The organism is Actinoplanes sp. NPDC051861 (assembly GCF_040681145.1).
GTDB lineage: Bacteria > Actinomycetota > Actinomycetes > Mycobacteriales > Micromonosporaceae > Actinoplanes.
In genome coordinates this window covers 224,665-279,690 of sequence record NZ_JBFAYE010000002.1, presented here as the reverse complement: position 1 = coordinate 279,690, position 55,026 = coordinate 224,665, and the positions used below count along the sequence as shown (strand labels likewise).

The 55,026-nt window shown below is 68.5% G+C and carries 65 protein-coding genes and 2 riboswitches (2 of these 67 cut by a window edge); of the genes, 7 read left to right on the top strand and 58 right to left on the bottom strand.

Annotated elements, in window-relative coordinates; all coding sequences use genetic code 11:
- A protein-coding gene (locus tag AB0M02_RS07990; RefSeq protein ID WP_364223389.1) for a pyridoxal phosphate-dependent aminotransferase crosses the window boundary here: on the top strand, positions 1-100 show its end. It extends 1,073 nt beyond the left edge of the window; 100 of the gene's 1,173 nt are visible here — the last part of the coding sequence; its start codon lies beyond the left edge, outside the window; it ends in the stop codon at positions 98-100.
- 36 nt (positions 101-136) lie between these two features.
- Here the strand turns inward: AB0M02_RS07990 and glmM are convergent, their stop codons facing one another.
- From glmM to rplM, 3 genes are all read right to left on the bottom strand, one after another.
- Positions 137-1,489: a phosphoglucosamine mutase gene (gene glmM, locus AB0M02_RS07985; RefSeq protein WP_364223387.1), complete on the bottom strand. Its 1,353-nt coding sequence runs from the start codon at positions 1,487-1,489 to the stop codon at positions 137-139.
- Positions 1,490-1,655: 166 nt separating this feature from the next.
- Positions 1,656-2,153, bottom strand: coding sequence for a 30S ribosomal protein S9 (gene rpsI, locus AB0M02_RS07980; RefSeq protein WP_364223385.1), 498 nt, complete (start codon positions 2,151-2,153; stop codon positions 1,656-1,658).
- 20 nt (positions 2,154-2,173) lie between these two features.
- Positions 2,174-2,617, bottom strand: coding sequence for a 50S ribosomal protein L13 (gene rplM, locus AB0M02_RS07975; protein ID WP_122976267.1), 444 nt, complete (start codon positions 2,615-2,617; stop codon positions 2,174-2,176).
- Positions 2,618-3,284: 667 nt separating this feature from the next.
- Between rplM and AB0M02_RS07970 the strand changes: the two genes are divergently transcribed.
- Positions 3,285-4,430 carry a uroporphyrinogen-III synthase gene (locus tag AB0M02_RS07970; RefSeq protein WP_364223382.1) on the top strand — a complete coding sequence of 382 codons (1,146 nt, stop codon included), beginning with the start codon at positions 3,285-3,287 and terminating at the stop codon, positions 4,428-4,430.
- A gap of 115 nt (positions 4,431-4,545) precedes the next feature.
- Here the strand turns inward: AB0M02_RS07970 and AB0M02_RS07965 are convergent, their stop codons facing one another.
- From AB0M02_RS07965 to AB0M02_RS07945, 5 genes are all read right to left on the bottom strand, one after another.
- On the bottom strand, positions 4,546-6,159 hold the full coding sequence (locus AB0M02_RS07965; protein WP_364223380.1) for a GGDEF domain-containing protein: 1,614 nt from the start codon (positions 6,157-6,159) through the stop codon (positions 4,546-4,548).
- A gap of 100 nt (positions 6,160-6,259) precedes the next feature.
- Entirely contained in the window at positions 6,260-6,892 is a 633-nt protein-coding gene (locus AB0M02_RS07960) for an ATP/GTP-binding protein (RefSeq protein WP_364223378.1), read from the bottom strand.
- On the bottom strand, positions 6,873-7,235 hold the full coding sequence (locus tag AB0M02_RS07955) for a DUF742 domain-containing protein (protein ID WP_364223375.1): 363 nt from the start codon (positions 7,233-7,235) through the stop codon (positions 6,873-6,875). The genes AB0M02_RS07960 and AB0M02_RS07955 overlap by 20 nt, the downstream gene beginning before the upstream one ends.
- 42 nt (positions 7,236-7,277) lie before the next feature.
- Positions 7,278-7,685 carry a roadblock/LC7 domain-containing protein gene (locus AB0M02_RS07950; RefSeq protein ID WP_364223372.1) on the bottom strand — a complete coding sequence of 136 codons (408 nt, stop codon included), beginning with the start codon at positions 7,683-7,685 and terminating at the stop codon, positions 7,278-7,280.
- Positions 7,682-10,642, bottom strand: coding sequence for a nitrate- and nitrite sensing domain-containing protein (locus AB0M02_RS07945; protein ID WP_364223369.1), 2,961 nt, complete (start codon positions 10,640-10,642; stop codon positions 7,682-7,684). Before AB0M02_RS07945 ends, AB0M02_RS07950 begins: the two co-directional genes overlap by 4 nt.
- Before the next feature lie 576 nt (positions 10,643-11,218).
- Here AB0M02_RS07945 and AB0M02_RS07940 point away from each other — a divergent pair.
- The 4 genes from AB0M02_RS07940 to AB0M02_RS07925 all read left to right on the top strand — a co-directional run bounded on the left by AB0M02_RS07940 (position 11,219) and on the right by AB0M02_RS07925 (position 16,308).
- Positions 11,219-12,646: a hypothetical protein gene (locus AB0M02_RS07940; RefSeq protein ID WP_364223366.1), complete on the top strand. Its 1,428-nt coding sequence runs from the start codon at positions 11,219-11,221 to the stop codon at positions 12,644-12,646.
- Between the two features lie 121 nt (positions 12,647-12,767).
- Positions 12,768-13,187, top strand: coding sequence for a ribonuclease domain-containing protein (locus AB0M02_RS07935; RefSeq protein ID WP_364223363.1), 420 nt, complete (start codon positions 12,768-12,770; stop codon positions 13,185-13,187).
- A gap of 161 nt (positions 13,188-13,348) precedes the next feature.
- A riboswitch (cyclic di-GMP riboswitch) is annotated at positions 13,349-13,424 on the top strand.
- Positions 13,425-13,439: 15 nt separating this feature from the next.
- Positions 13,440-13,853 (top strand): hypothetical protein, encoded by a 414-nt coding sequence (locus tag AB0M02_RS07930; protein WP_364223360.1) that lies wholly within the window; start codon positions 13,440-13,442, stop codon positions 13,851-13,853.
- 106 nt (positions 13,854-13,959) lie between these two features.
- Positions 13,960-16,308: a signal peptidase I gene (locus AB0M02_RS07925; protein WP_364223357.1), complete on the top strand. Its 2,349-nt coding sequence runs from the start codon at positions 13,960-13,962 to the stop codon at positions 16,306-16,308.
- Here the strand turns inward: AB0M02_RS07925 and thiC are convergent.
- From thiC to AB0M02_RS07880, 9 genes are all read right to left on the bottom strand, one after another.
- Positions 16,305-17,822: a phosphomethylpyrimidine synthase ThiC gene (gene thiC, locus AB0M02_RS07920; RefSeq protein ID WP_364223355.1), complete on the bottom strand. Its 1,518-nt coding sequence runs from the start codon at positions 17,820-17,822 to the stop codon at positions 16,305-16,307. The genes AB0M02_RS07925 and thiC overlap by 4 nt on opposite strands.
- Positions 17,823-17,897: 75 nt before the next feature.
- Positions 17,898-18,665, bottom strand: a complete 768-nt coding sequence (gene thiD, locus AB0M02_RS07915) for a bifunctional hydroxymethylpyrimidine kinase/phosphomethylpyrimidine kinase (protein WP_364223352.1) — start codon at positions 18,663-18,665, stop codon at positions 17,898-17,900.
- Positions 18,662-19,402, bottom strand: coding sequence for a thiamine phosphate synthase (locus AB0M02_RS07910; RefSeq protein ID WP_364223349.1), 741 nt, complete (start codon positions 19,400-19,402; stop codon positions 18,662-18,664). Before AB0M02_RS07910 ends, thiD begins: the two co-directional genes overlap by 4 nt.
- A complete protein-coding gene (locus AB0M02_RS07905) occupies positions 19,396-20,181 on the bottom strand; it encodes a thiazole synthase (protein WP_364223346.1) in 786 nt (261 codons plus the stop codon). Before AB0M02_RS07905 ends, AB0M02_RS07910 begins: the two co-directional genes overlap by 7 nt.
- A 1-nt stretch (position 20,182) precedes the next feature.
- Positions 20,183-20,383 carry a sulfur carrier protein ThiS gene (gene thiS / locus AB0M02_RS07900; protein WP_364223343.1) on the bottom strand — a complete coding sequence of 67 codons (201 nt, stop codon included), beginning with the start codon at positions 20,381-20,383 and terminating at the stop codon, positions 20,183-20,185.
- Between the two features lie 78 nt (positions 20,384-20,461).
- Positions 20,462-21,565, bottom strand: coding sequence for a glycine oxidase ThiO (gene thiO, locus AB0M02_RS07895; protein WP_364223340.1), 1,104 nt, complete (start codon positions 21,563-21,565; stop codon positions 20,462-20,464).
- Positions 21,562-22,146: a thiamine phosphate synthase gene (locus AB0M02_RS07890; protein ID WP_364223337.1), complete on the bottom strand. Its 585-nt coding sequence runs from the start codon at positions 22,144-22,146 to the stop codon at positions 21,562-21,564. The genes thiO and AB0M02_RS07890 overlap by 4 nt, the downstream gene beginning before the upstream one ends.
- A riboswitch (TPP riboswitch) is annotated at positions 22,140-22,250 on the bottom strand. (Overlaps the previous gene by 7 nt.)
- Positions 22,251-22,287: 37 nt before the next feature.
- Positions 22,288-23,934, bottom strand: coding sequence for an ATP-binding cassette domain-containing protein (locus AB0M02_RS07885; protein ID WP_364223334.1), 1,647 nt, complete (start codon positions 23,932-23,934; stop codon positions 22,288-22,290).
- Between the two features lie 27 nt (positions 23,935-23,961).
- Entirely contained in the window at positions 23,962-24,579 is a 618-nt protein-coding gene (locus tag AB0M02_RS07880; protein ID WP_364223331.1) for a methyltransferase, read from the bottom strand.
- 95 nt (positions 24,580-24,674) lie between these two features.
- Here AB0M02_RS07880 and AB0M02_RS07875 point away from each other — a divergent pair, with 95 nt between their 5' ends.
- On the top strand, positions 24,675-25,412 hold the full coding sequence (locus tag AB0M02_RS07875; protein WP_364223328.1) for a hypothetical protein: 738 nt from the start codon (positions 24,675-24,677) through the stop codon (positions 25,410-25,412).
- Here AB0M02_RS07875 and truA read toward each other — a convergent pair.
- From truA to rpoB, 41 genes are all read right to left on the bottom strand, one after another.
- Positions 25,409-26,224, bottom strand: coding sequence for a tRNA pseudouridine(38-40) synthase TruA (gene truA, locus AB0M02_RS07870; protein WP_364223325.1), 816 nt, complete (start codon positions 26,222-26,224; stop codon positions 25,409-25,411). The two genes, AB0M02_RS07875 and truA, sit on opposite strands and share 4 nt — an antisense overlap.
- Before the next feature lie 77 nt (positions 26,225-26,301).
- A complete protein-coding gene (rplQ, locus tag AB0M02_RS07865) occupies positions 26,302-26,856 on the bottom strand; it encodes a 50S ribosomal protein L17 (protein WP_364223322.1) in 555 nt (184 codons plus the stop codon).
- Positions 26,857-26,894: 38 nt separating this feature from the next.
- A complete protein-coding gene (locus AB0M02_RS07860) occupies positions 26,895-27,917 on the bottom strand; it encodes a DNA-directed RNA polymerase subunit alpha (protein ID WP_364223319.1) in 1,023 nt (340 codons plus the stop codon).
- 82 nt (positions 27,918-27,999) lie between these two features.
- On the bottom strand, positions 28,000-28,626 hold the full coding sequence (gene rpsD, locus AB0M02_RS07855) for a 30S ribosomal protein S4 (protein ID WP_364223316.1): 627 nt from the start codon (positions 28,624-28,626) through the stop codon (positions 28,000-28,002).
- 13 nt (positions 28,627-28,639) lie between these two features.
- A complete protein-coding gene (gene rpsK / locus AB0M02_RS07850; RefSeq protein ID WP_014440747.1) occupies positions 28,640-29,047 on the bottom strand; it encodes a 30S ribosomal protein S11 in 408 nt (135 codons plus the stop codon).
- 17 nt (positions 29,048-29,064) lie between these two features.
- Positions 29,065-29,445 (bottom strand): 30S ribosomal protein S13, encoded by a 381-nt coding sequence (gene rpsM, locus AB0M02_RS07845; protein ID WP_364223313.1) that lies wholly within the window; start codon positions 29,443-29,445, stop codon positions 29,065-29,067.
- Between the two features lie 162 nt (positions 29,446-29,607).
- Positions 29,608-29,724: a 50S ribosomal protein L36 gene (gene rpmJ / locus AB0M02_RS07840; RefSeq protein WP_014440745.1), complete on the bottom strand. Its 117-nt coding sequence runs from the start codon at positions 29,722-29,724 to the stop codon at positions 29,608-29,610.
- Between the two features lie 51 nt (positions 29,725-29,775).
- Positions 29,776-29,997 carry a translation initiation factor IF-1 gene (gene infA / locus AB0M02_RS07835; protein WP_007073013.1) on the bottom strand — a complete coding sequence of 74 codons (222 nt, stop codon included), beginning with the start codon at positions 29,995-29,997 and terminating at the stop codon, positions 29,776-29,778.
- A 246-nt stretch (positions 29,998-30,243) separates the two neighbouring features.
- Complete coding sequence (locus AB0M02_RS07830) at positions 30,244-30,684, bottom strand: DUF1707 domain-containing protein (RefSeq protein WP_364223310.1); 441 nt, start codon at positions 30,682-30,684, stop codon at positions 30,244-30,246.
- 34 nt (positions 30,685-30,718) lie between these two features.
- Positions 30,719-31,549, bottom strand: a complete 831-nt coding sequence (gene map, locus AB0M02_RS07825) for a type I methionyl aminopeptidase (RefSeq protein ID WP_364223307.1) — start codon at positions 31,547-31,549, stop codon at positions 30,719-30,721.
- Between the two features lie 2 nt (positions 31,550-31,551).
- Positions 31,552-32,205, bottom strand: coding sequence for an adenylate kinase (locus tag AB0M02_RS07820; protein ID WP_364223304.1), 654 nt, complete (start codon positions 32,203-32,205; stop codon positions 31,552-31,554).
- A 74-nt stretch (positions 32,206-32,279) separates the two neighbouring features.
- Entirely contained in the window at positions 32,280-33,620 is a 1,341-nt protein-coding gene (secY, locus tag AB0M02_RS07815) for a preprotein translocase subunit SecY (RefSeq protein ID WP_364223301.1), read from the bottom strand.
- Positions 33,621-34,170: 550 nt separating this feature from the next.
- Entirely contained in the window at positions 34,171-34,620 is a 450-nt protein-coding gene (gene rplO / locus AB0M02_RS07810) for a 50S ribosomal protein L15 (protein ID WP_364223299.1), read from the bottom strand.
- On the bottom strand, positions 34,621-34,803 hold the full coding sequence (gene rpmD / locus AB0M02_RS07805) for a 50S ribosomal protein L30 (protein ID WP_043531070.1): 183 nt from the start codon (positions 34,801-34,803) through the stop codon (positions 34,621-34,623). It abuts the gene before it with no gap.
- A complete protein-coding gene (rpsE, locus tag AB0M02_RS07800) occupies positions 34,803-35,426 on the bottom strand; it encodes a 30S ribosomal protein S5 (protein ID WP_364223295.1) in 624 nt (207 codons plus the stop codon). The genes rpmD and rpsE overlap by 1 nt, the downstream gene beginning before the upstream one ends.
- A 13-nt stretch (positions 35,427-35,439) precedes the next feature.
- Entirely contained in the window at positions 35,440-35,823 is a 384-nt protein-coding gene (gene rplR, locus AB0M02_RS07795) for a 50S ribosomal protein L18 (RefSeq protein ID WP_364224491.1), read from the bottom strand.
- A gap of 8 nt (positions 35,824-35,831) precedes the next feature.
- The gene (rplF, locus tag AB0M02_RS07790; RefSeq protein WP_364223292.1) at positions 35,832-36,371 is read right to left on the bottom strand and encodes a 50S ribosomal protein L6; all 540 of its coding nucleotides are present in this window, start codon (positions 36,369-36,371) and stop codon (positions 35,832-35,834) included.
- Positions 36,372-36,385: 14 nt separating this feature from the next.
- Positions 36,386-36,793, bottom strand: a complete 408-nt coding sequence (rpsH, locus tag AB0M02_RS07785; protein ID WP_364223289.1) for a 30S ribosomal protein S8 — start codon at positions 36,791-36,793, stop codon at positions 36,386-36,388.
- 78 nt (positions 36,794-36,871) lie between these two features.
- Positions 36,872-37,057 (bottom strand): type Z 30S ribosomal protein S14, encoded by a 186-nt coding sequence (locus AB0M02_RS07780; RefSeq protein ID WP_014440734.1) that lies wholly within the window; start codon positions 37,055-37,057, stop codon positions 36,872-36,874.
- A 2-nt stretch (positions 37,058-37,059) separates the two neighbouring features.
- Positions 37,060-37,629 carry a 50S ribosomal protein L5 gene (gene rplE / locus AB0M02_RS07775; protein WP_364223286.1) on the bottom strand — a complete coding sequence of 190 codons (570 nt, stop codon included), beginning with the start codon at positions 37,627-37,629 and terminating at the stop codon, positions 37,060-37,062.
- Entirely contained in the window at positions 37,629-37,949 is a 321-nt protein-coding gene (gene rplX, locus AB0M02_RS07770; protein ID WP_364224489.1) for a 50S ribosomal protein L24, read from the bottom strand. Before rplX ends, rplE begins: the two co-directional genes overlap by 1 nt.
- Positions 37,946-38,314, bottom strand: coding sequence for a 50S ribosomal protein L14 (gene rplN, locus AB0M02_RS07765; protein WP_007465279.1), 369 nt, complete (start codon positions 38,312-38,314; stop codon positions 37,946-37,948). The genes rplX and rplN overlap by 4 nt, the downstream gene beginning before the upstream one ends.
- A gap of 94 nt (positions 38,315-38,408) precedes the next feature.
- On the bottom strand, positions 38,409-38,684 hold the full coding sequence (rpsQ, locus tag AB0M02_RS07760; protein WP_364223283.1) for a 30S ribosomal protein S17: 276 nt from the start codon (positions 38,682-38,684) through the stop codon (positions 38,409-38,411).
- Positions 38,681-38,914: a 50S ribosomal protein L29 gene (rpmC, locus tag AB0M02_RS07755; protein ID WP_364223280.1), complete on the bottom strand. Its 234-nt coding sequence runs from the start codon at positions 38,912-38,914 to the stop codon at positions 38,681-38,683. The genes rpsQ and rpmC overlap by 4 nt, the downstream gene beginning before the upstream one ends.
- Positions 38,914-39,339, bottom strand: coding sequence for a 50S ribosomal protein L16 (gene rplP / locus AB0M02_RS07750; protein WP_014687763.1), 426 nt, complete (start codon positions 39,337-39,339; stop codon positions 38,914-38,916). The genes rpmC and rplP overlap by 1 nt, the downstream gene beginning before the upstream one ends.
- A gap of 3 nt (positions 39,340-39,342) precedes the next feature.
- A complete protein-coding gene (gene rpsC, locus AB0M02_RS07745) occupies positions 39,343-40,200 on the bottom strand; it encodes a 30S ribosomal protein S3 (RefSeq protein ID WP_364223277.1) in 858 nt (285 codons plus the stop codon).
- A complete protein-coding gene (gene rplV / locus AB0M02_RS07740; protein WP_364223274.1) occupies positions 40,200-40,643 on the bottom strand; it encodes a 50S ribosomal protein L22 in 444 nt (147 codons plus the stop codon). Before rplV ends, rpsC begins: the two co-directional genes overlap by 1 nt.
- Before the next feature lie 37 nt (positions 40,644-40,680).
- Positions 40,681-40,962 carry a 30S ribosomal protein S19 gene (gene rpsS / locus AB0M02_RS07735; RefSeq protein ID WP_014440726.1) on the bottom strand — a complete coding sequence of 94 codons (282 nt, stop codon included), beginning with the start codon at positions 40,960-40,962 and terminating at the stop codon, positions 40,681-40,683.
- 12 nt (positions 40,963-40,974) lie between these two features.
- Positions 40,975-41,814 carry a 50S ribosomal protein L2 gene (rplB, locus tag AB0M02_RS07730; RefSeq protein ID WP_364223270.1) on the bottom strand — a complete coding sequence of 280 codons (840 nt, stop codon included), beginning with the start codon at positions 41,812-41,814 and terminating at the stop codon, positions 40,975-40,977.
- A 14-nt stretch (positions 41,815-41,828) separates the two neighbouring features.
- Positions 41,829-42,131: a 50S ribosomal protein L23 gene (rplW, locus tag AB0M02_RS07725; protein ID WP_364223267.1), complete on the bottom strand. Its 303-nt coding sequence runs from the start codon at positions 42,129-42,131 to the stop codon at positions 41,829-41,831.
- Positions 42,128-42,778, bottom strand: a complete 651-nt coding sequence (gene rplD, locus AB0M02_RS07720) for a 50S ribosomal protein L4 (protein ID WP_364223264.1) — start codon at positions 42,776-42,778, stop codon at positions 42,128-42,130. Before rplD ends, rplW begins: the two co-directional genes overlap by 4 nt.
- Positions 42,775-43,428, bottom strand: a complete 654-nt coding sequence (rplC, locus tag AB0M02_RS07715) for a 50S ribosomal protein L3 (protein WP_364223261.1) — start codon at positions 43,426-43,428, stop codon at positions 42,775-42,777. Before rplC ends, rplD begins: the two co-directional genes overlap by 4 nt.
- A 10-nt stretch (positions 43,429-43,438) precedes the next feature.
- On the bottom strand, positions 43,439-43,747 hold the full coding sequence (gene rpsJ, locus AB0M02_RS07710) for a 30S ribosomal protein S10 (RefSeq protein ID WP_007073037.1): 309 nt from the start codon (positions 43,745-43,747) through the stop codon (positions 43,439-43,441).
- A gap of 359 nt (positions 43,748-44,106) precedes the next feature.
- Positions 44,107-45,300: an elongation factor Tu gene (tuf, locus tag AB0M02_RS07705; RefSeq protein WP_360296246.1), complete on the bottom strand. Its 1,194-nt coding sequence runs from the start codon at positions 45,298-45,300 to the stop codon at positions 44,107-44,109.
- 118 nt (positions 45,301-45,418) lie between these two features.
- Positions 45,419-47,515, bottom strand: coding sequence for an elongation factor G (gene fusA / locus AB0M02_RS07700; protein ID WP_364223258.1), 2,097 nt, complete (start codon positions 47,513-47,515; stop codon positions 45,419-45,421).
- An 84-nt stretch (positions 47,516-47,599) separates the two neighbouring features.
- Positions 47,600-48,070: a 30S ribosomal protein S7 gene (rpsG, locus tag AB0M02_RS07695; protein ID WP_196415138.1), complete on the bottom strand. Its 471-nt coding sequence runs from the start codon at positions 48,068-48,070 to the stop codon at positions 47,600-47,602.
- Between the two features lies 1 nt (position 48,071).
- Positions 48,072-48,446, bottom strand: a complete 375-nt coding sequence (rpsL, locus tag AB0M02_RS07690) for a 30S ribosomal protein S12 (protein ID WP_014440718.1) — start codon at positions 48,444-48,446, stop codon at positions 48,072-48,074.
- 417 nt (positions 48,447-48,863) lie between these two features.
- The gene (locus AB0M02_RS07685) at positions 48,864-49,391 is read right to left on the bottom strand and encodes a hypothetical protein (protein WP_364223254.1); all 528 of its coding nucleotides are present in this window, start codon (positions 49,389-49,391) and stop codon (positions 48,864-48,866) included.
- A gap of 66 nt (positions 49,392-49,457) precedes the next feature.
- The gene (locus AB0M02_RS07680; RefSeq protein WP_364224487.1) at positions 49,458-49,772 is read right to left on the bottom strand and encodes a hypothetical protein; all 315 of its coding nucleotides are present in this window, start codon (positions 49,770-49,772) and stop codon (positions 49,458-49,460) included.
- 120 nt (positions 49,773-49,892) lie between these two features.
- Positions 49,893-53,783, bottom strand: coding sequence for a DNA-directed RNA polymerase subunit beta' (locus tag AB0M02_RS07675; protein WP_364223251.1), 3,891 nt, complete (start codon positions 53,781-53,783; stop codon positions 49,893-49,895).
- An 87-nt stretch (positions 53,784-53,870) separates the two neighbouring features.
- Positions 53,871-55,026: the 3' portion of a DNA-directed RNA polymerase subunit beta gene (rpoB, locus tag AB0M02_RS07670; protein ID WP_364223248.1), read on the bottom strand. The gene runs 2,285 nt beyond the window's last position; the window shows 1,156 of its 3,441 coding nt (coding positions 2,286-3,441); the start codon falls outside the window, past its right edge; the stop codon is at positions 53,871-53,873.

Sequence of the window (55,026 nt, the reverse complement as noted above, 5' to 3'; positions counted from 1 at the left end):
CGACCATCAGGAGGCCGGGCGGCACCTCATCCGGTTCGCGTTCTGCAAGCGCGCCGAGGTGATCGACGAGGCCGTCCAGCGCCTCAAGAACCTGAACTGACGGCAGGGGCCGGACACCGGCCCCTGCCGCAGAAGATCACGCCGGGCTGGCCGACCGGACCTCGTCCGCGATCCGCTCCGCGACGGTACGCGCCTTCTCCTCGGTGGCGGCCTCGACCATCACCCGGACCAGCGGCTCGGTGCCCGACGGCCGCAGCAGCACCCGCCCGGTCTCGCCCAGCTCGTTCTCCGCCAGGGCGACCGCGGCCTGAACGGTCGGCGCGGCGGCTCCGGCCTCCCGGTTGCCGACCTTCACGTTGATCAGCACCTGTGGCAGCTTGTGCACGACCGCGGCCAGGTCGGCCAGCGACTTGCCGCTCGCCGCCACCTGCGCCATCAGGTGCAGGCCGGTCAGCACGCCGTCGCCGGTGGTGGCGAACGCCGGCATCACGATGTGCCCGCTCTGCTCGCCGCCGAGCGCCAGGCCGTCGTTCTGCAGCTCCTCCAGCACGTACCGGTCGCCGACCTTTGTCTCGACCAGCTTGATGCCGGCCTGCTTCATCGCGATCCGCAGGCCCAGGTTGCTCATCACGGTGGCGACCAGCGTGTCGTCGGTGAGCGTGCCGGCGTCCCGCATCGCCAGCGCCAGGATCGCCATGATCTGGTCGCCGTCGACGACGTCACCGGACGCGGTGACCGCCAGGCAGCGGTCGGCGTCACCGTCGTGGGCGAGCCCGAGGTCGGCGCCCTCTCGCAGGACCGCGTCGATCACCTTGTCCAGGTGGGTGGAGCCGCAGTCGTCGTTGATGTTCAGACCGTCCGGCTCCGCGTGGATCGCGATCACCTCGGCGCCGGCTTCCCGGTACGCCACCGGCCCGACCTCGCTGGCCGCGCCGTTCGCGCAGTCCACGACGACCTTCAGGCCTTCGAGACGGTTCGGGAGCGACTCGATCAGGTGCTTGATGTAGTGCTCGGCGCCGTCGAGCAGGTCGTGCACCCGCCCGATCCCGGCGCCGGTGGGGCGGCCGAGCAGCCCGTGGCCGTCCTCGACCGCGCGCTCGATGCGCTCCTCCAGCTCGTCCGGCAGCTTGGTGCCACCCGCGGCGAAGAGCTTGATCCCGTTGTCCGGCATGGGGTTGTGCGAGGCGGAGAGCATGACGCCCAGATCGGCATTGGTCTGCCCCACGAGGTACGCCACCGCGGGCGTGGGCAGCACGCCCACCCGCACCACGTTGGCTCCGGCACTGGTCAGGCCCGCGACGACCGCGGCCTCCAGCATCTCGCCGCTGGCCCGGGGGTCACGCCCCACGATCGCGAGCGGCTGATGACTGCTGTCGGCCTCGACCAGGACCCGCGCGGCCGCGACCGCGACCGAGAGAGCCAGTTCGGGAGTGAGCAGTTCGCCGTTCGCGAGGCCGCGAACGCCGTCAGTGCCGAAGAGTCGCCCCATGGCGGCTTCCTTTCGCCGGTGACACGCAGACCTCAAGCTTGCGACAGCGAAAGGCCAGGCAGGAGTACCGGAACGGCTAGTTGGGGAGGGAGTAAAACGGCAACGGCCGAGCACGCCTCCTGGGCTGGAGGTGTGCTCGACCGTTGGTCGAACATCGCGCGAGAAATCAGCGCTTCGAGTACTGCGGGGCCTTACGGGCCTTCTTGAGACCGTACTTCTTGCTCTCCTTGACCCGGGCGTCACGGGTCAGGAAGCCGGCCTTCTTCAGGGCGGGGCGGTCGTCGGGCTCGTCCGCGATGAGCGCGCGGGCGATGCCGAGACGCAGCGCGCCGGCCTGGCCGGTGATGCCGCCACCGCGGAGGTTGGCGATCACGTCGAACTGCTCGGTGCGCTCGGTGGTCACGAGCGGCTCACGGATGAGCTGCTGGTGCACCTTGCTCGGGAAGTAGTTCTCCAGGTCCCGGCCGTTGCAGGTGATCTTGCCGGTGCCGGGCACGAGACGCACCCGGACGATGGCCTCCTTGCGGCGGCCAACGGTCTGGACCGGACGGTCACCGGGACGCGGGGCGCGGACCGGGGCCGGCGCGGGCGTCTCAACGACGACGACCGTCTCAGCGGGCTCCTCGACGGTCTCGACGACCTCGGGCTCGATGATGTCGGACATGCTGCTGCCTTCTCCCGCGCTCACTGCGCGATCTGCTTGATTTCGAACGGCTGCGGCTGCTGCGCGGCGTGCGGGTGCTCAGCGCCGGGGTAGACCTTCAGCTTCTTGATGATCTGACGGGCGAGCTTGTTGTGCGGGAGCATGCCCTTGACGGCCAGCTCGATCGCCTTCTCGGGGCGCTTCGACAGCAGCTCCTCGTAGCCGACCTGCTTCAGACCACCCGGGTAACCGGAGTGCCGGTAGGCAACCTTGGTCTGGCGCTTGTTGCCGGTCAGCGCTACCTTGCCCGCGTTGATGATCACCACGAAGTCGCCGGTGTCGACGTGCGGGGCGAACGTGGGCTTGTGCTTGCCGCGCAGAAGGGTCGCGGTGTGGGTGGCCAGCCGACCCAGAACGACGTCAGAAGCGTCGATAATGTGCCACTGACGCTCGATCTCACCCGGCTTCGGGCTGTACGTACGCACAGAATTACCTTGTCTCGTCGTCGGTCTGGGGGCGCGCGCTGACGGAGTCCAACTGCGCACCCCGAGGGGAACGCTCGCAGCAGTCGCACAACAGCAGGCAACAATACCCGGCCGCGCGGCGCGTGGTCAAAACGCACTGGCTTAAGTGCGCCGGTCTAGGGCGGGACCCCAAACAGGCCTAGTGTACTCCGCGCTCGGGACACGCCCGACTCGGGTCGGACAAGTCACTCAATGGCTCTTAGCAGGCTCGAAACAAAAGGGACGCCGGGCCGAAATTCGTCCCCGTCAGGCTTCGGGGCATGGCCAACGGTGCGGACCTTCCAACGACGCGGCCCGGGATTAGCCGATGCCGCGTTCGATGGCGCACCATGGAGAGACCACCGTCAGGGTTGAGGACGGACCTGACGGTGTCCGCCGGACCGGGAGACCGGTTCGGTGAGGAGGAGTCGCGGCGTGCCCCGGACGGAGGTACGGCGAGGAACGCAGGCGTGACATGGGAGCGGGTCTGCGCTGAGGACGGCGGGCCTCGAGCGTGCCCTTCGGTGGACCGTTCGGCCACGCCGCGACTTCTCGAACTATCTGCCCTTCTTGCACTACCAGCCCTTCTTGAACCACCAGCCCTTCTTGAACTGCGGGCTCCTCTCGAACTGTCAGCCCCGGGGATCGGATGATCGACCGGAACCCGGGTGCCAGGCGGGCGTCGCTGACCGCGGATGCGCTCGCTGAGCCGGCCGCGTCCCTCTCCGGTTACACCATCGGAGTGACCGCCGACCGCCGCAAGGACGAGCTGGCCACGCTCCTGGAGGCGCGCGGCGCCCGGGTGGTGCTGGCGCCGGCCCTGCGGATCGTTCCGATCTCCGACGACGCCGAGCTGCGCGCGGCCACCCGCGCCTGCCTCGACACGCCACCCGACATCGTGCTGGTCAACACCGGTATCGGGATGCGCGGCTGGCTCGAGGCCGCGGACGGCTGGGGCCTGGGCGAGCCGCTGCGCGCGGTGCTGACCCGCTCTCATCTCGTCGCCCGCGGCCCCAAGGCCCGCGCCGCCGTGCGCACCGCCGGGCTGCGCGACGACTGGTCGCCGGACGGCGAGGGCTTCGACGAGGTGGTCGAGCACCTCACCAACCGCGGCATCGCCGGCCTCACCGTCGCCATGCAGCTGCACGGTGAGAGTCAGCCGGAGTACACCGAGGCCCTGCAGACCGCCGGCGCCCGGGTGATCGAGGTGCCGGTCTACCGCTGGGCGCCGCCCACCGACCCGGCACCGCTGCACCGCCTGGTCGACCTGATCATCGGCAATCTGGTCGACGCGGTGACGTTCACCTCAGCCGCCGCCGTTCAGGCCGTCCTGCGCGCCGCCGGCACCGGCACCGACGCCCTCCTGGACGCCCTGCGCACCGACGTCCTCGCCGCGGCTGTCGGACCGGTCACCGCAGCACCGCTGAACCGGCAGGGCGTCCCGGTCTCCACGCCCAGCCGGGCCCGGCTCAGCGCCCTGGTCCGCACGATCGTGGACGAACTGCCCAAACGCGCCGTCACCCTGCAGGTCTCCGGCCACTCGCTCACCCTGCGCGGCCACGCCGCGATCGTCGACGGCGAGTTACGGCCGCTGGCCCCGGGCCCGATGGCCGTCCTGCGAGCCCTCGCCACCTCACCCGGCCGGGTCCTCTCCCGCGCCGCCCTGCTCCAGGCACTCCCCCGCGGCGCCGACGAGCACGCGGTCGAGATGGCGGTCGCCCGCCTCCGAGCCGGCCTGGCCGTCCCCGGAGTCGTCCAGACAGTCGTCAAACGGGGTTACCGAATCCCGGCCTAGGTTTTGATCTTGATCTGCCCCACGCACGCAGAATGAAGGGCCAGGGCCACCGAAGGTGGGCCCCGGCCCGGCCTCGGCGGGAGCGACGTCCTGTACGCCCCACCCAGCTACGACATCAGGCTCTTGATCCTGAATTTGATCTTCCGATGACCCGGTTGCGGCCGGAGTTCTTGGCGGCGTAGAGCCGGCGATCGGCCAGGGCGAGCAATTCGGCAGCGTCACCCGACTCCGCGCCCACGGCGACCCCGATGCTCACCGTCACCACCAGGCCCGGCGCAACGTCGTCCCACGGATAAGTCTCCACGGCATGGCGGATGCGCTCGGTCGCGGCCATCGCCTCCGTCGTGGACAGCTCGTGCAGAAGAACCGCGAACTCCTCGCCGCCATGGCGCGCCACCAGGTCGGCGTCGCGGCATCCGGCACGCAGCAGGCCCGCCAGACGGCGCAGCACCTCGTCGCCGACCTGGTGGGAGAACGAGTCGTTGACCCGTTTGAAGCGGTCCACGTCGATCAGCGCGACGGCGCGGCCCGCGACGCCGGCGATCAGCTGCTCGTCCAGGTGGCGGCGGTTGGCCAGACCGGTCAGGGGGTCCTCGAGCGCCACCCGCTGCAGGCTGTCGGCACGACGGCGCTCCTCCTCGGCGCGGGCCTTGGCCTGGTCGGTCTCCAGCCGGACCGCGGCGACCCGGGCGTTGCGCTGCGCCGCCTCCGACACCACCTCGCGGAACAGGTGGTGGAATTTTTTGTACGCGGCCAGCGCGGCGGCCACGTCACCGCCCTGCTCGTAGGCGGCGGCGAGATGTTCGCAGGACATCATCGCGGCGCTCTTGCTCTCGGCGATCTCGATGGCCCGGGTGAACAGCGCGATCGCCTCGTCGTGGCGATCGAGCGTCAGGCAGATCAGGCCTCTGGTGTCCAGGTGGTGCGTGATCGTGTAGGTGGTGTCGAGCGACGGGTCGAGCTGCCAGGACTCCAGGGTCGCCAGGGCGTTCTCCGCATGCCCGGCCAGCGACAGTCCCTCGGCGAGGTTGGCCACCGCGGTTGCCTCGTGGCGCCGGTTCCCGTGCCGCCGGGCGATCACCATGGCGGCCCGGGACCGCTCGGTCGCCTCCAGCGCGACCCGGACGGCGCCCTCCTCGTCGCCGTTGGCCCGCGCCTGCTCAGCCATGGCCAACAGGACGCACGCGGCGGTGTCGTGCAGGATGCCGTCGGCGTACTCGTCGCCGATCAGCCGGGCCGTCTCGGCACCCCGCTCGCAGGCCTCCAGAGCGAGGTCCAGTTGCTGGAGCGCCAGGTAGACGCACCCCAGAGCGGTGAGGACCGGGACGAACGCACCGAGGTCGCCGCCGGCCTCGGCCAGTTCCAGCGCGGTCAGGCACTCCGGCAGCGCCTCGGCGGGCTCGCCGCTGGAGACCAGCAGCCTGGCCACCTCACCGCGGGCACGTGCCTCGGCGGCCGGAAGGCCCAGCCCACGGAAGAGCTCGACGGCCCGCAGCGCGGCGGTGAGCGCCTCGGGGTACTCGTCCCGGTAACGGCGGCAGGTCGCGACGATCAGCAGCGCCTCGGCGAGAACCGAGCGGTCACCGGTCGCATGGGCGGCGGCCTCGGCCTCGGCGGCCAGCGCCATGGCGGCGGCGACGTCGAAACCCCGCAACAGGGCGCGCCCGCGCGTGATCAACTCGGCGGGCGTCTCCCGTTGGACAGCTGTCGCCTCGGACACACCTGCCATCGACCACCCCACCGTGGATGCAATCCGTCAACCGGAGCCCATCGGCCAGGGATGGGCGGGCCTGAGTGATCCAGCCCACCTCGCTCCGGACTCCGGAGCCTCAGCCGACCGTGGCTGGGTGCCCCTGTTCGTGTTCGGCGACCAGGGTCGCCATCGCGTGCTCGACCACCCCGATCAGCACCGCCTTGACCGACTCACGGTGACGCGCGTCGCACATCAGCAACGGAACCCGCTGCGGGATGGCCAGCGCCTCACGCACCTCCTCCGGCTCATACCGGGGAGCGCCGTCGAAGCAGTTGACCGCCACGAGGTACGGCAGGTGCCGGTTCTCGAAGTAGTCCAGTGGCGCGAACGCGTCGGTGAGCCGCCGGGTGTCGACGAGCACCGCCGCACCGACCGCACCCCGGATGAGCTCGTCCCACATGAACCAGAAGCGGGTCTGGCCCGGTGTGCCGAACAGGTAGAGGATCAGGTCGTCGGCCATCGTGATACGGCCGAAGTCCATCGCCACCGTGGTGCTGCCCTTGCCTGGCACCTTCGACGCGTCGTCGATGCCGGCGCCTGCAACGGTCATCACCGCCTCTGTGGTCAGCGGTTCGATCTCGGAGACCGCGCCGACGAGGGTCGTCTTGCCCACGCCGAACCCACCCGCGACAACGATCTTCGCCGAGGTGATCTCCGTGGGATGCGCCCCCGTACGCTTCCCCGCAGCGTCAGAGCTTGCGAAGTCCACTCAACACCCTTCCCAGCAGATCCATCCGCTCCGTGAACCCAGTCTTGGGAGCGGCACTGTGCAGCTGTAGCAGCCCGTCGGCGACCATGTCGGCGACGAGCACCCGGGTAACCCCCAGTGGCATCCGGGTTAGCGCCGCGAGTTCGGCGAGCGATTGTGCTTTCGGCTCACACAGCACGGCGAGGCGATACTTGTCGTGCCCGGCGAACCGTGCCTCTTGCACGGCCGCCGCCTCGGCGATCAGGACCGCCTCGATCGGTATGTCTCTGATCGGTTCGGTCCGCCCGCGGGTGACCGCGTACGGCCGCACCAGGTTGCCCCGGGGATCGTGCGGCTCGGTCATGTCGCGGTCACCTCGTCTCCGCCCGGGCATGCGCCCCGGCGTCTAGTAGCTCACGGCCTCGCGTGGCGCCGGCGAGAGTGCGGCGCCGACGCGTTCCACCAGGAGAGCCATCTCGTAGCCGACCTGACCGACGTCGCAACTGCGCGCCGCCAGGACGGCCAGTGATGAACCGTCGCTGATGGACATCAGGAAAAGATAGCCGCTCTCCATTTCGATGATGGTCTGTTGCACGTCTCCGGCGCTGAACATCCGCGACGCGCCGTCAGTGAGACTGACCACGCCGGACGTGATGGCCGCCAGCTGATCCGCCCGGTCCATTGGCAGGTCGCGGGACGATGCCAGCAATATGCCGTCCGCGGAGACCGCGACGACGTGCGCGACGCCGGCGACGCTGTCGGCGAAGTTGCTGAGCAGCCAGCCCATGTCTCGCATGGTGGGGGGCCTGGTCACTGTTCGCTCTCCTTAGGAACACGTGTAGCCGGGGCTGCGGATTCGGCAACGCCGTCCGTCCGCCCTCGTTGCACTCCCCTGTGGTACGCGGAAAGGAGCCCCCGCACCTCATCGGGACTGCGACGGTTCTGGGCCCGAGGCGAATTTTGCACCCCTCCGGGTACGAGTTGCGCCTGTGGGATCCGCTTGGGAAGGCCGGACCGTGTGGTGCCGGCATCCTGTGGTACGGAAGCAGCCATCGCCCGGTTCCACCCTTCGTCAGCCGCGGTGCGCCAGCGCTCCTCGTCCGAGCGGGGCCTCGGTGCGCCGCCGTTCCGATCGGCCGGCGGGCCGCTCGTGGGCGGGCTGCTGACCGGCGGGCTGCTTACCGGCGGGCTGGAGATCGGCGTGGTCCGCGGCGGTGCCGACATCGGCGCGCTGGAGACCGGTGCGCCGGAGGCCGGGACGCTCGATGCCGGGACGCTCGACGCCGGGACGCTTGACGCCGGGACGCTCGACGCCGGCACGGCGGAGACGGACCGCATGAGGGCGATGTCCGGCGGGGGTGCGTAACCGGCCGTCGGCATCCCGCGATGGTCCGCGAAGTTGTCGCCGTCGGCGAACCAGCTGTGCTGCATCTCCACCTGGATCGGCGCCTCGATCCGCGGCGGGATCTCGGGCAGCAGCGGCGGCAGCGCGGCCATCGCGGCACCCCAGCCCGGGGAGCTGACTCCGGCGGGCTCGGCGGCGACGGGCTCGGGCACGAACGGCTGATGTGCGACCGGCGCCGGCTGGGGTGCTTCGGGTTCCGGACGGGCGCGGCTCGGCAGCGGCGGGCGGTCCGGGGTCGGCCCGAGGTCGAGGTCGGAGAGGTCGGCCAGGGAGGCGGCCTGCTGCAGCCGGGAACGGCGCGGAGGTTCGGCCGGCGCCGGAGCGCTGCGGACCGGCGGCCGCTGCTCGGGGATGCGGGCCGGCCCGGCGGTCAGCTGCGGCGGCGGGCCGGGACGGGTCCAGCTCGCCGCGCGGATGGGAGCGGCCGGAACGCCGGGCATCACCACGATGTCGGAGGGGAGCGCGACCTCGGCGATCGTGCCGCCGTCATAGCCGGGGCGGAGTGCGACGCCGATGCCGTGCCGGGCGGCCAGGCGGCCGATCACCGCGAAACCCATCAGCCGGAACGCCGAGACGTCGACCTCGGACGGCTCCGAGAGGCGGCGGTTGATCTGCTCCATCTGATCGGCGGAGATGCCGAGACCACGGTCCTCGATCTGGATCAGGGCGTGGTCGCCGTTGCGCCCGCCGTGTGCCACGACGACGGTGGTCGGCGGGGAGAACCGGGTGGCGTTGTCGAGCAGTTCGGCGATCAGGCGTACGACGTCGTTGACGGCGGCCGACGCGATCAGGATGTCGGTGTCGATCGAGCCGAACTCGATCCGGTGGTAGAGCTCCACCTCGGACTGCGCGGCCCGGAGCGCGTCCACGAGCAGCGCGTCCTCGCGGCGCGGCGCACCGACGTCGGCGCCGGCCAGCACCAGCAGGTTCTCGTCGTTGCGGCGCATCCGGGTGGCGAGGTGGTCGAGCTCGAAGAGGCGGGCCAGCCGCTTCGGGTCCTCCTCCAGGCGCTCGATCTGGTCGAGCTCGCCGATCATCCGGTCGACCAGCGCCTGGCTGCGCCGGGCGAGGCTGAGGAACATCGTGGAGACGCTGGTCCGCAGCGCGGCCTGCTCGGCGGCGACCCGGATGGCCTCCCGGTGCACCATGTTGAACGCCTCGGCGACCTGGCCGAACTCGTCGTCCTCGGTGACCCGGATGGGGTCCCGGGTCTGCTCCAGGATGCGGTCGACACCGCCCTCGCCGATGTTGTCCACGTCCTGCAGACGGGTCACCGCGTCGGGCAGGTCGCGGTTGGCCACCGCGAGGGCGCCCTCGCGCAGCCGGCGAACCGAGAGGTTCAGCGCGCGGCCCAGGTAGAACGCGATGGCGATGGCGGCGATCAGGATGGCCAGCACGAGGATGAACTCAAGCGTCGCCCGCCGCGAACTCGCCGAGCTCTCGTCCTCGGCCACGGTCACCACGTAGCCCTCGAGCTGCCGTTCCGCACCGCGGAAGAGCTCGATGACGTCGGTGAAAGCGTCGCTGATCTCGAACGGCGTGGCGGCCGCGGGACCGGTCAGCCGGGTGGCGAGGTTGTCGGCGACGTTGAGCGCCTCGTTCTCGACCACCGAGTCGACCAGGGCCACCTGTTGCGCGCCGGCGACCGAGCGGAAGTCGGCGAGCGAGTCGTTGCGCACCGCACGAGCGCCGGCCAGGGCGTTCTGCTGGTCCAGGCCGAACTGACCGCTCAGCCGGGCCACATAGGACACCGCGGCCTGCTCGGCGGAGGCGGCCTCGGCCTTGGTGAAGAACGCCAGCGCGCTCAGGTTGTCGGCCGCCTCGCCGGGCTCGGTGATCTGGCTGACCGCGGCCTCGTAACCGGCCAGGCCGGCCAGGGCCTCGCTGTAGCGGCGGGCCACGTCGGTGACCTCGGCCGCCCGGTCGTTGACACCCTCGCGGGCACCGTCGAGCGTCTTGAGCTTGTCGTCGATGACAAGCAGCCGGTCGTTCACCGCGGCCGGGACGTCGGCGATCGCGGCGCGGTTGGCCCGGAAGATCTGCACCTGCGCGTCGACCGACTTGACGGCCTCGCGGAATCCGGTCGCCGCGGTTTCCGGCACGGCCAGGTAGGTGATCGCGGCCATCCGCTCGTCGTGCAGCAGCCGGGTCAGGCTCGACAGGTCGATGCCCAGCTCCGCCAGGTCGGCGACCCGCGCGGCGTCAGTGGCCCGTTCGCCGACCTCGACCAGACGGATCGTCGCCAGCGCCAGCACGGCGGTCAGCGGCAGGACGAGCAGTGCGGCGAGCTTGGTCCGCAGGCCCGCGTCCCGCAGGCGCGGGAGGCCGCCACGTCGCGCAGCCAGGGCCGAGGATCCCGTGCTCACGACATCTCCTTCGCGGTCGTCTCCGCCCCGCTCGGACACAGGACCAGGGGGCCCACCAGAGACTGCGGTCCGGCCCCGTCCGGTACCCGCAGCAGGGCCCGCGCCGTTTTCGGCACGGCGGCGATTTCATCAGAACGCCGGACCCTTTGGGAAGCCTGGATCCTCCCGGAAAACATTCGGCTGTCCTGGTGATAACGACGCGCGGACCTTGATCCTGGTACCGCTCCCGGCGTTGACGTGCGCGAATGCCTCACACGCAACCATCCGTAACGACACGGTCACTGAACACTCCCGCCATTCCAACCACTATGTGGGAAATCCGTCCCGTGACCTCGGTTTTAGCTGGCGTCTCACGTTCGCAAGGATTGACGAGAGGCGACGGACTCGTTGTCCGTGCCGCACAGTGTCCACTCCGGACGGTCACATGGCAAATATTCCGTACGTCGCCCACAGCTCACCGAGAGTGGCGAAAATTGAACGACTCTCATCGATTTTTCAAGATCGTGACTTTAGGCTGCCTTAAGAACGGAGTACCGGACTGGCGCGTCGCACGCGGCATTCCGTAACGTGCCGGGCATGGCATTTCGGAGCTGGGTGAAGCTATTGGCCACAACCGCCGCGGCGGCAGCAGTGGTCGGAGCCGGCCAACTCGGCATCGCCTACGGGCTCGGTATGGTCCGCCTGGACCTTGATCTCGATGTGACTCTACGTGATCAATGGACGGCGCAACTGGCCTGGGTCGCCTGGATCACGATGACCGCCGCGGCGTTCGGCGCCATCGTCGGCACAGGCCTTCGCCCTCGGTGGCGACCACAGCAGGTGGGCATGGGCGGCGCGCTCGCCATGGGCATGGCGGGCGGCCTCGGCGCCCTCGCGGTGCTTCCGCTGACCATGCAGCCCGCGCGGGCCGCGCTGATCGACGGCGTACGCCCGGTCTTCGTCATCGGCGTCTGCGCCGGTCTCGCCGCGGCCGTCGGCATCTTCGCCGCCTGGGCCGCCGCGGCCAAGGCGGTGGCCCGGTGGAACCTGGCCACCCTGACCGTGCTGGTCTGGATCGTCGCCCTCGTCTCCGTCACGCCGTCCCTGCTGCCCGGCCGCACCCCGGAAGCGCCCCGCCTGGGCGTCCTCGGGGGCAGCCTCATCCCGGAGGCGGTCGCCGACCGGACCCCGTTCCTCACGATGCCGGTGCTGGCCCTGCTCGCCGGGCTGATCCTCGGCTGGGTGGCCCGTGGCCGGCGTAAGTCGACCCTGGCCGTGGCACTCACCGGGCTGGCCGGTCCGGCCCTGCTCACCGTCGCCTACCTGATCGCGGGCCCCGGGCAGGACGGCGCCGGTTTCGCCTTCAGCCCGTACTGGGCGGCGATGATCGCCAGCGGCGCCGGCGTGCTCGGATCGGTGCTGGCCGCGATCGTGCGCGGCGCTCCCGAGTCGAGCCCGGCCGAGGAACTCGGCAGGCCCGGCGGTTCACCCTCCAACTCGTCGGCTCCGCCTTCGTCCGAGCCGTCCACCGGCAACGCGTCCCTACCTCAGCGGCACGCGCCGAGCCAGTCCGCGATCGCCGCGGTCGCAGCGGCGGCGGCACAGCGTCCCGAGGCACAGCTGCGCCCGTCGGACACCGGGGTCTTCTCGGTGGCCGAGCGCCCGCATCCGCTCGCGGATCTCGCCAACAACGTCCCGGCCAACGCGGTCGGGTCACCCTTTTCCTCGGGTACGGGTACGCCCTTCACCCAGCAGCCGGAGGAGCCCCGCTTCTCGGGTCAGCAGGCGCCGGCCGCCCCCGCACCGAACCCGCGCCGAGGCTGGCGCACCCGTCGTTCCGCCCCGGAGAACCCACCCGCGCCGGCACCGTCGTTCAACGGTTTCGCCGCCCCGCAGCCCGCGCCGCGTACCGGCGTCGACACCGCTCCGGCGCAGCGCACGCCCCTGACACCCGACTCGATCCTGCCGCCGGAGGGCAGGGACTCCGAATACGTCAGCTGGGTGAACAGGCTGGGCAACTCCTGAAATATCGCTGAACGCCGATGGAATGACTGGACCGGGAGGTACCGCCGAGCCACCACGCCGATGACGATTGTCGATGTCCGGGTCTCATCCCCCACTCGACGGCATCGGAGTCCGAAACGTCATGGTGTCCCGAATCGGCCGGTTCCTCTCCGGCCTCACCCTGGTCCTCGCCCTCGCCGGCACCGCCCTCGTCGCACCCGCGGTGGTGGCGCCCACGCACACCGACGCGGCACAGGCGGCGGTCTACAACAGCTGCACCATCAGCCGCTGCTCGGCGGCCCGCACGGCGTTCAACGGATGGGCGTCACTCGGTTGGCCTACCACCGCCGGGTGGTACTCGTGGCCGTACGGCAACTACAACTACACCGGCGGACGGTTCTACAACCGCGAGGGGCAGCTGCCCTCCGCCACCTACAGCGAGTACGACGTCTACTCACGGAACCGGGGGGCGGCGCGGGACGCGTACCGGATCGTGGTCAACCGGAGCACCCGGGTCGCGTACTTCACGCCCGACCACTACGTGAACTTCTACCGGCTCTGAGCAGTAACGTCGCGCCCCGTCCCGTTTGCCGGGGCGGGGCGCAACCGTTTAGCACCCGCACCGGTTTCAGGTGCGCAAATCGAATAAAAGTCTCGCCCTAAGTCTTAGCCCGCCCATGCCACGGCCGAACAACCTGGCGCAAGCAAATCGAGCATCCGCTCGGCCGATAAACGCAAACCCGGCGCGAGCCGGGGACGCAAAGCCAACGGGGCCCACGAGGCCGGCTGGGCTACCGACCAAGGGGAGACATACATGCGCAACCTTCTTCAGCTGCTGGGCGGCGTTGCCGTCGCGGGTGCCGTCGCAGCCGGAACGACCGCCTTCACCGCCTCGGGTGTGACCGACGGAACGTCCTCCGTCATCGCCGGCGGTAAGGTCTCCGCGGTCGCCATCACCGGTGCCGAACTCGACACGCTCGACTTCGTCAACACGGACGCGACGAACCCGGACCGCATCAACGAGATCAAGGTGACCGCCCACGTCGGCGCGTCGACGGCCGTGACGAGCGCCAACGGCATCGTCTCCGTCAAGGCCAACACCGTCACCGGTACCGGCGCCACCACCTGGCTGACCTGCACCGAGAGCGGCGGCACGTGGACCTGCGCCGACGGCTCCAACTACTGGAACAGCATCACCACCGTCGACGTCGCCGTTAACCTGGTCTGACGTACAGTCCGGCGGCTTCCGCCGCCCGGCTGTCACTGCTCTGCGATGACGCCGGACCGCCAGACCGCCGGAGTTTGTCATTCAGGTTCGAGCACGACGCCTCGCCATGGCCGCCATCCTCGTGATGGCGGCCATTGGTGCATGGGCGGTCAACACGGGCCGCCTCTCCTACGTCGTCACGCAGGGCAAGAGCATGCAGCCCGTCTACTACGCCGGCGATCTGGTGCTCATCACAAAGCCGGATATGTACCAACAGGGCGATATCGCCGCATACCATGGTGCAGGCGGCCAGATGGAGGTCCTGCACCGGATCATCGGCGGCAACGCCGAGACCGGGTTCGTCTTCCAGGGTGACAACAACAAGGACGCCGATCCCGACAAGGTTGCCGTCGATCAACTGATCGGCCGGGCCGCTCTCCACATCCCCAAGGTCGGCACCGTATTGCAGCCGGTGCTCAGCCCCACGGGTCTGGGCATGATCGGCTTTCTGTTCGTCAGTGGCGGCACGGCCGTGGCCAAGACCCGAAGAGACATACCCCGGGGCCGCCGGAAGAAGAAAGTGAAGGGCATGTCTGGCCAAGGCGGCTCGATGGCGATGGCCACGGCGATCTTCAAGGCCGTCAGCCGCCTGCACCCGGCGCTCCGCGTGCTCGCCTACGCCACCGTTGTTGCGGGCGTTCTCGGCTTGGCCCTCGGGGTCCTCGGCTACATGAAGCCGGCGACCGAGACGGTCCGGGGCAGCGGCAAGGCCGGCGAGGCGATGACCTTCTCGTACTCGGCCGACGTACCGCTCTCGCCCGCCTACGACGGCACGACCGTCTACTCCCCCGACCCGGTCTTCCGAAAGCTCGCGTCGGTGGTCAAGCTGCAGATGTCGTACCAGGGTGAGCCCGGCCGCATCGAGGTCAACGCCCGCCTCTCGGCGCAGAACGGCTGGCACACCACGGTCAACCTGTCGCAGCCGAAGCAGTTCACGTCGCAGCGCTACCTCGACGCCGTACTCTTGGACCTCGACACCCTGGAGAAACGCGCCATCGACGCCGGCAAGGCGATCGGCGCGGACATGGGTGCCATCACGCTGGCCATCACGACGAGGATCGAGCACAACGACGGTACGGCGTTCGAACCGCAGATCGCGCTCAACCTGGCACCGCTCCAGCTCACCCTCGCGAGCGGCCCGGAGAGCCTGCTGGTCGACCAGAGCAGCGGCGCGACCGGGTCGAGGGTCCAGGACCGGCAGATCGGCGCGTTCGGCTACGACGTCGTGACCGCGAGCCAGGCCCGCAAGTACGCCGTGTACCTGCTCCTGGTCGCCATAGGCGGCGCCGTCGTGATCGCCATGATGGCGCTGCGCCACGTGCCGCTGCGCACCCGCGCTCAGATCGAACGCCGGTACCCCCACCTGATCGTCCCGGTCGAGCCGATGGCCAGCCCGCCCGGCAAGCCGGTGGTCCTCGTCGACACGTTCCCCGCCCTGGTGAAGCTCGCCGAACGCTACGGCCAGATGATCCTCACCTGGACCCGCCCGGACGGCTCCGACGACTTCATCGTCCGGGACGAGGGCATCACCTACCGCTACCGGATCCAGCCGAGCATCACGGAACCGGACGCCCCGCCGATCATCGCGGAGCCCACCCCTGCCGCACCGCCACGGACACCACGGTCCCGCAAGGCGACGCCGGTCGAGGGCCCTGCCCCGGCCGCCGCCCTACCGGCCGCCCCCGAGTCGCCGTCCCCGGAGCTGGCAGCCCAGGAGCCACCAGTCCAGGAGCCGCCAGTCCAGGAGCCGGCAGCCCAGGAGCCGGCAGCCCAGGAGCCGCCAGCCCAAGAGGCGATTGAACCCCTGCCCACCGAGGCCCAGATCATCGAGGCGGAGCAGGCCGAATCAGAAAAGACCGAAACAAAGGAAAAGTCCGAGAAAGCGGAGAAGCCTGAAACAGGCGACAAGCCCGATACGGAAGAACCGATCGCTGCTCAAGAAAAGACCGAGGAATCACCCGAGGCCCAGAAGCAGCCCACCGAATCAGCACCCACTAAAGCTCCCGCTAAACGATCCCGGCGCCCCCGACCCAAGCCCACCGTCCCCGCCGAACCCGTGGCCACCCCCGAACCCTCGGCCGATTCCGCCCCGGTCACCGACACCCCCACCCCGGCAAAGCGCACCCCACGCCGCAAGCCGAGCCCCCGCAAGGCCGCAAAGCCAAAAGCCACCCCACCCCCCGAGCAACCCGACCCCCAGCAACGCGAACCGAAACAGCCCGAACCGAAACAGCCCGAACCGAAACAGCCCGAACCCACCACCGACCCCGACGACACCGCCCTCACCACGGTCGCCGAGATAGAACGGAAAGCCGTAGAAGACCTCGCCCAACTGAACAAGCCCATCCCCGAACCCGAACCCAAGCGCGAGCCCTTCTACGACTTCCTACCCCCTTCGAAGCGCCCAACCCCCTAACCAACCACAGGCAGGTAAACCCGCCCCCCACCCTCCACGAACTCCTCCGACTTGGCCTTCATCCCGGCAGCCCGCAGCTCATGACTGATCTTCATGGAGCAGAACTTCGGCCCGCACATCGAGCAGAAGTGCGCGGTCTTCGCCGGCGCCGCGGGCAGCGTCTCGTCGTGATAGGCCCGTGCCGTCTCCGGGTCCAGCGCCAGCTCGAACTGGTCCTCCCACCGGAAGTCGAACCGCGCCCGCGACAGCGCGTCATCCCACTCCTGAGCCCCAGCATGTCCTTTACCCAGGTCAGCCGAGTGGGCCGCGATCTTGTACGCGATCATCCCCGCCTTGACGTCCTCCTTGTTGGGAAGCCCCAGATGCTCCTTGGGAGTGACGTAACAGAGCATGGCCGTCCCGAACATCCCGATCATCGCCGCCCCGATGGCCGACGTGATGTGGTCATAGGCCGGAGCGATGTCCGTGGCCAACGGCCCAAGCGTGTAGAACGGCGCCCCCGAGCACAGCTCCTGCTGCAGATCCACGTTCTCCTTGATCTTGTGCATGGGTACGTGTCCGGGCCCCTCGACCATCACCTGCACGCCGTACTCCCAGGCGATGTGCGTCAACTCCCCCAACGTCCGCAGCTCCGCGAACTGCGCCTCGTCGTTGGCGTCCGCGATCGACCCCGGGCGCAGCCCGTCACCCAGGGAGAACGTGATGTCGTACTCCCGGAAGATCTCGCACAGTTCCCGGAAGTGCGTGTACAGGAAGTTCTCCCGGTGCTCCGCCAGGCACCACGCCGCCATGATCGACCCGCCCCGCGACACGATCCCGGTGACGCGTTCGGCGGCCAGCGGCACATAGGACAGCAGCACCCCGGCATGGATCGTCATGTAATCCACCCCCTGAGCCGCCTGCTCCAGAACCGTCTCCCGGAACAGCTCCCAGGTGAGCTTGAGCGGATCACCGTTGACCTTCTCGAGCGCCTGATAGATCGGCACCGTCCCGATCGGCACCGGCGAGTTCCGTACGATCGCCTCCCGCGTCTCATGAATCCGCGGCCCGGTGGACAGGTCCATCACGGTGTCCGCGCCCCACCGCGTCGCCCACGTCAGCTTCTCCACCTCCTCATCGATCGAGGAGGTGACCGCCGACGTACCGATGTTCGCGTTGACCTTCACCAGGAACCGCGACCCGATGATCATCGGTTCGGACTCCGGGTGGTTCACGTTGGCCGGCAGCACCGCGCGCCCCGCCGCGATCTCCTCCAGGACGACCGCGGGCGACACCCCTTCCCGCACCGCGACGAACTCCATCTCCGGCGTCACGATCCCGGCCCGCGCCGACTCGAGCTGGGTCCGCCCGGTCCGCCACGGTTTCCGCAGCGGGGGCAGTCCGTCCACCGGTTCGCTACCCGGCCCCGACGTGTCGTAGAGCCGCACCGGCGGGTGGTCCCCGGTCAGCACGACCTCGGTGAACGGCACCCGGATGTCCGCGCGCGGACCCTCCACATAGACCTTGCGTCGCACGATCCATACCTCCCCAAATAGTGATAAACACGGCGTCGATGGGCAGCAGAGATCCCCGCTTCGGGGCCGGCAGCCCTAGATCGACCAGCCGAAATGGTCCAGCGGCCCGGGTCCGGCACCCAGCCGCCACGCACTGCCCCCGAGCAGCCCGCGATGCACGTACTCCTTGGCCGCCCGCACCGCATCCGGCACCGTGTCGCCCGCCGCCAGCCGCACCGCGATCGCCGACGAGAACGTGCATCCCGATCCGTGGTTGTTCCGGGTCGGCACCGGCGAGCCCGGCAGCAGCACCGTCTTCCCGTCGTGGTGCAGCACGTCCAGCGCCAGCTCACTGCCGGTCACCACGACGGCGCGCGGCCCGAGCTCCGCGAGCTCGGCCGCAGCCGAGACCATTTCCTCGGCCGTCTCAACGGGCCTTCCGAGGAGGGCGCCAGCTTCGTGCCGGTTCGGCGTCAAAATGCAGGGGTACGCGAGGAGCACACCAACCACAGCCGCCTCTCCCAGCCGGCTCCCCGCCGTGGCGACGAGCACCGGATCCACAACCAGGTTCGGCAGCTCCGCCGCCCGCGCCGCGATCACCTTCGCCACGGCCGGATCCGAGATCATGCCAACCTTGACCGCCGCCACCGTCAAATCGGAGAGCACCGCGTCCAACTGCGCCGCCACGCTCTCAGCCGGCACCGGATGAATGTCCGTCACCCCAAGCGTGTTCTGCGCCGTGACAGCCGTAATCACCGAAGCCCCGAACACCCCCAAAGCCGCAAACGTCTTCAAATCCGCCTGAATCCCAGCGCCCCCACCGGAGTCCGACCCCGCAATCGTCAACACCACCCGAGGCGTCACCGCACCTCACCCGCCTCACGAACACCGGACAACACCTCACGGACGCCGGCGAACCCTCCACGGACAGCAGAGAACGCCGCACGGCCACCGGAGGACCCTCCACGGACACCGGAGGACACCTCACGGACACCGGCAGACCCTCCACAGACATCGGAAAATGCCTCACGGCCACCGGCGAACGCCTCCGACAACTCCCGCGCCGTTACCTCCGGATCCGGCGACCGCATCACCGCGCCCATCACCGCGATCCCCGCCGCGCCGGCCGCCGCGCACTCCGCCGCCTGCCCCGCCGACGAGATCCCGCCGAGCGCCAACCACGGCACCCCCGCCCGCGATGCCGCCCCGGCTGCCCCCGGCGCACCGAGCGCCGGCCCATACCCCGGCTTCGACGACGTCGGATAAACCGGCGAAATCGTCACATAGTCCACACCCGACAGATCCTCGGTCCCGTGCCACGACCGGCCCACCAACTCCACCCCCGCCGGCACCGGATCACCGCCGGCGAGATGAACAGCCGCGCCACCCAGCGGGTCAGGACCGGCAACGATCAGCCGGCCCGGTGGCACGACAGACCGGAGTTGACCGAAAACGGCCGCGCGTTCGGCGTACCCAAGATCTTTCTCGCGAAGGATGACCCACTCGGCGCCGCCGCGGACGACGGCCCGGACCACCTCCGTCAACGGCCTCGCGGCGGACCGCCGATCGGTGAGCACGACGAGCCCGCCCGGCGTCACCACACCGGAATCCCCTCGTCCTCAGTGGACGCGACCGCGTGATGACGACGCGGAATGCGCCCCGCAGCTCTGGCCAGCCGCCCGGCCGCGACCGCGTGCCGCATCGCCGCCGCCATCGCCGCCGGATCGTCGGCCCGGGTGATCGCGCTCGCGATCAGCACCGCGTCACAGCCGAGTTCCATGGCGAACGCCGCGTCCGAGGCCGTGCCGATGCCCGCGTCCAGCACGACCGGCACGTCGACGCTCTGCCTGATCAGCTCGATGTGGTGCGGGTTGGAGATCCCGAGACCGGAACCGATCGGCGAGCCCGCCGGCATCACCGCGGCGCATCCGGCGTCCGCGAGGCGGCGGGCCAGGATCGGGTCGTCGGTGGTGTACGGCAGAACCGTGAACCCGTCTGCCACCAGCGTCTCCGCCGCGCGCAGCAGCTCCACCCCGTCCGGCAGCAGGGTCCGCTCGTCACCGATCACCTCAAGCTTGATCAGCTCCGTCTCGAACGCCTCCCGCGCCATCTGCGCCGTCTTCACCGCGTCCCCGGCCGTGTAACAGCCCGCCGTGTTCGGCAGTACCCGCACGCCCAGCCGGTCCAGCATCGGCAGCAGTCCCGGCCCGGCCGCCTCCACCCGGCGCAGCGCCACCGTGACCAGCGTCGTCTCGGACGCCCGGATCGCCTCTTCCAGCGCGGCCAGGCTGTTCGCACCACCCGTCCCGAGAATCAGCCCGTTGGCTGGAAGAAAGGCCGACACGGAAGCCGGTTGAGAACCCGGCGAGAACGACGACATCTCAGCCTCCCTGCGCGGCGGTGAGCACCTCGACCCGGTCGCCGTCGGCCAGGTCGACCGCGGACCACGTCGAACGCGGCACCACCGTCCCGTTGACCGCGACCGCCACCCCACGACTCGCCTCGGTGATCTCGGCGACCAGCACCGCCACCGAGCACGTGTCGGACCGGCTCTCCAGCCGCCCGTTGACTGTCAGACGCATCCGAACCTCCCAGGTCCGCGACGAAAGCATCGAGTCAGGCACATCCGAACCTCCCCGGTCCGCGAAGGGAGCATCGAGTCAGGCGCATCCGAACCTCCCGGGTTCGAAGGATTCGAGCAGGGGATCCGCCGATCCGGTGAGCACCAGTTCGGCGATGAGCCGCGCCGTGATCGGCGCGAGCAGGACACCGTTGCGGTAATGGCCGGCCGCCACCACGATCCGGCGGCTGCCGTCGAGGAAACCGAGCAGCGGCGCGTTGTCCGGCGTACCCGGCCGATGCCCCACGGTGAACTCGGTGATGTCGTGTTCGGCGAGCCCCGGCACCAGGTCGAGCGCCGCCCGCAGCAGCTCGTGCACCCCGCCGGCGGTGAGCGTGTGATCGGTCCGTTCCTCCTGGGTCGCGCCGATGACGACCTCACCGTCCGCACGCGGCACGAGGTAGACGTGCCGCCCGTCGGCCATCCCGTCGATCACGTGCCGGAGCAGGCCGGGTTCACCGCGCAGGCGGATCATCTGGCCCTTGACCGGCCGAATCGGCAGCCCGGTGAGCGCCGCCGTGCCGCAGCCCGCCGCCACGACGACCACGTCAGCTTCCACTTCGGACAAGTCGGAAATGTTTTTTCTGACGACAGCACGGGCCAGACGGCCGCGCAGAACCGCCACGACCTTCCGTGGGTCGACTTGCCGCTCAGAGGGCGCGAAAACCCCGGCCCGGACCCGTGGGGACAGCGCGGGTTCCCGGTCACGCAACTGCGACCCGGTCAACGGGGTGAGCTTCTGGTGCTTCCACTCCCGGGCCGACTCCGCGACGTCATCAGCGGTCAGCGCGACACCGAGCGTTCCGGCGTCGTCGTACCCGACGTCACCGAGGCCCGCGGCGTACGACGGCCACAGCTCGTTGGCAGCGTCCAGCAGCCGGGTGAGATGCGGGTACTCAAAGGTCGACTCCCCACCCGGCGCCAGCATCCCGGCCGCGACGTGCCACGCGCCGCCAGTGCCCTCGGGCGCCGTGTCGTAGACGGTGACATCCGCCCCACGCCGGACGAGCTCGTCGGCGATCGCGAGTCCGATGATCCCGGCACCGACAACGGCGACCCGACCGATGCCGGCCACATCGGCGCCCGCAGCCACGTCGGCGCTCGGAGCCATGCCGGCACCCGCGGCGATCCCCGGCTCGTTCATGGCAGGACCGCCAGGAACTCCGCGACCGCTCCCTTCGGATCCTTCGCGAAGGCGGCGACCGCCGCGACACCGTGCGCCGCGAGCAGCGGCACCCGTTCCGCGGTGATGCCGCCGATCGCCAGGACCGGCGTGCCCGGGACCGCCTCGGCGACGGCCGCGATCGCGACCGGTCCGAGCGGCGGTGGCAGCCCGTCCTTGGTGGAGGTGTCGAACGCCGGCCCCACGCCGAGGTAACTGGCGCCCGCCGCGACCGCCGCGCGGGCCGCCGACGGGTTGCGGCAGGTCGCGCCGACGATCGCGTCCGGGCCGACGACACGCCGGGTGGCCTCGACGGGCAGGTCGTCCGCGCCCACGTGCACGCCGTCCGCACCCGCCGCCAGCGCCACCCCGACCCGGTCGTTGACCAGCACCATCGTCCCGGCCGGCCGGCAGATCTCGATCGCCGCGACGGTCAGCGCGTACGCCGAAGCGTCGTTGCTCTTGACTCGAATCTGGACGGCGACGTCACCGGAGGAACCCGCGACACCACGAACCACATCGAGCGAGTCGGTGATGACGTGAATACGGGGAAACCAGTGCATGAAGCACTCCTCCCTGCGCCGGCATTACCCGGATCAGGTTCGACGGTCGGGGGCCGCATCAGCCCCCCTCTCAGCCCGGTGCCCGGGCTCCCGTGGGGTTTGGTGTTGTAACCGGACCATAACCGGTCCGTGACGAAGAAGCTAGCGGACGTCCCAGACCGGCTCGGGGACCTCGACGACCTCGCCGTCGCTTCTGAACAGCACGAACCGATCGAACGAGCGGGTGAACCACCGGTCGTGGGTGACCGCGATCACCGTGCCGTCGAACGCCTTCAGCCCCTCCTCCAGCGCTTCCGCCGAGGCCAGGTCCAGGTTGTCCGTCGGCTCGTCGAGCAGCAGCACGGTCGCACCGGACAGCTCGAGCAGCAGCACCAGGAACCGTGCCTGCTGACCACCGGACAGGGTGCCGAACCGCTGGTCGCCCTGCGCGGCCAGTTCGTACCGGTTGAGCGCCTTCATCGCACCCGCCCGGTCCATTCCGGACCGATGCTCGTCGCCGCGCCAGAGGATCTCGACGAGCGTCTTCTCCACCAGCTCGGGCCGGTCGTGGGTCTGCGAGAAGTGGCCTGGGCGGACCCGCGCGCCGAGCCGGGCCCGGCCCTCGTGCGCCACGTGCGTGAGCGGCGCGCCGTCGACCGGTTTGTGCTCCAGATCGGGCTCGGTGCCACCGGACGCGAGCAGCCGCAGGAAGTGCGACTTGCCGGTGCCGTTGGCGCCGAGGACGGCGACGCGGTCCCCGTACCAGATCTCCAGATCGAAGGGGAACGTCAGGTTCTCCAGCTCGAGCTGGGAACACATGACCGCCCGTTTACCGGTGCGCCCGCCGCGCAGGTTCATCTTCACCGCCTGGTCCTTCGGCGGCAGCGGCGGCGGGCCGGCCTCCTCAAACTTGCGGAGCCGGGTCTGCGCGGCCTGATAGCGCGAGGCCAGACCGTCGTTGTACGCCGCCTTGTTCTTCAACGTGAACACGAGCTCCTTGAGCTTCTCGTGCTCCTCGTCCCAGCGGCGACGCAGCTCCTCCATCCGCTCGTGCCGGTTCATCCGGGCCTCGTGCCAGGAGGCGAACCCGCCCGGGTGCGTCCAGGCGCCGCCGCCCTCGACGGCGACGACCCGGTCGGCGGTCTCGGCCAGCAGTTCCCGGTCGTGCGAGACGTAGAGCACCGACTTCTGCGACTCGCGCAGCCGCTGCTCCAGCCAGCGTTTGGCGGGCACGTCGAGGAAGTTGTCCGGCTCGTCGAGCAGCAGCACCTCGTCGGTGCCGCGCAGCAGCAGGTCCAGGGCGAACCGTTTCTGCTCGCCGCCCGACAGAGTTCGCACCACACGATGGCGAGCCTCGTCCCACGGCTTGCCGAGGATCGACACGGCGACGGTGTCGAAGAGCACCTCCGCCTCGTACCCACCGGACTCGCCCCAGTTCGCGAGCGCGTTCGCGTACGCAATCTGGCTCTTCTCGGTCTCGTCGAGCGCCGCCGCAGCCAGCCGAAGTCGCTCGCCGGACGCGCTCAGCGCCGGTGCCACCAGGGAGAGTGCGAGATCCTCCAAGGTCCGGTCGTCGCCGATCATGCCGATGAACTGTCGCATCACGCCGAGCCCGCCGGACCGGGCGATGGTGCCGGTCTGCGCCGGGATGTCACCGGCGACCATCCGCATCAGCGTGGTCTTGCCGGCGCCGTTGGGGCCGACGAGTGCCACCTTCGCACCCTCTCCGACCCGGAACGACACGTCGGCGAACAGCTCCCGCCCATCGGGGAGCACGAAGCCCGCGCCGGCGACATCCACGTAACCCATGCCGGAATCCTCCCCGCCCGCGACCGGTCAGTCAGCCGATTTTCCGGTGACCCGCAGCACCCGGAAGCCCTTCTGGCTGGCCACCCGCTCGACGTTCCAACCGCCGGCGACGAGCCACGCGTGCAGCGAGTCGCCACCCAGGTTGCGGTTGATGACCAGCCACGCGACGCCGCCCGGCGCCAGGCGGGGCATCCACTGCTGCAGGATCGCGTGCAGTTCGGCCTTGCCCACATGCGTCGGCGGGTTGCTCCAGATCTCGTCGAACGTCACGTCGTCCGGGACCTCGTCCGGTGCGGCGACCCGGATCCGGCCGGCCAGCCCGAGCGTCGCCGCGTTCTCCGTGGTGAGCTCCCGAGCGCGCGAGTTCACGTCGACAGCGTGGACGGTCGCCCGCGGCGCCTGGCTCGCCAGCACGCACGCGATCGGCCCGTAACCGCAGCCCAGGTCCAGGAAGGTGCCCTCGGCGCCGGCCTCGGGCAGGGTGGCCTTGCGCAGGAGCACGGCCGTGCCCGGGTCCAGGCGCCCGGCCGAGAAGACGCCGGACGCGACCGCCAGCCGGTAGTTCCGGCCGGCGACGGTGAACTCGATCTCGCTGCGGCGGATCGGCGCGCCGGGCTCGGCGGTGAAGTAGTGGTCGGCACTCACCCGCCAAGTCTCCCCTGCCGCGTGCGGGGTCCCCCGTCCGGGTGGCGGACAGACTGTGCGTTCATAGATCAGCGTGCGCGCCTAGCTTGGCTCCCATGCGGTACGCCACCCCGACGCGCTCCGCCCTGCTGGTGCGGCAACCAGGCCCCATCGGTCAGCATCGTTATCCGGTGCCGCACCGGCACGCCCGGCGGAACCCACAACAGACCGCCCACCTGCTCACCCGAGGCCTCGCCGCCCTGATCGTCTCCGGCATCGTGGTGATGCTGGCGGTCCTCATCGTCGCGGACGAGGGTCATCCGCCCGTTGCCGCCGCGTCCGAGGCCGATTCCCGGATCGCCTCACGCGCCGTCGATCCCGAGCCGTTGTCCGAGACCGAGGTCTTCCCCGCCGGCTCCGCGACGTTCCGCACGGCCAGGACGACCCTCACCGCCGACTGCGCACTCGCGGCCAGCGGCACCCTGCGCTCCACACTGCGAAGGTACGGGTGTACGCAAGCGGTCCGCGCCGCCCTCACCGTCCCGCACGCCGCCTACCGGGTGACCGCCGGCGTCCTGAACCTCCCCGACACCGCTAGCGCCGAGGCCGTCGGACGTCTCGTGCCCACCCTGGTCGAGTCCGGCGACGGCGGCTTCACCGATCTGGCCGGCGCCGAGACCGCACCCGGCACCCCGGTCGGCTGGCGCACCCGCGGGCACTACCTGATGTACTGCGCGATCACCGGCCCGGACGGCGAACTGCTCCCCGGCGACGACCCACAGGTTCAGCGGATAACGTCCGACCTGCTCGACGCCCACCTCAGCGAAACGGTCCTGTCCCGCCGCGCGGTCTAGGCTCGCAGGCGCCGGGTGGCCTCGGCGCGGGCCGCGTACTCGGTCTCCCCCGGGTAACCGACAGCGATCAGCGTCAGCCCGTGCGCCGGTGCGACGGTCACCTCACTCGACCGCTCGCGCAGCGTGAGCAACCGGGCGGGCCAGGACGGGTCACGACGGCCATCGCCGACCGTGAGCATCGCGCCGACCAGGCTGCGGACCATGGCCTGGCAGAACGCGTCCGCCTGCACGGTCGCCACGCAGATCCGGTCCGGGTCGCGGCGCCACTGGAGCCGGGTGATCGCCCGGATCGTGGTCGCGTGCTCCTTGCGCTTGCAGAACGCGGCGAAGTCGTGCTCTCCGACGAGCCCGGCCGCGGCCGCGTTGAGCCGGTCCAGATCGAGCGGGCGCACCCAGCCGAGCGTGTCGTGGCGGCGCAGCGGCTCGGGACCCCACGGGTCGTCGCAGACGCGGTACTCGTACCGGCGGAAGGTGGCGGAGAAACGGGCGTCGAAATCGGCGGGGACCGGCACAACGGCGCGGACGCGGGCATCCGGCGGCATCAGGGCGGCGAGGCGCCGCAGCAGCGAGCCCTCCAGCTCGGCATAGCGGTCCGCCGGCAGATCGACGTGGCATACCTGGCCGGTGGCGTGCACCCCCGCGTCGGTCCGGCCCGCGACGGTGAGACCGAAGGGCGTCTCGGCGCCGGCAAGGCGGCCCAAGGCCTCGGTCAGAACCCCGGCAACGGTACGGCGACCAGGCTGGGCAGCCCACCCGGAGAACTCGGCGCCGTCGTATGACACGTCCAGTCGAAGACGGATGGATTCCTGCATTCCGCAGCGTGCTCCCGTACGCAGAAAGAAGAAAGACCCGGCACCCAGAGTGGGTGCCGGGTCTCACCTGATGAAGATCAGGCCTTGGCGTCGTCGCCCTCGGCCTTGTCGCCGGACGCGTTGACCGGAGCCTCGGCGTCCTGGTCGGCGTCGGTCTCGGCGGTGGCGGCAGCCTTGGGCGCCTCCTCCTCCGGGGCCAGCGCCTCGACCTTGGCCTGCTGCGCGGCGGCCTTGCGAGCCTGCTTCGACGGGCCGGTGGTGGTGGCCGCGACCTGGAGCTCCTCGACCAGCTCGATGACGGCCATCGGAGCGGCGTCACCCTTGCGCGGGCCGATCTTGGTGATCCGGGTGTAACCGCCGGGGCGGTTCGAGTACCGCGGAGCGATCTGCTCGAACAGGGCGTACACGACGTCCTTGTCCTTCACGACGGTCAGGACGCGACGGCGGGCGTGCAGGTCGCCGCGCTTGGCCTTCGTGACGAGCTGCTCAGCCAGCGGGCGCAGCCGCTTGGCCTTCGACTCGGTGGTCTTGATCTTCCCGTGCCGGAAGAGCTCGGTGGCCAGGTTGGCCAGGATGAGCTTCTCGTGTGCCGGGCTGCCGCCGAGGCGGGCACCCTTGGTGGGCGTGGGCATTTTTTCGATGCTCCTTGGTTATGGCGCGGCAGCCGGAATTACAGCTGCTCGGTCTCGCGGTAGTCGTCGGTGTCGTAGTCCACGTCGCCGAACGAATCCACGACGTGCGCCGGGTCGAAGGACGGCGCGCTGTCCTTCAGTCCCAGGCCCATTCCGGCGAGCTTCATCTTGACCTCGTCGATCGACTTCTGGCCGAAGTTCCGGATGTCCAGAAGGTCAGCCTCCGTACGCCCTATCAACTCGCCCACGCTGTTGATGCCCTCGCGCTTGAGGCAGTTGTAGGACCGAACGGTGAGGTCCAGCTCCTCGATCGGCAGCGCCAGGTCGGCAGCGAGCTGCGCGTCCTGCGGCGACGGGCCGATGTCGATGCCCTCGGCGGTCTCGTCCAGCTCGCGGCAGAGGCCGAAGAGCTCGACCAGGGTGGAGCCGGCCGACGCCAGAGCGGTCCGCGGCGAGATCGACGCCTTCGACTCGACGTCGATGATCAGACGGTCGAAGTCGGTGCGCTGCTCGACACGGGTCGCCTCGACGCGGTAGGTGACCTTGAGAACCGGCGAGTAGATCGAGTCGACCGGGATCCGGCCGATCTCGGCGCCGGCGCTCTTGTTCTGCGCCGCCGTGACGTAGCCACGGCCACGCTCGACGGTCAGCTCCATGTCGAGCCGGCCCTTGCTGTTCAGGGTCGCCAGCTTCAGGTCGGGGTTGTGCACGGAGACACCGGCCGGGGGCTGGATGTCACCGGCGGTCACGTCGCCCGGGCCCTGCTTGCGCAGGTACATGCTGACCGGCTCGTCGTGCTCGGAGCTGACGGTCAGTTCCTTGACGTTCATGACCAGCTCGACCACGTCCTCCTTGACACCGGGGATCGTGGTGAACTCGTGCAGCACGCCGTCGATCTTGATGCTGGTGACCGCCGCGCCCGGGATGGACGACAGCAGCGTACGGCGGAGGGAGTTACCGAGGGTGTAGCCGAAGCCCGGCTCCAGGGGCTCGATGGTGAACCGGGAGCGGGTCTCGCTGAGGGATTCCTCCGAGAGACTCGGCCGCTGGCTGATGAGCACGCTGTTCTTCTTTCTGTCGGGCCACCCACTATTTGATGGCCGTCTGATGCGCCCGGCGCCTCTTCAGGCGCCGGGCGTTTCACTACTTCGAGTAGAGCTCGACGATCAGCTGCTCCTGGACCTGCGTGTCGATGACAGCGCGAGCCGGGAGCGTGTGGATCAGGATCTTCATCTCGCTCGGGATGGGCTCGAGCCACGCCGGCACCGGCCGGGAACCGGCCTGGGCCTGCGCGACGACGAAGGGCGTGAGCTCCTTCGACTTCTCGCGGAGCGTGACGATGTCGTGCTCCTTCACCCGGTACGACGGGATGTCGACCTTCTTGCCGTTGACCAGGAAGTGGCCGTGCTTGACCAGCTGCCGGGCCATGTCCCGGGAAGCGGCGTAGCCGGCCCGGTAGACGACGTTGTCGAGACGCGACTCGAGGATCTGCAGCAGCACCTCACCGGTCTTGCCGGGCTTGGTGACAGCCTCCTCGTAGTAACCGCGGAACTGCTTCTCGAGCACGCCGTACGCGCGGCGGGCCTTCTGCTTCTCGCGGTGCTGGAGCAGGTACTCGGTCTCCTTGGTCCGGCCACGGCCGTGCTGGCCGGGCGGGAAGGGACGCGACTCGAACGGGCACTTCGGCCCGTCGCACTTGCTCCCCTTCAGGAAGAGCTTCATCTTCTCGCGGCGGCAGCGCTTGCAGTCCGCACCTGTGTAACGAGCCATCTCTAGATCTCCCTCAGACCCGGCGGCGCTTCGGCGGACGGCAACCGTTGTGCGGCTGCGGCGTGACGTCGGAGATCTGCCCGACCTCGAGGCCCGCGGCCTGCAGCGAACGGATGGCGGTCTCTCGGCCGGAGCCCGGACCCTTGACGAAAACATCGACCTTGCGCATGCCGTGCTCCATGGCACGACGGGCGGCCGCCTCGGCAGCGAGCTGCGCGGCGAACGGGGTCGACTTGCGGGAGCCCTTGAAGCCCACCTGGCCGGAGGAGGCCCAGGAGATGACAGCACCGGTCGGGTCGGTGATCGACACGATGGTGTTGTTGAAGGTGCTCTTGATGTGCGCCTGCCCGTGGGCGACGTTCTTGCGTTCCTTGCGCCGGACCTTCTTTACAGCGGCTCCAGCGCGTGCCTTCGGTGGCATAAGTCAGTGCGCTCCTATTACTTCCGACCGGGCTTCTTCTTACCGGCGACCGTCCGCTTCGGACCCTTGCGGGTACGAGCGTTGGTACGGGTCCGCTGTCCACGCACGGGCAGGCCCTTGCGGTGGCGGATACCGGCGTAGCAACCGATCTCGACCTTGCGGCGGATGTCCGCGGCGACCTCGCGGCGCAGGTCGCCCTCAACCTTGAAGTTGGCCTCGATGTAGTTACGGAGCTGAACCAGCTCCTCATCAGTGAGGTCCTTGGCGCGCTTGTTCAGGTCAATCGCGGTAGCAGTCAGTGCCTCGACGGCACGGGTGCGACCGATGCCGAAGATGTAGGTGAGCGCGATCTCCATCCGCTTCTCGCGGGGTAGATCGACGCCGACGAGACGTGCCATAAGTGGGCGTACTCCTCAGGTGTCTCACGGAGGTCTGTGCCCGATCCACCCCGCCTGCCCGGGCGGGCCCCGGCCTCCGACCGGGGGTGTGGCCGCTCATGCACATGCTTCGCGGCTGGAACGAGCTTGTTCGGTGGTGCGGATCCTGCGTCGAGGCTGCGATCAGCCCTGGCGCTGCTTGTGGCGCGGGTCGGTGCTGCAGATGACCATGACCCGGCCGTGCCGCCGGATGACCCGGCAGTTGTTGCAGATCCGCTTGACGCTCGGCTTGACCTTCACGGTTTGCCTTAACTCTCAGTCAGACGGGTAAGTGAAACCCCGCAGACCCGCTTACTTGTAGCGGTAGACGATTCGCCCACGGGTCAGGTCGTACGGCGAGAGCTCGACGACGACCCTGTCCTCGGGAAGGATGCGGATGTAGTGCTGGCGCATCTTCCCGGAGATGTGTGCCAGGACCTTGTGACCATTGGCGAGCTCGACGCGGAACATGGCGTTCGGCAGGGGCTCGATCACTCGGCCTTCGATCTCGATGGCTCCGTCTTTCTTAGGCATGTCCTCCGCTACCTGACATCGGGTTCGTGGGGCTGGCTTGTGCAACGTCTTACCTGGGCCGAAAATCGGCTCAGACCAGCCGCGGCTCCTCCCGTCCTCGAAGCGCTGAGGACATGAAAGAGTGGACGCTGCGCGCCAGCAAGCCAGTCTACGCGCCCGCCACAGCGACGCCAAACCGAGGGTTCCGCAACCCGGGGTCGGGCGTGTCCGCGACGGACATATCCGACAATATCGTGTCACGGACCCTCAGCGGCGGCGCTTGTTCCGGTCGCTGAAGTGCCCGACCGCTGCGAAGATCACCGGGATCAGCACCCAGCCGGGCCAGAAGTACTGCACCTCACGGGTCGAGAGACTCGTCATCGCCCAGATCAGCGTGCAGACCAGGAAGACACCCAGCATGCCGGCGAACCCGCTGCTGCCGTGGCCATGATGCTTGTTCTTGCGCTTCGCCGGCTCCGGAGCCCCGGCCACGCGATGCGGCTCCACCTGGGCCCGCTGGGCCGGAATCGTGCCGGGCAGGTCGTCGAGGAGACCGTCGAGGTCCTTGAAGGTCTTCGCCGCATACGTCTTCTGGAGCCGCTCGTCGTACTCGCTCAGGTCCAGCCGGCCCTCGTCGAGCGCCAGCTTCAGCTGATCGGCGACGTTCTGACGGTCGGCGTCCCCCGCCCGCATCCCCTCGTGCACCATGCGTCACAGCATGGCAGCCGAGTACCACCCTCGGCTATGCCTGCCGAGCGGTCACCAGGTCGCCCAGGCGGGCCCTGCCACCGTCCTGCGCGGTGGTCACCCAGACCCCGTCCTCCAGCAGCGCCATGGTGTGCTCCACGTGCGCGGCCCGGGAGCCGTCACGGGTGACCACGGTCCAGCCGTCGTCGAGCTCCACGGTGCGCGGCGAGCCCATCGTGATCATCGGCTCGATCGCCAGCGCCATGCCCGCGACCACCCGGATACCGCGTCCGGGCTTGCCGTGGTTGAGCACGTGCGGGTCCTGGTGCATCTCGGTGCCGATGCCGTGGCCGCCGTAGCCGTCCACGATCCCGTACCGCCCGGCCTTGCGGATCACCTTCTCGATGTTGAACGAGATGTCGGTGAGCCGGCCCCGGCCGTTGGCCACGCCACGTGCCGCAGCCGCGATACCCGCCCACATCGCGTCCTCGGCGACCTCGGCCATCCTCAGCAGCGCCGGGTCGGTCTCGCCGACGCCGACGGTGATCGCCGAGTCGCCGTGCCAGCCCTCCAGGATCGCGCCGCAGTCCAGCGAGATCAGGTCGCCCTCGCGCAGGATCTGCTCCACGCCCGGGATGCCGTGGACGACCTGCTCGTTGACCGAGGCGCAGATCGAGGCCGGGAAGCCGTGGTAGCCCTTGAACGACGGGACAGCACCGGCGTCGCGGATCACCTTCTCGGCGATCGCGTCCAGGTCGGCGGTCGAGACACCGGGCGCCACCGCGTCCCGCATCGCGTCGAGTGCGGCCGCCACCACCAGGCCGGCGGCCCGCATCAGCTCGATCTGTTCCGGTGTCTTCAGCTGGATGTCCAGCTCACGAGCCATGGTCAGCCCCCGTAGGAGCGCAGAGCATCGATCGCGCGCACTGTGACGTCCTCCACCGGACCGGTCGCGTCGATGCCCACGAGCTTGCCCTGAGCGCCGTAGAAGTCGACCAGCGGCGCGGTCTTGTCCGCGTACTCGACGAGCCGGTTGGCGATCGTGTCGGCCTTGTCGTCGTCACGCTGGAACAGCTCGCTGCCGCAGCGGTCGCAGATGTTTTCCTTGCTGGTCGGGTCGAACTCGACGTGCCAGATCTTGCCGCAACCACGGCAGGTCCGGCGGCCCGAGAGCCGCCGGATCACCTCGTCGTCGTCGACCACGAGCTCCATCACGATGTCCAGCGCGGTGCCGAGGTCGGCCAGCAGCTTGTCCAGCGCGGACGCCTGCGGCACGGTGCGCGGGAACCCGTCGAGCAGGAAGCCGTCGCTGGCGTCCGGCTCGGCGAGCCGGTCGCGCACCATGTTGATGGTCACCTCGTCGGGTACGAGCTGCCCGGCGTCCATGTACCGCTTGGCCTCCACACCCAGCGGCGTGCCCTGCGAGACGTTGGCCCGGAAGATGTCACCGGTCGAGATCTTCGGTACGGCGAGATGGGCGGCGATGAACTCAGCCTGGGTCCCCTTGCCGGCCCCCGGAGGGCCCACCAGTACCAGCCGCACCTACATCGCCTCGCTTCGGTCAGGAGAAACCACGCCTACCGTCGACGCCAGAGCCCCCCGGCCCCGCGTACCCACTACCGGAGGAACCCTTCGTAGTTCCGCTGCATGAGTTGGCTCTCGATCTGCTTCACCGTCTCCAGACCCACGCCCACCATGATCAGCACCGCGGTGCCGCCGAACGGGAAGTTCTGGTACTGGTTCTGGTTCAGCCAGATGAAGAAGAAGTTCGGCAGAACCGAGATCAGGGCCAGATACAGCGCGCCCGGCAGGGTGATCCGGCTGAGGATGAAGTCCAGGTAGTCGGCGGTCGGCTTACCCGGGCGAATACCCGGAACGAAACCACCGTACTTCTTCATGTTCTCCGCGACCTCAGTCGGGTTGAACGTGATCGACACGTAGAAGTACGTGAAGAAGATGATCAGCAGGAAGTACAGGCCGATGTAGATCGGGCTGGTGGGATCCGCGAGGTTGTTCTGGATCCAGACCTGGTAGTCCTTGAGGTTGTTCTGGTCGAAGAACTGCAGGTACAGCTGCGGCAGGTAGAGCAGCGAGGAACCGAAGATGACCGGGACGACACCCGCCTGGTTGACCTTCAGCGGGATGTAGGTGGAGGTGCCGCCGTACATCCGCCGGCCGATCATGCGCTTCGCGTACTGCACGGGGATGCGGCGCTGCGCCTGCTCGATGAAGACGACCAGAGCGATGATCACCAGGACCAGGCCGATCACCAGCATGAACTTGGCGGTGCCGCTCGAGGTCTTGATCGTCCAGCCCTCACCGGGGAGGCGAGCCGCGATCGAGGTGAAGATCAGGACCGACATGCCGTTGCCGACACCGCGGTCGGTGATCAGCTCGCCCAGCCACATGACCACGCCGGTGCCGGCGGTCATCGTCATCACCAGGACGGTCAGGGTCAGCCACATCGGCAGCCCGGTGTTCTCCGGGATGATCTGGTAGGCCGGGTTGTCCTGGTCGCACATGTTGCCGAACAGCTGACCGGTCCGCGCCAGGGCGACGAACGCGGAGGCCTGCAGCACGGCCAGGCCCAGCGTCAGGTAACGGGTGTACTGCGTGATCTTCGCCTGGCCGGACTGGCCCTCCTTGCGGAGCTGCTCCAGTCGCGGGATCACGACCGTCAGCAGCTGCAGGATGATCGACGCCGTGATGTACGGCATGATGCCCAGCGCGAAGACCGAGAGCTGCAGCAACGCACCGCCGGAGAACAGGTTCAACAGGTTGAGAACGCTGTTGCCCGCCTGCTCGGTGAGCGCGATGCACGCCTTGACGTTGGTATAAGACACACCCGGACTGGGCAATGTGGCACCGAGACGGTAGATCGCGATAATCGCTACCGTGAAGAGTAGCTTCTTCCGCAGGTCAGGCGTCCGAAGCGCGCTAGAGAAGGCGGACAACAACTGATCCTCCTGCGTGGTCGCCACACTCTGGTTGCGGTAATCCCGGAAAGTTCGGGCACACATCATTGAGCAGCCGTAGAGGCCGCCAGCGGAGCACTGTATCAGCAAGGCCGAGAGCACAACCACCGGCACCGTACGGCCGATGCCCCAGTACAGCACAACTGTCCGGCTTCGTGGCTGAACCATGTGCTTATGCCACGATCGGCAAGCCGCGCTGAACCAGGCCCGGTCACCCCCGCGCCCGAGCCGAGACTTCACAATACGGTACGGACGGGCGACTCCCGGTCACTCGATCCCCCTCGATCGAAGAGAATCGCGCTCAAACCCGCCTGTGCGCCCCCTGGCGGCGTTTTGCCGTCACGGGTACACCGGACCCGCCCGGGGTGCGATCGAGGGCGCACACGGCACACAGGGCCGTTTCCGCCTCATCGATCCCACGATCCGGACCGACCCGAAAGCCGAAGGGCCGCGGCGCCGGGTCTCCCCGGTACCGCGGCCCTGACCGCTTACCGCTCACGGCTCAGTGGCGGAGCCACCGGCCGCTTACTGCTTACAGCTGGGTGGTGGAGCCACCGGCCGCGGCGATCTTCTCCTTGGCGGACTCGCTGAACGCGTGCGCCGAGATGGTCAGCGAGACGCTGCCCAGCTCGCCGGAGCCCAGCACCTTGACCGGCTGGCCCTTGCGCACGGCGCCGGCCTCGACCAGCTCCGCCGGGCCGACCTCGCCGCCGTTCGGGAACAGCTCGGCGAGCCGGTCCAGGTTGACCACCTGGAAGACGACCTTGTTACGGGGCTTGTTGCGCAGGCCCTTCATCTTCGGCAGGCGCATGTGGATGGGCATCTGCCCACCCTCGAACGACGCCGGAGTGTTCTTGCGGGCGCCGGTGCCCTTGGTACCGCGACCGGCGGTCTTGCCCTTGGAGCCCTCACCGCGACCCACACGGGTCTTCGCGGTCTTGGCACCGGGCGCCGGGCGCAGGTGGTGGACCTTGATCGCCATTTACTCGACCTCCTCGACAGTGACGAGGTGGTTCACGGCAAAGATCATGCCCCGGATCTCGGGACGGTCCTCCTTGACCACCACATCGTTGATCCGCTTCAGCCCGAGCGACCGCAGGGAGTCCCGCTGGTTCTGCTTACGGCCGATCCCGGACCGGATCTGGGTGACCTTCAAACGAGCCATCAGTGCACCGCCGCTTCCGCACGCGCGGACAGCATGGCGGCCGGCGCCACGTCCTCGACCGGCAGACCACGGCGAGCCGCGACCTTCTCCGGCGACTCGAGGCCCTTCAGAGCGGCCACCGTCGCGTGCACGATGTTGATCGGGTTCGACGAGCCGAGGCTCTTCGACAGGATGTCGTGGATACCCGCGCACTCCAGCACGGCACGCACCGGGCCACCGGCGATGACGCCGGTACCGGCGGAGGCCGGCTTGAGCAGGACGACACCCGCGGCGGCTTCGCCGGTGATCGGGTGCGGAATGGTCGCACCGATCCGCGGAACCTTGAAGAAGTGCTTCTTGGCCTCCTCGACGCCCTTGGCGATGGCCGCGGGCACCTCCTTGGCCTTTCCGTAGCCGATGCCGACGGTGCCGTCACCGTCACCGACGATCACCAGGGCGGTGAAGCTGAAGCGACGACCACCCTTGACGACCTTGGCGACGCGGTTGATCGCGACGACCCGCTCCAGGTGCGGGGTCTTCTCGACGGGCGCGTTGCCGCGGCCGCCCTCACGGCGGTTGTCCCTGCGGTTGCCACCCTCGGTGTTACCGCCGGACCCGCCGCCTCGGCGCTGCTGACCAGGCATTGGTCAATTCCTCCTAGAACTCGAGTCCGGCTTCGCGGGCGGCGTCCGCAAGCGCGGCGATCCGGCCCGCGTACTTGTTGCCACCGCGGTCGAAGACGACCTTGGAAATGCCCGCGGCCTTGGCCCGCTCCGCGAGGAGCGCGCCGACCTTGCCGGACTTGGCGCTCTTGTCGCCCTCGCCACCCCGGATCGAGGTGTCGAGCGTGGAGGCCGAAGCCAGAGTGTGGCCCTTGAGGTCGTCGATGATCTGCGCGGTGATGTGCCGCGCGGACCGCGTGACGACCAGGCGGGGACGCTCGGCCGTACCACGGACGTTCTTGCGGACCCGGAAGTGCCGACGCGCCTTGCCGACGGCACGCTTGGCGGCAACGCCGCCGCCGTTGCGGCGCTTGAGCAGCGTGGCGGTCACTTCTTACCTGCCTTTCCAGCCTTGCGGCGGATGACCTCGCCCTGGTACTTGACGCCCTTGCCCTTGTAGGGCTCCGGCGGGCGGATCTTACGGATGTTCGCGGCGACCTCACCGACCAGCTGCTTGTCGATGCCGGCCACGGTGAACTGCGTCGGCCGCTCCACCGAGAAGGTGATGCCGGCCGGCGGAACCACGTTCACCGGGTGCGAGAAACCGAGAGCGAACTCCAGGTCCTTGCCCTTGGCGGTGACGCGGTAGCCGGTGCCGTTGATCTCGAGCGTCTTCTTGTAGCCCTCGGTGACGCCGACGATCATGTTGGCGACCAGGGTACGAGAGAGGCCGTGCAGTTCCTTGGCCCGGCGCTCGTCGTTGGGGCGGTTGACGTGCAGCTCGCTGCCGTCCTTCTCAACCGTGATCGGCTCAGCGACGGTGTGCGAGAGCTCGCCCTTGGGGCCCTTGACCTTGACGGTCTGCCCCGTGATGGTGACGTCGACGCCGGCCGGGACCGGGATCGACTTACGTCCGATTCGCGACATGTCAAAGTCTCCAGTTACCAGACGAAGGCGAGGACTTCCCCGCCAACGCTCCGCTTGCGGGCCTGCTTGTCGGTCAGCAGTCCCTGGGACGTCGAAATGATCGCGACACCGAGGCCGCCGAGCACGCGCGGCAGCTCGTCAGACTTGGCGTACACCCGCAGGCCGGGCTTCGAGACGCGCTTGATGCCGGCGAGGCTGCGCTCGCGGTTCTGGCCGTACTTGAGCTCAACGACCAGACGCTTGCCGACCGCGCCCTCCTCGGGCTCCTCAGACGTCCACGAAGCGATGTAACCCTCGGCCTTGAGGACCTCGGCGATGCTCGCCTTGATCTTCGAGTAGGGCATCGTCACCTTGTCGTGGTACGCCTGGTTGGCGTTACGCAGACGCGTGAGCATGTCTGCGATCGGGTCCGTCATCGTCATGGGTATTCGTCAACCTTTCTCGCCGGGGTTCCCGGGCATGACCCAGGCCTACGGCGAAGCGGTATTACAAAAGTCGGTTTACCAGGAAGCCTTGGACACGCCGGGCAGCTCGCCACGGTGGGCCATGTCCCGCACGCAGACCCGGCAGAGGCCGAACTTGCGGTAGACCGAGTGCGGGCGACCGCACTTCTGGCAGCGGGTGTAGGCACGCACGGCGAACTTCGGCTTCGCGGCCGCCTTGATGATCAGCGCCTTCTTAGCCATGCTCAGTTCTCCTTGAACGGGAAGCCCAGGAGCTTGAGCAGCGCCCGGCCCTCGTCGTCGGTCGCGGCGGTGGTGACCACCGTGATGTCCATGCCCCGCGGGCGATCGATCTTGTCCTGATCGATCTCGTGGAACACCGACTGCTCGGTCAGACCGAAGGTGTAGTTGCCGTGGCCGTCCAGCTTCTTGCCGTCGAGGCCGCGGAAGTCACGGATACGCGGCAGCGCGATCGACAGCAGCCGGTCCAGGAACTCCCACATCCGGTCGCCGCGGAGGGTGACCTTCGCGCCGATCGGCATGCCCTCGCGCAGCTTGAACTGCGCGATCGACTTGGTCGCGCGGCGAACCAGCGGCTTCTGACCGGTGATGGTGGTCAGGTCGCGGACCGCGCCGTCGATCAGCTTGGCGTCCCGGGCAGCCTCGCCGACACCCATGTTCACGACGACCTTGACCAGGCCGGGGATCTGCATGGGGTTGCCGTACTGGAACTGCTCGTTGATCGCCGGCACGACCTCAGCACGGTACTTCTGCTTGAGGCGCGGCAGCGTCTTGCTCTCGGTGGCGGCAGTCATCAGAGTTCCTTACCGGTCGTACGCGCGATGCGGACCTTGTTGCCGTTCTCGTCGATCCGGTAGCCGATCCGCGTCGGCTTGCCCTGGTCGTCCAGCACCTGCACGTTCGAGATGTGCACGGGGGCTTCCTGAGTCACGATGCCGCCGGTCTTCGAACCACGCTGGGTGGTACGGATGCGTTCGTGCTTCTTGATGCGGTTGACGCCCTCGACCAGGACCTTGTCCTGCCGCGGGAAGGCCGCGATGACCTTGCCCTTGGCACCCTTGTCCTTGCCGGCGATGACGACGACCGTGTCGCCCTTCTTGATCTTCACGGTCAGAGCACCTCCGGCGCCAGGCTGATGATCTTCATGAACCGCTTGTCGCGCAGCTCGCGCCCGACCGGGCCGAAGATGCGGGTGCCGCGGGGGTCCCCGCCGTCCTTGATGATGACGGCGGCGTTCTCGTCGAAGCGGATGTACGAGCCGTCCGGACGACGCCTCTCCTTCGCGGTGCGGACGACGACCGCCTTGACGACGTCACCCTTCTTGACACCGGCGCCGGGGATGGCGTCCTTGACCGTGGCCACGATGACGTCGCCGATGCTCGCGTAACGGCGACCGGAGCCGCCGAGCACCCGGATGCACAGGATCTCCCGAGCACCCGTGTTGTCGGCGACGCGCAGTCGCGACTCCTGCTGGATCACGTCTGTCTCCTATGTCTGCCAGTTCTCCGGATGGCTTCTCCGAAGCTTGGCGGAACGATGGTCCGCTGGGCCGGCCGGAGCCGGCCCAGCGCACTCACTTGGCCTTTTCGAGGATCTCCACGATGCGCCACCGCTTGGTGGCGGAGAGCGGACGAGTCTCCATGATCGAAACCCGGTCGCCGACGCCGCACGCGTTCTGCTCGTCGTGCACCTTCAGCTTGCGGGTACGGCGGATGACCTTGCCGTACAGCGCGTGCTTGACCCGGTCCTCGACCTCGACCACGACGGTCTTGTCCATCTTGTCGCTGACCACGAGACCGTCACGCACCTTGCGCTGGGCACGCGGTGCAGCAGTGCTGTTCTCACTCATGCTGTCACCTCATCCGGCGCAACCGAGAGCCCCAGCTCGCGCTCACGCATGATCGTGTAGATCTTCGCGATGTCCTTGCGGACGACCTGCAGCCGACGGTGATTGTCGAGCTGGCCGGTCGCGCGCTGCACACGAAGGTTGAACAGCTCCGCCTTGGCCTCCCGCAGCCGCGAAACCAGCTCCTCATCGGAGAGTTCGCGCAGCTCGGCTGCCTTAACGCCCGCTGCCATCAGCTTTCACCCACTTCGCGCGTCACGATGCGGCACTTCATCGGGAGCTTGTGGATCGCGCGGCGCATCGCCTCACGCGCGACCGTCTCGTTCGGGAAGGACATCTCGAAGAGAATCCGGCCCGGCTTGACGTTCGCCACCCACCACTCGGGAGAACCCTTACCGGAACCCATCCGGGTCTCGGCCGGCTTCTTGGTCAGCGCCTGGTCCGGGAAGATCGAGATCCAGACCTTGCCACCACGCTTGATGTGACGAGTCATCGCGATACGCGCCGACTCGATCTGCCGGTTGGTCACGTACGCGGGCTCCAGCGCCTGGATACCGAACTCACCGAAGACAACCCGGTTGCCGCCCTTGGACGCGCCGTGGCGGTCCGGGTGGTGCGGCTTGCGGAAGCCCTTCGGGGGCTTACGCGGCATCAGCATGTGTCAGCCCTCCTGCTGCGTCTCGGCCGGAGCCGGAGCCGCGGTGGCCGCGGCGTCGTTCACGTTGTCGCCGGCCGGAGCGTCGCCGCCCCGGGCCTGAGCCGCGGCGCGGCCGGCCTCGGTGCCGCCCGCGGTCGTGCCGGACGAACCGGAACGGCCACGACGCGGACGCTCGGGACGGTCGGCGCGGTCACGGCGCGGACGCGCGGGCGCCTCGGTGACGACCTCGCGACCCGGCACAGCGTCGCCCTTGTAGATCCAGACCTTCACGCCGATCCGGCCGAACGTGGTACGGGCCTCGAAGAAGCCGTACTCGATGTTCGCCCGCAGCGTGTGCAGCGGAACGCGACCCTCACGGTAGAACTCCGTGCGGCTCATCTCCGCGCCGCCGAGGCGGCCGGAGACCTGCACCCGGATGCCCTTGCAGATCGGGTTCTTCATGGCCGACTGCATGGCCTTGCGCATCGCCCGGCGGAAGCTGACCCGGCTGGACAGCTGCTCGGCGACGCCCTGCGCCACGAGCTGAGCGTCCGACTCGGGGCTCTTCACCTCGAGGATGTTCAGCTGGACCTGCTTGCCGGTGAGCTTCTCGAGCTCGCCGCGGATCCGGTCGGCCTCCGCGCCCTTACGGCCGATGACGATGCCCGGCCGGGCGGTGTGGATGTCGACCCGGACCCGGTCACGGGTCCGCTCGATGTCCACCTTGGAGATGCCGGCGCGCTCGAGGCCCTTGGACATCATGCGGCGGATCTTGACGTCCTCGCCGATGTAGTCCTTGTAGAGCTTGTCCGCGAACCAGCGGCTCTTCCAGTCGGTGGAGATGCCGAGGCGGAACCCGGTGGGGTGAACCTTCTGACCCATTACTCGGCACCCTCCGTGCTCTGGGACTCGGCCTTCGGCGCGGCCTTCTTGGCCGCGGCCTTCTTCGCCGGGCGGTTCTGCTGAACCGCCTCGACCGCGATAGTGATGTGGCAGGTGCGCTTGCGGATCCGGTACGCGCGGCCCTGGGCCCGCGGACGGAACCGCTTCAGCGTCGGTCCCTCGTCGACGAACGCCTCACTCACGAGGAGGGCGTCGGGGTCGAGCCGCTCGTTGTTCTCGGCGTTCGCGATGGCGCTGGCGAGCACCTTGTAGACCTGCTCGCTGGCGGCCTGCGGCGCGAACTGCAGGACGGTGAGCGCCTCCTTCGCGGGCAGACCGCGGACGAGGTTGATCACCCGGCGCGCCTTGTTCGGCGAGATGCGCACGTGCCGCGCAATCGCCCGCGCGCCCGGAAGCACCGGAGCGTCGCCCTTGACTGGCATCGCTGTAGCTCCTAAATCCTCTGATCCGTGAATCTGCTTAGCGACGACGGCTCTTGCGGTCGTCCTTCTCGTGACCCTTGAACGTGCGGGTCAGAGCGAACTCGCCGAGCTTGTGCCCGACCATGGCCTCGGTGATGAACACCGGGACGTGCTTGCGCCCGTCGTGCACGGCGATCGTGTGCCCGAGCATGTCGGGGATGATCGTCGAGCGCCGCGACCAGGTCTTGATGACGTTCTTCGAGTTCTTCTCGTTCTGGACTTCCACCTTCTTGATGAGGTGGTCGTCGACGAACGGGCCCTTCTTCAGGCTGCGAGGCATCTTCTACTCCCGTTACCCGCGCTTGCGGGTCGCGTAGCGGCGGCGAACGATCAGCTTGTCGCTCGGCTGGCCCTTGCGACGGGTACGGCCCTCAGGCTTACCCGCCGGGTTCACCGGGTGACGACCACCCGAGGTCTTGCCCTCGCCACCACCGTGCGGGTGGTCGACGGGGTTCATGGCGACACCACGGACGGTCGGGCGCTTGCCCTTCCACCGCATACGACCAGCCTTGCCCCAGTTGATGTTCGACTGGTCGGCGTTGCCGATCTCGCCGACGGTGGCGCGGCAGCGCACGTCGACGCGACGGATCTCGCCGGAGGGCAGACGCAGCGTGGCGTACACACCCTCACGGCCGAGCAGCTGGATGCCGACGCCGGCCGAACGGGCCAGCTTGGCGCCACCGCCGGGACGAAGCTCCACGTTGTGGATCGTCGTACCGACCGGGATGTTGCGCAGGGGCAGGTTGTTCCCCGGCTTGATGTCAGCGCCCACGCCCGACTCGACGCGGTCACCCTGCTTCAGGTCCTTCGGCGCCACGATGTAGCGCTTCTCGCCGTCGGCGTAGTGCAGCAGCGCGATGCGGGCGGTGCGGTTCGGGTCGTACTCGATGTGAGCGACCTTGGCCGGCACGCCGTCCTTGTCGTTGCGCTTGAAGTCGATCAGCCGGTACTGCCGCTTGTGGCCACCGCCCTGGTGCCGCGTGGTGATGCGGCCGTGGACGTTGCGACCACCCTTCTTGGGCAGCGGGACCAGCAGAGACTTCTCCGGCGTCGACCGGGTGATCTCGGCGAAGTCGGCGACGCTCGAGCCACGACGGCCCGGCGTGGTCGGCTTGTACTTACGGATTGCCATGATTCACAAACCCCTTAGCTGACCGGGCCGCCGAAGGCCTCGATACGGTCACCGTCAGCCAGCTTCACCATCGCGCGCTTGGTCGACTTGCGCTGGCCCCAGCCGGTGCGGGTGCGCTTGCGCTTGCCCTCACGGTTCGCGGTGTTCACGGTCAGCACGCGGACGTTGAAGATCTGCTGGATAGCGATCTTGATCTGCGTCTTGTTCGCGTCCGGGTGAACCTCGAACGTGTACCAGTTCTGGTCGAGAACGCTGTAGCTCTTCTCGGAGACCACCGGGGCGACGATGATGTCGCGCGGGTCGGCGATCGTGCTCACTTGTCGCCCTCCTCGGACGTCTCGGCCGAACCGCCCAGGAACTCGTCGAGCGCGACCTTCGTGAAGACCACCTCGTCGGCGACAAGCACGTCGTAGGTGTTCAGCTGGCCGGCCTCGATGAGGTGCACGGTCGGCTCGTTGCGCAGCGACACCCAGTTCAGCTCGTCCTGGCTGTCCAGCACGACGAGAACCTTGTTCGTCTGAGCGACCTTGCGCAGCGTCGTCACCGCGGCCTTGGTCGACGGCTTCTCGCCGCTGACGAAGGACTCGACCACGAACACGCGGCCGTCCCGGGCCCGGTCGGAGAGGGCGCCACGCAGAGCGGCGGCCTTCATCTTCTTCGGGGTCCGCTGGCTGTAGTCGCGCGGCACGGGGCCGTGCACGACGCCACCACCGGTGAACTGCGGCGCGCGGATCGAGCCCTGACGGGCGCGACCGGTGCCCTTCTGCTTGTACGGCTTCTTGCCGCCGCCGGCGACCTCGCCACGGGTCTTGGCCTTGTGCGTGCCCTGCCGGGCCGCGGCCAGCTGAGCCACGACGACCTGGTGCATCAGCGGGATGTTCGCCTGGACGTCGAAGACGTTGGCGGGCAGGTCGACAGAGCCGGCCTTGGCGCCCTCGGCGTTGATCACGTCAACCGAGCTCACTTGGCACCGCCCTTCTTCTTCGCCGCGGTACGGACCAGGATGAGCGCGCCCTTGGGACCCGGGACCGCGCCGCGGACCAGGATCAGGTTGCGCTCGGTGTCAACGGCCTGGACGACCAGGTTCTGCACGGTGAAGCGCTTGCCACCCATGCGACCGGCCATCTTGACGCCCTTGAAGACGCGGCCGGGGGTCGCGCAGGCGCCGATCGAACCGGGCGAGCGGTGCTTGCGCTCGACACCGTGGCTGGCGCGCAGACCGTGGAAGCCGTGCCGCTTCATGACACCGGCGTAGCCCTTGCCCTTGGTCTTACCGGTGACGTCGATCGGCGTACCCGCCGCGAACGCCTCAACGGTGACCTCCTGGCCGAGCTCGTACTCGCCGGCGTCAACGGTGCGCAGCTCCACGAGGTGGCGGCGCGGCGAAACACCCGCCTTGGCGTAGTGGCCGCTCTCCGGCTTGTTGACCTTCCGCGGGTCGATCGCGCCGTACGCCAGCTGGACCGCGGAGTAGCCGTCCTTCTCATCGGTACGGACCTGGGTCACGACGCAAGGGCCGGCCTGCACCACGGTCACCGGGACAACCTTGTTGTTGTCCCAGACCTGGGTCATGCCGAGCTTGGCGCCCAGGATCCCCTTTACTTGCCTGTCCATTGTCCGGTCCCTACAGCTTGATCTCGATGTCGACGCCAGCCGGCAGGTCGAGGCGCATGAGCGAGTCGACCGTCTTCGGAGTCGGGTCGATGATGTCGATCAGACGCTTGTGCGTGCGCATCTCGAAGTGCTCGCGCGAGTCCTTGTACTTGTGCGGCGAACGGATCACGCAGAAACGGTTGATCTCCGTGGGCAGCGGCACCGGGCCCGCGACCTGCGCCCCGGTACGCGTCACCGTCTCGACGATCTTTCGCGCCGAGGAGTCGACGACCTCGTGGTCATAGGCCTTGAGCCGGATGCGGATCTTCTGTCCCGCCATGGTGGCTTCTGTTTCCTTCTCTCGATGCCGCTACGTGCGGAAGCGGGTGGCCTCCGCATGCCCGCAGGACCGTTGATCCTGCGTTGTCCGACCCCCGCGGTCGGGCGTGTCGCGCGTTGTCTCAGAATGCTGGGCACTCCAAGTTCCGCCTCAGTCACCTGACGCGGATCGATCGCGGGGATCTAAGGGTGTCGGGCGGCAATGCGAACCACACCCGGACACCCGGCGAGGGTGGATACCTGAACGAAGCCAGCTACCCACCCCGCGCGGACGCAACCTGACTAGTATGCCGGATTCAATCCGGCAACGCTAATCGGGGTCACCGATGAGGGCCGGCTCACGCTGTGAGCCGGCCCTCATCACTTGTTGATCTTCGTGACCGTTCCGGCGCCGACGGTGCGGCCACCCTCGCGGATCGCGAACTTCAGACCCTGCTCCATGGCGATCGGCTGGATCAGCTTCACGGACATGGAGGTGGAGTCGCCCGGCATGACCATCTCGGTGCCCTCGGGCAGCGTGACGACGCCGGTGACGTCCGTGGTACGGAAGTAGAACTGCGGCCGGTAGTTCTGGAAGAACGGGGTGTGCCGGCCACCCTCCTCCTTCGAGAGGATGTAGACCTGGCCCTCGAACTCCGTGTGGGGAGTCGTGGTGCCCGGCTTCACGACGACCATGCCGCGCTCGACGTCCTCGCGCTTGATGCCGCGGAGCAGCAGACCGACGTTCTCACCCGCGCGGGCCTCGTCGAGCAGCTTGCGGAACATCTCGATGCCGGTGCAAACGGTCTTGGTCGACTTCTCGCGGATACCGACGATCTCGACCTCCTCGTTCGGCTTGAGGATGCCGCGCTCGGCGCGACCGGTCACCACGGTGCCACGACCGGTGATCGTGAAGACGTCCTCGATCGGCATGAGGAACGGCTTCTCGGTCTCACGCTCGGGCTGCGGGATCGCGGTGTCGACCGCGTTCATCAGCTCCATGAGCTTGCCGGTCCACTCCGGGTCGCCCTCGAGCGCCTTGAGCGCCGACACGCGGACGACCGGCAGGTCGTCGCCCGGGAACTCGTAGGTGCTGAGCAGCTCGCGGACCTCGAGCTCGACGAGCTCCAGGAGCTCCTCGTCCTCGACCATGTCGCTCTTGTTCAGGGCGACGACGATGTACGGAACACCGACCTGGCGGGCCAGGAGGACGTGCTCCTTGGTCTGCGGCATCGGGCCGTCGGTGGCCGCCACGACCAGGATGGCGCCGTCCATCTGCGCCGCACCGGTGATCATGTTCTTGATGTAGTCAGCGTGGCCGGGGCAGTCCACGTGCGCGTAGTGACGCGCCGCGGTCTGGTACTCGACGTGCGCGATCGAGATCGTGATGCCGCGGGCCTTCTCCTCCGGCGCCTTGTCGATCTCGTCGAACGGGGTGTACGGGTTCAGGTCGGGGAACTCGTCGTGCAGGACCTTCGTGATGGCCGCAGTCAGCGTCGTCTTACCGTGGTCGATGTGACCAATGGTGCCGATGTTGACGTGCGGCTTAGTCCGCTCGAACTTCGCCTTCGCCACTGGTGTCCTCCTGTGGACTGATCATTACTTTTCGCCCGGCACGCCGATAAGGCGCTCAGGACTCTGTCGACTGCTCGTGCACGTGCGGCCCTCGACGGGCCGCACGTGCCTCAACGCGTCAGGCGCCGGTGGCCTTAGCGATGATCTCCTTAGCCACGTTCTGCGGAACCTCGGCGTAGGAGTCGAACTGCATGCTGTAGCTCGCCCGGCCCGCAGTCTTCGACCGGAGGTCGCCGACGTAGCCGAACATCTCCGAAAGCGGGACCAGAGCCTTGACGACGCGGGCGCCGTGGCGCTCCTCCATCGACTGGATCATGCCACGCCGGGAGTTGAGGTCGCCGATGACGTCACCCATGTTGTCCTCAGGGGTGGTGACCTCAACGGCCATCATCGGCTCGAGGAGAGCCGGGTCGGCCTTGCGGGCCGCTTCCTTCATCGCCATCGAGCCGGCGATCTTGAACGCCATCTCGGACGAGTCGACCTCGTGGTACTGACCGTCCAGGAGCGTGAACTTCACACCGACCAGCGGGTAGCCGGCGAGCACGCCGTACTGCAGCGAGTCCTGCGCACCCGCGTCCACCGAGGGGATGAACTCCTTGGGGATACGGCCACCGGTGACGGCGTTGACGAACTCGTAGGTCGGGCCGTCGGCGTCGAGCGGCAGCGGCTCGACCTTGACGATGACCTTCGCGTACTGGCCGGAGCCACCGGTCTGCTTCTTGTGGACGTAGTCGATCTTGTCCACGGTGCCCCGGATGGTCTCGCGGTACGCCACCTGCGGCTTGCCGATGTTCGCCTCGACGCTGAACTCGCGCCGCATGCGGTCGACAAGGATGTCGAGGTGGAGCTCGCCCATACCGGCGATGATGGTCTGCCCGGTCTCCTCGTCGTTGAAGACGCGGAAGGTCGGGTCCTCCTCGGCCAGACGCTGGATCGCGGTGCCCAGCTTCTCCTGGTCCGACTTGGTCTTCGGCTCGATGGCGACCTGGATGACCGGCTCCGGGAAGGTCATCGACTCCAGAATGACCGGCTTGGCCGGGTCGCAGAGCGTGTCACCGGTGGTGGTCTGCTTCAGACCCTGGACGGCGATGATGTCGCCGGCCTGCGCGGTGTTGCGCTCCTCACGCTTGTTCGCGTGCATCTGGTAGATCTTGCCGATGCGCTCCTTGCGGTCCTTGGTGGAGTTGATCACCTGGGTACCGGTCTCGAGCGTTCCGGAGTAGACCCGGACGTAGGTCAGCTTGCCGAGGTGCTTGTCGGTCTGGATCTTGAAGGCCAGCGCCGAGAAGGGCTCGTCGTTCGACGGCTTCCGAAGCAGCGGCGTCTCGCCGTCGGTAGCGGTGCCCTCGATCGCCGGGATGTCCAGCGGCGACGGCAGGTACTCGACGACGGCGTCCAGCATCGGCTGCACACCCTTGTTCTTGAACGCCGAGCCGCACAGGACCGGATTCGCCTTGCTGGCGATCGTGGACCGGCGGATCGCGGCCTTGATCTCGGAGACCGAGAGCTCCTCGCCCTCGAGGTACTTCTCCATGACCGCGTCGTCGACGTCGGCGAGAGTCTCGATGAGCTTCTCGCGCCACTCGGCGGCCTGGTCGGCGAGGTCTGCCGGGATCTCCTCGATCGCGTAGTCCTCGCCCTTCTGGGTCTCACCACGCCAGGTGAGCGCGCGCATCTCGATCAGGTCGACGACGCCGATGTGGTCGCCCTCGAGCCCGATCGGGATCTGGAGGACCAGCGGGGTGGCGTTGAGCCGATCGATCATCATCTGCACGCAGCGGAAGAAGTCCGCACCGGTCCGGTCGAGCTTGTTGACGAAGCACATCCGGGGGACGTCGTACTTGTCCGCCTGGCGCCAGACGTTCTCGGTCTGAGGCTCCACGCCGGCGACACCGTCGTAGACCGCGACCGCGCCGTCGAGCACGCGCAGCGACCGCTCGACCTCGACCGTAAAGTCGACGTGGCCGGGCGTGTCGATGATCTGGATCGTGTGACCCTTCCACTCGCACTTGGTGGCGGCGGAAGTGATGGTGATACCGCGCTCCTGCTCCTGCTCCATCCAGTCCATGACGGCGGCGCCCTCGTGGACCTCACCGATCTTGTACGTGATGCCGGTGTAGAACAGGATTCGCTCGGTGGTGGTGGTCTTACCAGCGTCGATGTGCGCCATGATGCCGATGTTGCGTACCTTGGCGAGCGCGTCTGCGGCGGCCACTTCCATCCCTACTTTTCTTCGTCGTCGTCTCGTGGACCGGTACGACTGCCGATGGCCCGGTGGGTACCGGGCCTCAGCAGGGTCTTACCAGCGGTAGTGAGCGAAGGCCTTGTTGGACTCCGCCATCTTGTGGGTGTCCTCGCGACGCTTGACCGCGGCGCCGAGGCCGTTGCTGGCGTCGAGCAGCTCGTTCTGGAGGCGCTCGATCATGGTCTTCTCGCGGCGGGCCTTGGAGTACTGCACCAGCCAGCGCAGGCCCAGAGTGGTCTGACGCGGGGTGCGGACCTCGACCGGAACCTGGTAGGTCGCGCCACCGACACGGCGGCTGCGGACCTCGAGGGTCGGCTTCACGTTGTCCATCGCGCGCTTGAGGATGACCACCGGGTCGGTGCCGCTCTTCTCGCGGCAGCCCTCGAGGGCGCCGTACACGATGCGCTCGGCGAGCTGACGCTTGCCGCCGATCAGGATCTTGTTGACCAGCTGCGTTACCAGCGGGGAGTTGTACACCGGGTCTGCGACCACAGGGTGGCGCGGAGCGGGTCCCTTACGCGGCATGTCAGCTCTTCTCCTTCTTCGCGCCGTAACGGCTGCGAGCCTGCTTGCGGTTGCGGACACCCTGGGTGTCCAGCGAACCACGGACGATCTTGTAGCGGACGCCCGGCAGGTCCTTCACACGACCGCCACGCACGAGCACGATCGAGTGCTCCTGGAGGTTGTGACCCACGCCGGGGATGTACGCCGTCACCTCGATCTGGCTGCTGAGCTTCACACGAGCGACCTTGCGCAGCGCAGAGTTCGGCTTCTTGGGGGTGGTGGTGTACACGCGCGTGCACACGCCGCGCCGCTGAGGACTTCCCTTCAGCGCCGGCGTCTTCGTCTTGCTCGTCTTCGCCTGGCGGCCCTTGCGGACCAGCTGCTGGATCGTGGGCACCGGGTTTCTCCGCTCCCTTCGGCCGCTTCCTGTTTACGGCCGCACCGTGTATTTCTGCCTCTGTGTGCTGTCCCCTCCCGAAGGGAAGGTCCGGCACCCGCGGTCGGGCGTGTCGTCCGGCTCACGGTCCCGCCACGCGTGAAGGTTCACACGCACCGGGTCTTGTCTCGTTGTCTCCCGCTCAGATCCCTGAGCCGTCGTGGCGCAAATCCCCGTCGTACCTTCCGACTCGGGTGCACGCACGAGTTGCCCGGGCAAGCCCGGGCACGAGGGGAAAGAGTACCCACCCCAAGCACCCAGGTCAAAATGAGCCCAGGCTCCCACGATGGACATCTCCGTATACCAGTGTACCGGGTAGTCCGGCGCGGCATCGCCGCGGTGCCGGATCCCGCTGCGGGCCCCGGGAGTGCGGGCCGGTCAGGACACCTGTGACAGCAGTCCCAACGACAACGCCAGCACCCCTATTCCCGCGCCCACCACGCCGCAGACGATCCCGGAGATCGCGAGTCCCCGCCCGGTGAACCGGACCTTGCCGGTCTGGCCGGAGCGGCGGATCTGCCGTAGCGCGATCATTCCGGCGCCGATCGCTCCCCCGGCAGCGAGCACGGTGAGCAGTGTGAACGCACCGGTCACCCAGGCACCCCAGTCCTCACTGGCCTCCAGGATGCCGAAGCAGGCGGTCAGCAGTGACACCAGGATCGCGGCGATGCCGGCGATCAGCGAGCCGATCGCCAGGCCGGACGTGATCGGCGGCACTCTCAGCTGCGCCAGCCCGAACTCGGTCCCGCCCACCATGTCGACCCGCTCCAGCTCCCAGCCGGCCGTGGGCGGCGCCATTGGCGGCGGGGCAAAGGCGGGTGGCCCGTACTGCTGAGGTGGCACTGAGCCGGGATAGCCGCCGGGCTGATGCGGGGGCGGATAGGACGTCCCGGGGTGCTGCGTCATAGGAGAAGCATGTCACCCGTACGAGCGGTCGCGCAGCCCGGCCGGAGCGCGGCAGAACGGCCGGGATCAGTCCGTGCCGGGCGCGAAGTCCTGGCCGCCGGGCGCGGTGGCCAGGTGCAGCAGACCGGCGATCACGGCCACCACCAGCGACGTCAGCGCCAGCACGAGCCCGCACCAGGCGAGCCTGCGGCCCCGCTGGATCCACACCGAGCCGGTCAGATAGCCCCCCGCCTCATACGCCTGGCGGTGTGCCTGGCGGGCCATCAGGAGAGCGATCGTGGCCGGAATCACGCCGCCGACGAAGACACCGGTGAGCAGGCCCACCAGGCCCAGCGCGAAGACCGCGCGAGCCTTCGTGGCCGGCGCCGGGTCCGGGTCCATGGGATGGCGGGTCGGCACCGCGGGCAGCGTCACTCGACCATTCTAGGAACGCCACTCGGTTCGGAGACGGCACAGGGCGGTCGCGCGCCTGCGCGACCGCCCTGTGTGGAGCAGAAACCCTTAGCGGTACGACCCGAAGTCGAAGTCGTCCAGCGGCACAGCCTGCCCGCTGGCCGGCCCGAAGCCGTAGTCGGTCTCGGGGTACCCGGTCATCGAGTACACCTTGGCCTTGGCCTCCTCGGTCGGCTCGACCCGGATGTTGCGGTACTTGCTGATACCGGTACCGGCCGGGATGAGCTTACCGATGATGACGTTCTCCTTGAGGCCGACGAGCGAGTCGCTGCGCGAGTTGATCGCCGCGTCGGTGAGCACCCGGGTGGTCTCCTGGAAGGAGGCCGCCGAGAGCCAGGAGTCGGTCGCCAGCGAGGCCTTGGTGATACCCATCAGCACCGGGCGACCGGCGGCGGGCTCGCCACCCTCGCCGACGAGCCGGCGGTTCTCCGACTCGAACAGCGCCCGGTCGACCAGCACACCCGGCAGGAACTCGGTCGCGCCGGAGTCGATGACCGTCACCCGCTTGAGCATCTGGCGGATGATGATCTCGATGTGCTTGTCGTGGATGAGCACACCCTGCGAGCGGTAGACCTCCTGGACCTCACTGGTCAGGTGGACCTGGACCGCGCGCGGGCCCATGATGCGCAGCAGCTCGTGCGGGTCGATGGTGCCCTCGGTGAGCTTCTCGCCGACGTTGACGTGGTCGCCGTCGTGCGCCCGCAGCTTGACGCGCTTCGAGATCTTGTCGTACACGATCTCGTCGCTGCCGTCGTCCGGGATCACGATGATCTTCCGCGAACGCTCGCCGTCCTCGATCCGGATGCGGCCGGGGGTGTCGGCGATGGGCGCCTTACCCTTCGGCACACGGGCCTCGAAGATCTCCTGAACACGCGGCAGACCCTGGGTGATGTCCTCACCCGCGACACCACCGGTGTGGAAGGTACGCATCGTCAGCTGCGTGCCGGGCTCACCGATGGACTGGGCGGCGATGATGCCGACCGCCTCGCCGATGTCGACCGACTTGCCGGTCGGCAGCGAACGGCCGTAGCAGGCCGCGCAGACACCCAGCTTCGACTCACAGGTCAGGACGCTGCGCACCCGGACATTCTCGACACCCGCGGCGACAAGCTTGTCGACGAGGATCGAGTTGAGGTCCGAGCCGCGGGCCACGACCAGGTTGCCGGCGCTGTCGGAGATGTCGTCAGCCAGCGTACGGGCGTGGACGCCGGTCTCCGCGTGGGTGTGCACGACCAGGGTGCCGTCCGGCTCCCGCTCGCCAACCGCCATCGGGATCGCGCGGTCGGTGCCGCAGTCCTCCTCGCGGATGATGACGTCCTGCGACACGTCCACCAGACGCCGGGTCAGGTAACCCGAGTCGGCGGTACGCAGCGCGGTGTCGGCCAGACCCTTCCGGGCACCGTGGGTGGAGATGAAGTACTCCAGCACGGTCAGACCCTCGCGGTACGACGAGGTGATCGGCCGCGGGATGATCTCGCCCTTGGGGTTGGCCACCAGACCACGGATCGCGGCGATCTGCCGGAGCTGCAGGAGGTTACCGCGAGCGCCGGAGTTGATCATCACCCAGAGCGGGTTCTCCTGCGGCAGCGCGGTCTCCATCTCCTTGGAGATCTCGTTGGTCGCCTTGGTCCAGATCTCGATGAGCTCGCCGCGACGCTCCTCGGCGGTCATCAGACCACGCTGGTACTGCTTGTCGATGCGGTCCGCCTCGACCTGGTAGCGAGCCAGGATCTCCGGCTTGCGCGGCGGGCCGATGACGTCGCCCATGCCGATCGTCACACCGGACCAGGTGGCCCAGTGGAAGCCGGCCTCCTTGAGCGCGTCCAGGGTCGCGGCCAGGGCGACCTTCGGGAAGCGCTCGGCGAGGTCGTTGACGATCGCCGACAGCTGACCCTTGCGGATCTCGTAGTTGACGTACCGGTACCCCGGGGGCAGCGTCTCGTTGAAGATGACGCGGCCCAGCGTGGTCTCGACCAGCACCGGCTCGCCCTCGGTCCAGTCCTCCGGCGCGACCCACGCGGTGCCCTTGGCACCGTTGTCCACGCCGACGACCTCACGGAGGCGGATCTTCACCGGCGCCTGCAGGTGCAGCTCACCGTTGTCGTACGCCATCCGCGCCTCGGCGTCCGAGCTGAACACCCGGCCCTCGCCCTTGGCACCGGGCGTGAGGTGGGTCAGGTGGTACAGACCGATGACCATGTCCTGGGTGGGCATGGTGACCGGCTTGCCGTCGGCCGGCTTGAGGATGTTGTTCGACGACAGCATCAGGATGCGCGCCTCGGCCTGGGCCTCGGCGGACAGCGGCACGTGGACCGCCATCTGGTCACCGTCGAAGTCGGCGTTGAACGCCGTGCAGACGAGCGGGTGGATCTGGATCGCCTTGCCCTCGACCAGCTGCGGCTCGAAGGCCTGGATGCCCAGACGGTGCAGGGTCGGCGCGCGGTTCAGCAGCACCGGGTGCTCGCTGATGACCTCTTCGAGGACGTCCCACACGACCGGCCGCTGCCGCTCGACCATCCGCTTGGCGGACTTGATGTTCTGCGCGTGGTTCAGGTCGACCAGGCGCTTCATCACGAACGGCTTGAACAGCTCCAGCGCCATCTGCTTCGGCAGGCCGCACTGGTGCAGCTTGAGCCGGGGGCCGACGACGATGACGGAACGACCGGAGTAGTCGACCCGCTTGCCGAGCAGGTTCTGACGGAACCGGCCCTGCTTGCCCTTGAGCATGTCGGAGAGCGACTTCAGCGGCCGGTTACCCGGGCCGGTGACCGGACGGCCACGACGGCCGTTGTCGAACAGCGCGTCGACGGCCTCCTGCAGCATCCGCTTCTCGTTGTTGACGATGATCTCGGGCGCGCCGAGGTCGATCAGTCGCTTGAGGCGGTTGTTGCGGTTGATGACCCGGCGGTACAGGTCGTTCAGGTCGGAGGTCGCGAACCGGCCGCCGTCGAGCTGCACCATCGGGCGCAGGTCCGGCGGGATGACCGGGACGCAGTCCAGCACCATGCCGAGCGGCGAGTTGCGGGTGTTCAGGAACGCCGCGACGACCTTGAGCCGCTTGAGCGCCCGGATCTTCCGCTGGCCCTTACCGGTGCGGATGATCTCCCGAAGGTTCTCCGCCTCGGCGTCCAGGTCCATGTTCTCGAGCAGGGCCTTGATGGCCTCGGCGCCCATGCCACCGGTGAAGTACTCACCGAAGCGGTCGCGCAGCTCGCGGTAGAGCAGCTCGTCGGTGACGAGCTGCTTGCTGTCGAGCTTGCGGAAGGTGTCGAGCACCTCGTCGAGGCGGTCGATCTCGCGCTGCGCCTTGTCCCGGATCTGGCGCATCTCGCGCTCGCCGGCTTCCTTGACCTTGCGGCGCACGTCGGCCTTGGCACCCTCGGCCTCGAGCTCGGCCAGGTCCTGCTCCAGCTTGGCGGCACGCTTCTCGATCTCGGAGTCCCGGCCGTTCTCGGCCTGGCGCTTCTCCGCGAAGATCTCGTTCTCGATGGTGGACATGTCACGGTGACGCGCCTCGGCGTCAACGCTCGTCACCACGTACGAAGCGAAGTAGATGATCTTCTCGAGGTCCTTGGGGGCAAGGTCGAGCAGGTAACCGAGGCGGCTCGGCACACCCTTGAAGTACCAGATGTGCGTGACCGACGCGGCGAGCTCGATGTGGCCCATCCGCTCACGGCGGACCTTGGACCGGGTCACCTCGACGCCGCAGCGCTCACAGATGATGCCCTTGAAGCGGACCCGCTTGTACTTTCCGCAGTAGCACTCCCAGTCCCGCTGCGGACCGAAGATCTTCTCGCAGAAGAGTCCGTCCTTCTCGGGCTTGAGCGTGCGGTAGTTGATCGTCTCGGGCTTCTTGACCTCGCCGTGCGACCACTGCCGGATGTCGTCAGCGGTAGCAAGGCCGATACGCAACTCGTCGAAGAAGTTGACGTCGAGCACTTGGTCTATCCCTCGTGTTTCGTTGCTCGGGTGAATTCAAGGCCGGCGGTGACGTCCCCGGTGGTGAACCACCGGGGACGTTTTCCGTCAGATCTCTTCGACGCTGCTGACGCCCTCATTCGGGCGCCGGGACAGGTCGATGCCGAGTTCCTCCGCGGCCCGGAAGACCTCGTCGTCCGTCTCGCGCATCTCCAGGGCCACACCGTCGCTGGAGAGCACCTCGACGTTCAGGCACAGCGACTGCAGCTCCTTGAGGAGCACCTTGAAGGACTCCGGGATTCCCGGCTCCGGGATGTTCTCGCCCTTGACGATGGCCTCGTAGACCTTCACTCGGCCCAGGACGTCGTCGGACTTGATGGTCAACAGCTCCTGCAGGGCGTACGCCGCCCCGTAGGCCTGCATGGCCCAGCACTCCATCTCGCCGAACCGCTGGCCACCGAACTGCGCCTTACCACCCAGCGGCTGCTGGGTGATCATCGAGTACGGGCCGGTCGACCGAGCGTGGATCTTGTCGTCGACCAGGTGGTTCAGCTTGAGGATGTAGACGTAGCCGACCGAGATCGGGTCCGGCAGCGGCTCACCGGAGCGGCCGTCGAACAGCTGCGCCTTGCCGTCGCCGTTGACCAGCCGCTTACCGTCGCGGTTGACCAGCGTCGACTCGAGGAGACCCTTGATCTCCTCCTCCTGGGCGCCGTCGAAGACGGGGGTCGCGACATTGCTGTCGGCCACCGACTCGTGCGCGTCGATCGCGCGGAGCTGACGCTTCCAGTCCGCGTCGTCGCCCTCGACCGACCAGCCGGTCTTGGCGATCCACCCGAGGTGGGTCTCCAGGACCTGGCCGATGTTCATGCGCGAGGGGACACCGAGCGGGTTGAGCACGATGTCGACCGGGGTGCCGTCCTCGAGGAACGGCATGTCCTCGACCGGCAGGATCTTGGAGATGACGCCCTTGTTGCCGTGACGACCGGCGAGCTTGTCACCGTCCTGGATCTTCCGCTTCTGCGCGACGTACACCCGGACCAGCTCGTTGACACCGGGAGGCAGCTCGTCGCCGTCCTCGCGGGAGAACGTGCGGACACCGATGACGGTGCCGGTCTCGCCGTGCGGAACCTTCAGCGAGGTGTCCCGGACCTCCCGGGCCTTCTCACCGAAGATCGCGCGCAGCAGCCGCTCCTCCGGGGTCAGCTCGGTCTCGCCCTTCGGGGTGACCTTGCCGACCAGGATGTCGCCGGGGACGACCTCG

Bases quoted from the DNA above. Each gene is read 5' to 3' on its own strand.
- glmM (WP_364223387.1), bottom strand. From the start codon at position 1,489: ATGGGGCGACTCTTCGGCACTGACGGCGTTCGCGGCCTCGCGAACGGC.
- rpsI (WP_364223385.1), bottom strand. From the start codon at position 2,153: ATGTCCGACATCATCGAGCCCGAGGTCGTCGAGACCGTCGAGGAGCCC.
- AB0M02_RS07970 (WP_364223382.1), top strand. From the start codon at position 3,285: ATGATCGACCGGAACCCGGGTGCCAGGCGGGCGTCGCTGACCGCGGAT.
- AB0M02_RS07965 (WP_364223380.1), bottom strand. From the start codon at position 6,159: ATGGCAGGTGTGTCCGAGGCGACAGCTGTCCAACGGGAGACGCCCGCC.
- AB0M02_RS07955 (WP_364223375.1), bottom strand. From the start codon at position 7,235: ATGACCGAGCCGCACGATCCCCGGGGCAACCTGGTGCGGCCGTACGCG.
- AB0M02_RS07940 (WP_364223366.1), top strand. From the start codon at position 11,219: ATGGCATTTCGGAGCTGGGTGAAGCTATTGGCCACAACCGCCGCGGCG.
- AB0M02_RS07935 (WP_364223363.1), top strand. From the start codon at position 12,768: ATGGTGTCCCGAATCGGCCGGTTCCTCTCCGGCCTCACCCTGGTCCTC.
- AB0M02_RS07930 (WP_364223360.1), top strand. From the start codon at position 13,440: ATGCGCAACCTTCTTCAGCTGCTGGGCGGCGTTGCCGTCGCGGGTGCC.
- AB0M02_RS07925 (WP_364223357.1), top strand. From the start codon at position 13,960: ATGGCCGCCATCCTCGTGATGGCGGCCATTGGTGCATGGGCGGTCAAC.
- AB0M02_RS07905 (WP_364223346.1), bottom strand. From the start codon at position 20,181: ATGTCGTCGTTCTCGCCGGGTTCTCAACCGGCTTCCGTGTCGGCCTTT.
- thiS (WP_364223343.1), bottom strand. From the start codon at position 20,383: ATGCGTCTGACAGTCAACGGGCGGCTGGAGAGCCGGTCCGACACGTGC.
- thiO (WP_364223340.1), bottom strand. From the start codon at position 21,565: ATGAACGAGCCGGGGATCGCCGCGGGTGCCGGCATGGCTCCGAGCGCC.
- AB0M02_RS07890 (WP_364223337.1), bottom strand. From the start codon at position 22,146: ATGCACTGGTTTCCCCGTATTCACGTCATCACCGACTCGCTCGATGTG.
- AB0M02_RS07885 (WP_364223334.1), bottom strand. From the start codon at position 23,934: ATGGGTTACGTGGATGTCGCCGGCGCGGGCTTCGTGCTCCCCGATGGG.
- AB0M02_RS07875 (WP_364223328.1), top strand. From the start codon at position 24,675: ATGCGGTACGCCACCCCGACGCGCTCCGCCCTGCTGGTGCGGCAACCA.
- truA (WP_364223325.1), bottom strand. From the start codon at position 26,224: ATGCAGGAATCCATCCGTCTTCGACTGGACGTGTCATACGACGGCGCC.
- rplQ (WP_364223322.1), bottom strand. From the start codon at position 26,856: ATGCCCACGCCCACCAAGGGTGCCCGCCTCGGCGGCAGCCCGGCACAC.
- rpsD (WP_364223316.1), bottom strand. From the start codon at position 28,626: ATGGCTCGTTACACAGGTGCGGACTGCAAGCGCTGCCGCCGCGAGAAG.
- rpsK (WP_014440747.1), bottom strand. From the start codon at position 29,047: ATGCCACCGAAGGCACGCGCTGGAGCCGCTGTAAAGAAGGTCCGGCGC.
- rpsM (WP_364223313.1), bottom strand. From the start codon at position 29,445: ATGGCACGTCTCGTCGGCGTCGATCTACCCCGCGAGAAGCGGATGGAG.
- infA (WP_007073013.1), bottom strand. From the start codon at position 29,997: ATGCCTAAGAAAGACGGAGCCATCGAGATCGAAGGCCGAGTGATCGAG.
- AB0M02_RS07830 (WP_364223310.1), bottom strand. From the start codon at position 30,684: ATGGTGCACGAGGGGATGCGGGCGGGGGACGCCGACCGTCAGAACGTC.
- map (WP_364223307.1), bottom strand. From the start codon at position 31,549: ATGGCTCGTGAGCTGGACATCCAGCTGAAGACACCGGAACAGATCGAG.
- rplO (WP_364223299.1), bottom strand. From the start codon at position 34,620: ATGGCGATCAAGGTCCACCACCTGCGCCCGGCGCCCGGTGCCAAGACC.
- rpmD (WP_043531070.1), bottom strand. From the start codon at position 34,803: ATGGCTCGTTTGAAGGTCACCCAGATCCGGTCCGGGATCGGCCGTAAG.
- rpsE (WP_364223295.1), bottom strand. From the start codon at position 35,426: ATGCCTGGTCAGCAGCGCCGAGGCGGCGGGTCCGGCGGTAACACCGAG.
- rplF (WP_364223292.1), bottom strand. From the start codon at position 36,371: ATGTCGCGAATCGGACGTAAGTCGATCCCGGTCCCGGCCGGCGTCGAC.
- rpsH (WP_364223289.1), bottom strand. From the start codon at position 36,793: ATGACGATGACGGACCCGATCGCAGACATGCTCACGCGTCTGCGTAAC.
- AB0M02_RS07780 (WP_014440734.1), bottom strand. From the start codon at position 37,057: ATGGCTAAGAAGGCGCTGATCATCAAGGCGGCCGCGAAGCCGAAGTTC.
- rplE (WP_364223286.1), bottom strand. From the start codon at position 37,629: ATGACTGCCGCCACCGAGAGCAAGACGCTGCCGCGCCTCAAGCAGAAG.
- rpsQ (WP_364223283.1), bottom strand. From the start codon at position 38,684: ATGAGTGAGAACAGCACTGCTGCACCGCGTGCCCAGCGCAAGGTGCGT.
- rpmC (WP_364223280.1), bottom strand. From the start codon at position 38,914: ATGGCAGCGGGCGTTAAGGCAGCCGAGCTGCGCGAACTCTCCGATGAG.
- rplP (WP_014687763.1), bottom strand. From the start codon at position 39,339: ATGCTGATGCCGCGTAAGCCCCCGAAGGGCTTCCGCAAGCCGCACCAC.
- rpsC (WP_364223277.1), bottom strand. From the start codon at position 40,200: ATGGGTCAGAAGGTTCACCCCACCGGGTTCCGCCTCGGCATCTCCACC.
- rplV (WP_364223274.1), bottom strand. From the start codon at position 40,643: ATGCCAGTCAAGGGCGACGCTCCGGTGCTTCCGGGCGCGCGGGCGATT.
- rpsS (WP_014440726.1), bottom strand. From the start codon at position 40,962: ATGCCTCGCAGCCTGAAGAAGGGCCCGTTCGTCGACGACCACCTCATC.
- rplB (WP_364223270.1), bottom strand. From the start codon at position 41,814: ATGGCAATCCGTAAGTACAAGCCGACCACGCCGGGCCGTCGTGGCTCG.
- rplC (WP_364223261.1), bottom strand. From the start codon at position 43,428: ATGGACAGGCAAGTAAAGGGGATCCTGGGCGCCAAGCTCGGCATGACC.
- rpsJ (WP_007073037.1), bottom strand. From the start codon at position 43,747: ATGGCGGGACAGAAGATCCGCATCCGGCTCAAGGCCTATGACCACGAG.
- rpsG (WP_196415138.1), bottom strand. From the start codon at position 48,070: ATGCCGCGTAAGGGACCCGCTCCGCGCCACCCTGTGGTCGCAGACCCG.
- AB0M02_RS07685 (WP_364223254.1), bottom strand. From the start codon at position 49,391: ATGACGCAGCACCCCGGGACGTCCTATCCGCCCCCGCATCAGCCCGGC.
- AB0M02_RS07680 (WP_364224487.1), bottom strand. From the start codon at position 49,772: ATGGACCCGGACCCGGCGCCGGCCACGAAGGCTCGCGCGGTCTTCGCG.